This window comes from Lampropedia puyangensis (assembly GCF_004833285.1).
In the GTDB taxonomy this organism is placed as follows: Bacteria; Pseudomonadota; Gammaproteobacteria; order Burkholderiales; family Burkholderiaceae_C; genus Lampropedia; species Lampropedia puyangensis.
In genome coordinates, this window is the sequence record NZ_STFG01000026.1 from 1 (window position 1) to 44,232 (window position 44,232).

The 44,232-nt window shown below is 48.9% G+C and carries 29 protein-coding genes; 18 read left to right on the forward strand and 11 right to left on the reverse strand.

The window, feature by feature from the left end; translation table 11 throughout:
• From E9531_RS15480 to E9531_RS15505, 6 genes are all read right to left on the reverse strand, one after another.
• Window positions 1-1,879: peptidase associated/transthyretin-like domain-containing protein (locus E9531_RS15480; protein WP_136574677.1), on the reverse strand; the 1,879-nt coding region annotated here is incomplete at its 3' end.
• Between the two features lie 70 nt (window positions 1,880-1,949).
• A complete protein-coding gene (locus E9531_RS15485) occupies window positions 1,950-2,996 on the reverse strand; it encodes a rhodanese-like domain-containing protein (RefSeq protein ID WP_136574678.1) in 1,047 nt (348 codons plus the stop codon).
• A 12-nt stretch (window positions 2,997-3,008) separates the two neighbouring features.
• A complete protein-coding gene (locus E9531_RS15490; protein ID WP_136574679.1) occupies window positions 3,009-8,513 on the reverse strand; it encodes a choice-of-anchor U domain-containing protein in 5,505 nt (1,834 codons plus the stop codon).
• A gap of 395 nt (window positions 8,514-8,908) precedes the next feature.
• Window positions 8,909-10,786, reverse strand: coding sequence for a UvrD-helicase domain-containing protein (locus E9531_RS15495; RefSeq protein ID WP_158291816.1), 1,878 nt, complete (start codon window positions 10,784-10,786; stop codon window positions 8,909-8,911).
• A 90-nt stretch (window positions 10,787-10,876) separates the two neighbouring features.
• Window positions 10,877-11,689 carry a hypothetical protein gene (locus tag E9531_RS15500; RefSeq protein WP_136574681.1) on the reverse strand — a complete coding sequence of 271 codons (813 nt, stop codon included), beginning with the start codon at window positions 11,687-11,689 and terminating at the stop codon, window positions 10,877-10,879.
• A gap of 177 nt (window positions 11,690-11,866) precedes the next feature.
• A complete protein-coding gene (locus E9531_RS15505; protein ID WP_136574682.1) occupies window positions 11,867-12,325 on the reverse strand; it encodes a helix-turn-helix transcriptional regulator in 459 nt (152 codons plus the stop codon).
• Window positions 12,326-12,454: 129 nt separating this feature from the next.
• Here E9531_RS15505 and E9531_RS15510 point away from each other — a divergent pair, with 129 nt between their 5' ends.
• From E9531_RS15510 to E9531_RS15570, 13 genes are all read left to right on the forward strand, one after another.
• On the forward strand, window positions 12,455-13,651 hold the full coding sequence (locus tag E9531_RS15510; RefSeq protein WP_136574683.1) for a tyrosine-type recombinase/integrase: 1,197 nt from the start codon (window positions 12,455-12,457) through the stop codon (window positions 13,649-13,651).
• A 42-nt stretch (window positions 13,652-13,693) separates the two neighbouring features.
• Window positions 13,694-14,980, forward strand: a complete 1,287-nt coding sequence (locus E9531_RS15515) for a hypothetical protein (RefSeq protein ID WP_136574684.1) — start codon at window positions 13,694-13,696, stop codon at window positions 14,978-14,980.
• A 338-nt stretch (window positions 14,981-15,318) separates the two neighbouring features.
• On the forward strand, window positions 15,319-15,558 hold the full coding sequence (locus tag E9531_RS15520; protein ID WP_136574685.1) for a helix-turn-helix transcriptional regulator: 240 nt from the start codon (window positions 15,319-15,321) through the stop codon (window positions 15,556-15,558).
• Window positions 15,559-15,735: 177 nt separating this feature from the next.
• Window positions 15,736-16,755, forward strand: coding sequence for a YagK/YfjJ domain-containing protein (locus tag E9531_RS15525; protein ID WP_158291817.1), 1,020 nt, complete (start codon window positions 15,736-15,738; stop codon window positions 16,753-16,755).
• Entirely contained in the window at window positions 16,695-17,795 is a 1,101-nt protein-coding gene (locus tag E9531_RS15530; protein ID WP_136574687.1) for a hypothetical protein, read from the forward strand. The genes E9531_RS15525 and E9531_RS15530 overlap by 61 nt, the downstream gene beginning before the upstream one ends.
• Before the next feature lie 112 nt (window positions 17,796-17,907).
• Complete coding sequence (locus tag E9531_RS15535; RefSeq protein WP_136574688.1) at window positions 17,908-18,861, forward strand: hypothetical protein; 954 nt, start codon at window positions 17,908-17,910, stop codon at window positions 18,859-18,861.
• 140 nt (window positions 18,862-19,001) lie between these two features.
• Window positions 19,002-19,613, forward strand: coding sequence for a hypothetical protein (locus E9531_RS15540; RefSeq protein ID WP_136574689.1), 612 nt, complete (start codon window positions 19,002-19,004; stop codon window positions 19,611-19,613).
• A gap of 85 nt (window positions 19,614-19,698) precedes the next feature.
• Window positions 19,699-22,659 (forward strand): SNF2-related protein, encoded by a 2,961-nt coding sequence (locus E9531_RS15545; protein ID WP_136574690.1) that lies wholly within the window; start codon window positions 19,699-19,701, stop codon window positions 22,657-22,659.
• Between the two features lie 51 nt (window positions 22,660-22,710).
• Window positions 22,711-24,507, forward strand: a complete 1,797-nt coding sequence (locus E9531_RS15550) for an AIPR family protein (protein ID WP_136574691.1) — start codon at window positions 22,711-22,713, stop codon at window positions 24,505-24,507.
• Between the two features lie 8 nt (window positions 24,508-24,515).
• Window positions 24,516-26,204, forward strand: a complete 1,689-nt coding sequence (locus E9531_RS15555) for a site-specific DNA-methyltransferase (RefSeq protein ID WP_136574692.1) — start codon at window positions 24,516-24,518, stop codon at window positions 26,202-26,204.
• Window positions 26,204-28,957 (forward strand): DEAD/DEAH box helicase, encoded by a 2,754-nt coding sequence (locus E9531_RS15560; protein WP_136574693.1) that lies wholly within the window; start codon window positions 26,204-26,206, stop codon window positions 28,955-28,957. The genes E9531_RS15555 and E9531_RS15560 overlap by 1 nt, the downstream gene beginning before the upstream one ends.
• Window positions 28,958-29,044: 87 nt before the next feature.
• Window positions 29,045-29,677 carry a hypothetical protein gene (locus tag E9531_RS15565; protein WP_136574694.1) on the forward strand — a complete coding sequence of 211 codons (633 nt, stop codon included), beginning with the start codon at window positions 29,045-29,047 and terminating at the stop codon, window positions 29,675-29,677.
• A 20-nt stretch (window positions 29,678-29,697) separates the two neighbouring features.
• The gene (locus E9531_RS15570; RefSeq protein ID WP_136574695.1) at window positions 29,698-30,216 is read left to right on the forward strand and encodes a DUF6933 domain-containing protein; all 519 of its coding nucleotides are present in this window, start codon (window positions 29,698-29,700) and stop codon (window positions 30,214-30,216) included.
• A gap of 3 nt (window positions 30,217-30,219) precedes the next feature.
• Here the strand turns inward: E9531_RS15570 and E9531_RS17860 are convergent, their stop codons facing one another.
• The 3 genes from E9531_RS17860 to E9531_RS15585 form a co-directional block, all read right to left on the reverse strand.
• The gene (locus E9531_RS17860) at window positions 30,220-30,624 is read right to left on the reverse strand and encodes a hypothetical protein (RefSeq protein ID WP_244610146.1); all 405 of its coding nucleotides are present in this window, start codon (window positions 30,622-30,624) and stop codon (window positions 30,220-30,222) included.
• 479 nt (window positions 30,625-31,103) lie between these two features.
• Complete coding sequence (locus E9531_RS15580; protein WP_136574696.1) at window positions 31,104-31,574, reverse strand: hypothetical protein; 471 nt, start codon at window positions 31,572-31,574, stop codon at window positions 31,104-31,106.
• 216 nt (window positions 31,575-31,790) lie between these two features.
• Window positions 31,791-32,378, reverse strand: a complete 588-nt coding sequence (locus E9531_RS15585) for a YqiA/YcfP family alpha/beta fold hydrolase (protein ID WP_136574697.1) — start codon at window positions 32,376-32,378, stop codon at window positions 31,791-31,793.
• Window positions 32,379-32,901: 523 nt separating this feature from the next.
• Between E9531_RS15585 and E9531_RS15590 the strand changes: the two genes are divergently transcribed.
• From E9531_RS15590 to E9531_RS15600, 3 genes are all read left to right on the forward strand, one after another.
• Complete coding sequence (locus E9531_RS15590; protein WP_158291818.1) at window positions 32,902-33,843, forward strand: hypothetical protein; 942 nt, start codon at window positions 32,902-32,904, stop codon at window positions 33,841-33,843.
• Between the two features lie 107 nt (window positions 33,844-33,950).
• Window positions 33,951-35,858, forward strand: a complete 1,908-nt coding sequence (locus tag E9531_RS15595) for a phospholipase D-like domain-containing protein (protein WP_158291819.1) — start codon at window positions 33,951-33,953, stop codon at window positions 35,856-35,858.
• Window positions 35,855-38,482 (forward strand): helicase-related protein, encoded by a 2,628-nt coding sequence (locus E9531_RS15600; RefSeq protein WP_136574700.1) that lies wholly within the window; start codon window positions 35,855-35,857, stop codon window positions 38,480-38,482. The genes E9531_RS15595 and E9531_RS15600 overlap by 4 nt, the downstream gene beginning before the upstream one ends.
• Before the next feature lie 109 nt (window positions 38,483-38,591).
• Here E9531_RS15600 and E9531_RS15605 read toward each other — a convergent pair whose 3' ends face one another.
• Window positions 38,592-39,668 carry an SIR2 family NAD-dependent protein deacylase gene (locus E9531_RS15605; RefSeq protein WP_136574701.1) on the reverse strand — a complete coding sequence of 359 codons (1,077 nt, stop codon included), beginning with the start codon at window positions 39,666-39,668 and terminating at the stop codon, window positions 38,592-38,594.
• Between the two features lie 246 nt (window positions 39,669-39,914).
• The gene (locus tag E9531_RS15610) at window positions 39,915-40,763 is read right to left on the reverse strand and encodes an SIR2 family NAD-dependent protein deacylase (protein ID WP_136574702.1); all 849 of its coding nucleotides are present in this window, start codon (window positions 40,761-40,763) and stop codon (window positions 39,915-39,917) included.
• Window positions 40,764-40,912: 149 nt separating this feature from the next.
• On the opposite strand from E9531_RS15610, the gene E9531_RS15615 reads away from it, so the two are divergent.
• Window positions 40,913-41,884: a helix-turn-helix transcriptional regulator gene (locus E9531_RS15615; RefSeq protein ID WP_136574703.1), complete on the forward strand. Its 972-nt coding sequence runs from the start codon at window positions 40,913-40,915 to the stop codon at window positions 41,882-41,884.
• Between the two features lie 213 nt (window positions 41,885-42,097).
• Window positions 42,098-44,056: an AAA family ATPase gene (locus tag E9531_RS15620; protein ID WP_158291820.1), complete on the forward strand. Its 1,959-nt coding sequence runs from the start codon at window positions 42,098-42,100 to the stop codon at window positions 44,054-44,056.
• Window positions 44,057-44,232: the final 176 nt, after the last annotated feature.

The window sequence follows — 44,232 nt, forward strand, 5'->3', positions numbered from 1 at the left end:
GACCACTATTAGCGTACGTGCTCAGCTTCAGGGCTCCCTGCTCCTGAACATTCACAGTTACCGACTTTTCAAGTAAACCAGGAGCGCTCAAAGTAATCGAAGCCTGCCCCGCAGAGATGCCTTTGATAGTAATTGGTGTGGTAGCGTAGATTTGTCCATCCAATACGGTCAATTCAGAAGGAGTTACAGAGGCGATTTCAGGGTCGCTACTACTGACGGCGATCGTGACGCCACCTTGTGGCGCTGCTTTGGAAAGCAATACCCGCAAGCTGCGGCTGAGCTCCACATTTGTGGTGAGGTTGCCGTTGGGTTCGGTTTGAATCGCGATCGCATCGACCAATACGGAAGCACTGGCCGACTGGTAGCCGCTGGCACTGGCTGCCAGGCTCGTGGTTCCCAATGCATGGCCTTGTACGTTCAACACCGTTTTGCTTTGCCCTGCAGGAATCGTCACGGAAGCAGGCACAGTGGCGGTACTGGTTTGCTGGGTTGACAATACAACGGTAAGACCTCCTGCGGGGGCAGGTTCCGTCACTTCCAGCGCAACCTGGGTAGACCCACCAGGAGCCACGACAACGCTGGTGGGCAAAACCAAGGCTTTGCCACGCACAGTGACGGTAGCCAATGCATCGGCATAGCCTTCAGCGCGTGCAGACAATCGCGTTTGGCCATCCACCAAGCCGGTGACTTCAAAGCTGACACTTTGCTGGCCAGCAGCAACCAAAACGCTGCTGGGAGCGCTTGCAATAGTGGAATCGGTGTTGACCAATTGCACCGTCAATCCGCCATCCGGTGCTGGGTTTGGCAGTGAGAGCATCAATGGTGTGGGGCGATTCACGCCGATGGTGGGTTTACCGGGCACCAAACTCATTGCGGGCAGTTGAAGCACTTCTACAATGGTTTCTGCCGTGCCCAACTGTGCATGGCTAACCGTGATTTTGGTTTGACCCAAAGCGTTGGCTTGTACTTCAATATCCGCACTGCGCTGGTCTTGTGCAATGGTGACGCGGCTGGCCGTAGAGGCTACAGAAGGCACACTACTAGAGACATCCAAAACGATGCCGCCTGCGCCTGCTGGCTGGGCCAAGCCCGCTTGCAACAGCGCGACCACACCGGGACTCATGCGCAAACGACTGGGCTCCAGTGCCAAAGGCGCTTGGCCCACCTGCACGATGCCTTGCTGCACGAGGTAGGGAATGCCTACCAGCCCCCAGATCACCTGCGAGCGGATGGTGCCCGCTGGCACGGCAATGGCGTTGACGGCATTGTCATGGGCACTATTGCCTGCACCAATGGGCGACGAGGCCAGATCAATGCTGATGGCCGCTGAGCTGTGGAAGCGAAACTCTGAATTGCGAATCACCGGTGAGGCGTTGTCAATCGCAACCCCTGCGCCGTATTCCATCACCACATGTTCCAGCAAGGTGCGGGCGTTGTCTGTGCCAGAGGTGAAGCGCCATTGCCCCCAGTCGCCAGGGGCGGGATTGGCATTGGCTGATGTAATGGTGATCGGTGCTTGTGCGTTGCCTTGTGCTTGCAAGGCTCCACGCTTGAGGGTAAAGCTGGCATTGGCAGCCATGCGCACGGTCACGCCGGGTTGCACCGTCAGCAGTGCGCCGTTATCGAGCACCACGTCCCCTTGCAAATCGTAAGGTGAGTTTTGTGTCGTCCAAGTGGTATTGCCGGTGATCGTGCCAGTGACAGGGGTCGTCGCCAAAGCGTTACCTGTGCCTGCCATCAAAGTAACGGCTAGCAGCATGAACATGCCTATCCATATCTGACGCAAAAGCAACGGCAACAGGCTGCCTTGTGACTGAGTCGATGCAAGAGGCTGGGCTGCACATGCGGCCCTCGATGCGGTGGATAGGGATTCCCTCATGAACTTGCTCTCTTTATTCAATGGTCTTATGGCGGTCAGGCCTTGTTATTTCTGCAGCGGGGCCATCGCTTTACAAAGCACCACAAGCGCGCTGTAAGGATTGCGCCGCAGTGACCTGTATTTCATGGTTTTGTTGAACAAAGGCCTCGTAAGCGGGCCAACCACCTTCCAGTACGTAGATAGGTGTCGAATGCGTAGCCTGAATGCCAGAGATAGATGCTTTAGATCCAGCTTTTACTGCTGCTGACTGCAACTGTTGCTCCAACGCTTGGGAGGTCAGCCCATCAGCTAACACAATCAATGGCGACGACAATGCAGTGGTAGTGTTTGCAGAAGTCAACTTGGCCTGTTGTTGCCTCAAAACAGTGGCTAAGCTGCCGAGACTTTGGCTTTGTTTTGCACTCCACTGCAGCGCAGCTGGCATTGGTAGCTCATTGGCGTGTTCTTTTGCTTGTGTCGCACTGATGGCCAGGTGCCATTGCTGGCCTTGCATCAAACTCTGTACCCATTGCGCAGGGGTGATTGAGCGCACATAAGCGGTAGAAACCAACCCAGCTGCTTCTAAAAAAGCAGGCGCACCGCCTCGCACCGATTGCACTTGACTAAAGCCTTGACGCTGCAAGTCTTCGCAAACGGCCAGTAGTGTTGGATCATCCAGCCCAGTGCCTAGCAAAACAACATTTTGTCCCTTTAAAAAAGAGCGCTGCGGGAGGTCTCGCAGCGAAACCTCTAAAGCATGAGGAACGTAGTCACGCTTGGCTGCAAAAGGGCGAACATCCACCAGTGTCATATTGCCACTGGACTGCTCCAGCGCTTGTTTGATGTCCATCGCCTCAACAGAGCAACCGGCAATACGATTCGGTTGAACGGGTTGTGCTGGTTGGGCTTTAGGCCACACCATCGCTTTGGTGTCTTGTGGAAGATAGTCACTGGCCTGGCACGAGGCGCTTAACGCTTCCAAGGCGCCCGCAGTGACAGACTCTGAAACAACCACTCCCGATGTTGATGAAGCAACGGCAGCGTTTGGCGGGTTCTGCGCTTGTGCCGCTGCCATTCCCACCGCACTCAAACACACCGATACGACGAGCCAACGTGCATTCCATGTACATGCTTGCATCATGGCCACCTTTTATCGCTGCGCAGCGCGCCAGAATCCAGCACGCTGTACACGTTTTGCGCCAAAGAGCATCGCCAGAGCCAACAACAGTAAACCCAACTTGGTGTTCACAGGGACTTGCACTGGGGTTTCAGGCGCAGGCAATGGGCCAGTTTGAATCACCGGACCGCCTGGATCACGGATGATCCCGTTGGCCGTGAGATCGTCATCTCCCCAGCCCCCATCCGTGATGGTGAAGCTGATCGCCCTGCCAACGATTTTGAGGTTTTGCGGTGGATACCAGATGCTGCGACCTCGCGAAGTTGGCGTTGGACCATACTTGAGATAACCCGTGATATTGAGCAGGTTTGGCCATTCAGTGGTCACGGTGACGGTGCTGCCCGGGTCACAGCCGATCAACTCAAAATCAAACACACCATGCGGGAACAGCAGCATCTGCAGGATAGGCACAACGCCTTCTGGACGTTTAATGGCTGTGTTTTCAGGATTAAAACGACATTGCGCACCGCCACCCACAATGCTGGATTTCACAATGCCTGTCCCCGTTGGAGTTGCGCCTGTGAAGAGACGGTTATCAGCACTTGGAATTGCGGAGTTGGTCAATCCAAACTGCACCGTTTGCTGAGCGCCTGCTGTGCTTGCAGTGGCTGTCCATGAGCCAGCCACTGGATTGGCTACCATCAGAGGCGATGAAGCAAGGCCTTGTGTATTGGTTTGCACTGTCACGGTAGTCAGGTTCCCTGCGAACAAGGCACTGGCCCCACTTACAGGCAAGCTAAACACCACCGCCCGATCAGCCAATGCTTGGCCGTTGGCATCGGTAACCAGCACTTGCAAGGCTTGTGCAAACCCCGTATTAACCGTGGCCGTTTGACCGTCACCCGCTTGACTTTGCAGCACAATCACAGGCACAGAGACTGGGACGTTACTCAGTGTGAATGTTGCTGCTTGCACGCCATTGGCCACGCGAGCAAACACGACATACTGACCAGCCGTGGCATTGGCTATTGGTACGGCACTGGTTGCCTCGCCTTGGGCGTTCGTTGTGACCTCTTGCTCATAATGATTTGAACCAAACAGTGCCGAAGCTCCACTGGTAGGTGCTTCAAAGTGAACGTGAACACCCTCGACTGGCAAACCGGCCGCATCGGTTACACGCACCCGTAAACCTTGTGCAAAGGCACTTTCAATGGTTGCCGTTTGCTCAAAGCCGCTGACCATTTGCACATTCAATCGAGGTGTGGCAACGGCTGTGTTTTCTAGGCTAAATTGAACCGGAGCCTGTGCATTAACGGTAGAAGCATTCACCACGAAGTTACCAACGCTGGCATTGGCTTGCATTTGCGGCGCTTGGGCATAACCTTGTGCGTCTGTGCTCACTTGCGCGGTTGTTTGGCTTCCCCCAAATACGACACTCGCACCACTATCAGGAGCGGCGAAACTCACCAATTGGCCGGACACCGGCAATCCCTGTGCATCGACCACACGAACGCGCAGAGCTTCGGCATAAGCCGTATTAACAGGCGTACTTTGCCCATGACCTGTAATGACTTGCAAAGTCCAGACAGGGGTGGCAACGGGAACATTGGTAAACCCAAACTCCACTGCTTGCTGAGCGCCTGCTGTGCTTGCAGTGGCTGTCCATGAACCAGCCGTTGCGTTTGCCACCATCAGAGGTGATGTTGCAAGGCCTTGTGTATTGGTTTGCACTGTCACAGTAGCAAGATCGCCTGCGAACAAGGCGCTGGCCCCACTTGCAGGCAAGCTAAAGACCACGGCCCGATCAGCCAAGGCTTGGCCGTTTGCATCTGTAACTAGCACTTGCAAGGCTTGTGCAAACTTGGTATTGACCGTGGTCGTTTGGCCGTCTCCGACTTGTGGCTGCAACAAAATATATGGCGCAGATATAGCCAAGTTGGTCAACGCGAACTCTACTGGCGCCACAGCCTGGTCGGTCAATGCTTGTGCTGTAAAACTGCCGACCTGCGCATTGGCAGTGAGCACTGGAGAGCTGGCAATACCTTGCGCATCGGTGTGCGCCGTCGCTTGCAGGGCACCACCAGCAAACGTTGCGGAAGGCCCCGCTGCAGGCAATACAAAATTGACCAGTACACCAGCTACCGGCAGACCCTCTTCATCGCTGACCTTGGCCATGAGCACCTGGCCGAATTCAGAACTCACATGTGTGCTTTGTCCCGATCCCGCAAAGACGGCAATAGACAACTCGGACGCACCTGGACCCTGCCCATCACTCCAGTGAACAGCTGCCAAGCCCAGCCACCGGCTAATCGCCTGTTGCAATACGGCTTGTTGGCTTACCCCTTGCAAGTTCTGGCTTAAGGTGAACGCATCCAGCAGCGCATCCAGCGCAGCATCATGATCTTGGCTATTGAGGGCCTGTTGCGCCTGCGCAAGCAAATCGGCGATCGCATCCAAAGCTGCTTGTTGCGAGCTCGGCGCATTGGTTATTCCGGCAATGATGCTCAAGGCATGACTCTGAGCTTCAGCCTGGTCAATGACACGTACAGGGAACTGCCAGCTTTGAACTGCGGTTTGTGTACCGCTATTGACCAGAGCGGATTGCACCACAATGGCCTGCGTTTGCTCTGGCAATTGCAATTCGGCGATGACGTTTTTGGGCGCGCTTTGGGCTGCCAAGCTTTGACGCCACAGAGCTTTATCGTTGTCGCTTGTCGTGGCTGCAGGTTGGGCTTGTAAAAGCTTGAGGCTATTACCAAGCTGCGTGGTTAAGTCTAAAACCACATCATCGGCTGAGAGGTTGGTTACTTCTGAGACCAAGCTTACGCGTGAGCCTGCCAACATAGGATCAACGATCTTGGGTGCAATCGCTTCTGTGATCTGTTCTTGCAAGAACGCTTTTAGCAAAGCTTGCGAAAGGTTACTGCCAAGCACATCAAAGCCCGCGATCCACACTTGACCTTGCCCCAAAGCGGTTTGCGCCACGGCCACATTGTCATCAGCAAATAGCAAATGCGTTTGCGTGTCATTACTGACCTGGACTGGGCGAGAAGCCCCTACGATGGCAATGGCTTGCCCATCAATACGCACATTGGAGGTATCGCCTGCATACACCGCGCCTAGACCTGGCGCCCAGAGGCCTGCAGAAGCGATGGACTCATCATTGGCAGAGCCATCCAGCATCACGCTGACACCCCGCACGGCAGCGGCTTGTATCTCTGTGAGCATGTCGGCGCTTAAACCTTGGACACTGCCATGTAGCCAGATCACGCTGTGCGCTCCACTGCGCAAGGCCACACGCAAAGCCTGCTCGGTCGTGACAGTGGTAATGGACTCAGCCACATCACTCAGCGCTTCTTGCGCAGAACTGATTTGCAACTGTGGGCAATCCACTGCATTGCTTGTGCAACCCACATAGAGCAGTACACGTGTGCCTTGCCACAAATGTTGTGCCGCCTTGACCGCATCGCCTTGCTCAACGGCGATGCTGATGGTGCGGCTGTTATTGGTGGTAATCGGATCGCGGGTAGAAGAGCCGATGCTTGCGGTCATGGTTGCGTTTTGAGGATCCTTCGCAGTGACTTCCAACTCCAGCGTCAGCTGCGCTTGGCTATCTGCGGCAAAGCTGCCGATCGACCAACTGCTGCCTGAGAAGCTGCCAATACTTGCTTGCGATCCTGTGACCTTCAGATTAACTGGTAATCCAACACTCACAGCCGTGGCCTGCGCATTGGCGGGGCCTTGGTTGCTTGCGGCGATGGTCAATGTGACGGTATCACCGACCTTGGCATTGTCTAGAGAGACACTCAGCGCTATTGCCAAGTCCGCAGCATCAGTCCCGTTTGAACCCACAGTGGTTTTAGCAAATTGGTAATTTGTCGCACTCATGCCAGCTGTGAGCGCGATACCGGAAATCACCCCAGGCATTGCTTGCCCACCGGCGCTGCCAGCCAAGGCAACCCCATCAATAAAGCCCGCCTGTACATCGGCAGCCAAGTGATAGGTTCCAGGCTTTAGGTTGACGAACTGGAAACTGCCATCGGCCTCTGTATGTGCAGTGGTTTGTACGTTTTGACCTGTGGTCGTTTCTACACCGGTCAGAACGACGGGAGCACCCCCCATCGCAGGCTCACCCTCATCACGCACACCATTGCCGTTGACATCACGGTAAACACTACCCGTGATTTGCGCAAACTCCGATTGCGCAAAACCTAACTGGTACTGGCCTGTCGTGTTGGCATCAAAAATATTGATGTAGTAATGCCACTGAAGGTTGTCATCCCTCTCCTTGGAGAGCCAGGCGTTTTCTGGAGGCAAGATATAGCCATCAGAACGCCGTACAGCGCCTATGGCTTGACTGCCCCTTGAAGGGTCTGGCACACGGGCATAAGCAAAGCCATTTGCAACAGGCGGGAAGCTCAGCGCACTGGTAGCCCCTTGGCTGCTGAGACTGGCACGATCACTTTGATCAAGGACCTCTGTATCGTTGCCGTCGGATTCATACACACGTAGCACGCTGCCATCACGCGCCAAAAAATCGCGTATTTGATCGCGGCCAGCCAAATCGACCAATACATCACTGACAAGCGTGTGAGTACGCACGGCACTGAGCAAAGAAGTGACGGCCCCACCCAAACTGTCAGCATGGGTAAAGCTGGCATCGAACTCCACAAACTTACCAGAAAGAGTGGTCACCATATTCCAGCGACCTGTGGCGGCAGTGCCGCCATCGACGTCACCAAAGTTCAATAGCAGGCTTTTGCCCGCCGGTTGGTCGCCAACAAACCCACCCAAAATCTCAAAGCCAACCAGCAACCCTTGGTCGTTTTCTACAATTTTTGGCTGGGCTGATTCAATATGCGTTTTATAAGAAACGCCTGCACCGACGTTTTTAACTCGAACACCTAAGGTAAATGGCTCCGGGGGCTCAACAGGTGCAGTGAATGGGTCATCGCCATGCACATCGCGCGGCAAGAAATAATCGAGCTCTAATAATGGCTGGGGACGCACTACGATGAATTCTGGCGTCACCTCGACGGTTTCTGTTTTGCCTTCAATCGTATAAGTGAGCTTGGCGCCGATGTAGTACACCTTGCCCTGCGACTGATCACCGCCCGTACCAGCCGATGGAATGATGAGCCAGTTAATATCAGCAACCGCTTTTTCGTTGATCGTGCCTGCTGTTAAAGAGTTGACACCCTCTACTCTGTCGGTGCGAAAAAAAAATGGCGAACCAACCGCATTAGGATCGGTAGTGGCGTTGATTGGGGTATTGTTTTCATCAAAAAACAATAATTCAATGCTGACGTTTTCGAGTTTCTGATCGGTCAGGCCATTGGTGATTATCATTCGAGCATCAAATGCTTGACGCTCCAGAGAGAGTTTTTGCTCAATGACGATTTTGACTTCAGCGCACACCGCATCAGCAGCTTGTGCCAATGCCACACCACATAATTGCCAAAATGCAAAAAACACAAACAGCATCCACGCAAAGCGTTGCCACATCCTGTGCTTTAAAAACACTCCCTCATCTCTCATACTCGAACCTTGTTGGTTACTTTTATTCCAACAATGTGCCAAATTGTTTGAAGTTGATCCAGGCACTCAGACGATTGTTTGCATTCTCATCCATTGAAAATATTGAACCTTCATAGGAAAAGTCGTTCATCTAAATTTTTAGATTCATCAAATTTGTGGCGTCTTTCCAAATTGATGCGTCTTCGTAATGTGATCCAGCGAACAAGATGCGGTATGAATTCGGCGATGCTTATGACAAACATTCGTTTATGCATGAGTTGCACTATCGATAATCGCTGTTATCGGTAGTTGAGGGGGGGATTGGAGGTGCACCGTACAAGGCGCATTCAAGCGTGAGGCGGAGAAAGTGGCAGCCAAAAGAAAAGTAATTTCCCCACCCCACTGCACCTTCTGTGTCAGCGTAAAAAGCGACTGATCTGGTTGAGCTCAACGCTTTGCTTTGCAAAACGCCCAACATGGGTCATGGGGCACCATAGTATTGTCAAGTTGACGCGAGCTCGTGTAACTGCGACATACATCACATTGCGCTCCTCTTTCAGGCGCTTCTGATCAATTGCATATTGGATTGGCATTAATCCATCCACAGCGCCAATCACCATCACATGATCCCATTCCTTGCCTTTTGCTGCATGTACCGTCATCACACTCACACCACCGTCAAAGCTTTTGAAATGACACCAAGCTTGCAACGGTGTCTCAAATGCGTTCAGCAGTGGTTCGACAAGCTCTAAGTCTTTCAAAATCGTTTTTTCCGCGTCATTCATTGCACACTGTGTCCGCCAATACAGCTGTCGAAGAATACGAAATCGACTCATCATGCAGTGTGCTTTGGCGGCATTTCGTAGTTGTTTCTTCTGATGATCGTTTGCTAATGTGCCTAACCAGTTTGGCATCCATGAATTGGTACTGGTTGGCCTAGAGATCATTTCACAGGCATGCAGCACTTTTTTCAGCGCAACAAGTGTCTTTAGATCAAAACCAAGCAGTCCCTTCTTAAGCAGCGCTCGCCGCAACATTTTCAGCGAAGCATGTGTGCGACCAATCACTGCAACCTGGTTCTTCGGCACTTCCTGGTTAAGCAGCCTTTCAGCCCAGCTGGCTGCAAAATTGGCTTGTGATTGTTCACTGGGAAAACGGAGAGTTTTGGGTTTTGAACCTCCGCGAAGGGCTTGAATTGAGGCATCAGATTTACGCACTGCATTGGCAAGATCAGCCATTGGCTTAGTCAGTCGGAATGACACACTTAGTGGGTAGTTGACTGAGCCCTTCAGCAGGTTCTTCAGCGGTTTGTATCCCCCACCTGAAAAACCAAAAATGGCTTGATCAGGGTCACCCACTGCCATCACTGAACAACCAGCAAATAAGCCAAGGTTGCGAATGACGTTACGTTGCGCCGAGTCACAATCTTGATATTCATCAACCAATACATGCGTTACGTCGTGTGCTGTCCTGTGTTTTTTAAGATACTCACTTGCACCAATCAGCAACTCGTCATAGGTGAATTTTCCATCAGTGGTGCATAGGGTATTGAAAGCTTCAACGACCTTTGCAACGATACGCTCCCCATGGTCAACACCAGGCAACCACAGCTGTGCCAACTCCGTCGCATCCATTTCATAAATGGCCTCCGTTTTATTTGCTCCTAACTTTCCCAATTCGGTCAGATGATTGCGAACTGTTTGACGAAGACTTGCGCCCATTCTTGGCCACACCGTTTTGCTCTCTAACCTTCGTAACACAGAATCAACAGCGTGCTTAAACAACGGGTGCCGCTCTGCATGTGTCGCAATTCCTTTACAGCCTTGTGGGCGCAGCAAATTGAGAGCAAAACCATGCACAGTTTTGGCCTGAACACGTATCAAACCCTTGCGTATTTGTGCATTCAAGCTCAGCCCGTTTCTTTCCAATGCACGCTGTGTGTGTTCCGCCAAAGGTGCATCACACCATTCGCGGATACGATCGTTGAGGTTATCTACCGATGCGTTTGTGAACCCAAGCAATAGGATCTTTTCTGGATCAACTTTATTGACTATGAGATAAAGGATGCGCATCATCAATGTGTGTGTTTTCCCGCTTCCTGCAACTGCCATGACCTCTACATGTTTGTGGGGGCTGCAAACAATCGCATCTACTTCTTTTTCTGTGCAATCCATAGCGAAGCGTTTGTCATGAAAAGATTCTGCGTGCCGATTGACGCGCTTGCGCATAGCGCGGTTACGTTTTAGGGCATGTGAATGCCGCGCTGAAGTGCTTGTGGTTGACTCAATAGCCATGTTTCTCCCCTTTAGGGCCTCATTCATTGATTTAGTGATCACAGGTGGTTGGTAAAAAGTGGTGCCTATATCAGTACCAAAACTGAAGTCCTAGGCCTGAATCAACTCTTGCAGCCACTCTCCAAATGGTTGCTGTGACAATAGTTGTCGCTTCAACTTTGGTTGCTTCACTAGGGCGTTATGCATCACAAACTGCTCCATATCTCCATACGGCAGGGTGAATGACTGTCGCCACTCACGTGCAAGCTTGCGTAGGGCAGGGTCGCTAATTTTTACTTGTGTATGTGATTGGCGATTGCGATGAAGCAGCTGCCCAAACTGGGTTTGTGCGAGTGACTTTGTGACGCATATTTTTGCGTTCCAGAAAGCTTCATGATCAAAAGCAATCAAATCGCTGAGCGTTGTAGCTCCTACTGCTTGAAGTGCTTCACCATGCAGTCTCCACTCCATGTGAAAACAGTCCCCGTTGCTCCGGGCAGGTTTACTAGGGCGGTCGCAGTAAATAACAAAAATCTTGTCAGAAGAGTCCCTTTGACCTGAATACCATGTCGTCTCGTCTTTCAGCGTGAGTGATGTTTGAACCGCCTTTAAATAACAATTCTTTAAGAACTTTGACGCTAAGGGAATTGCTGCTTCAACCTCATGTTCGCTGGGGACGATGTCAAGTGCGAATTCCACTTTTGATATCTGATGGTTAATAAGAGTGCCTAAGCTTTTTTTTAGAAATTTTAGGCATTCACTTGAAGGTTGATGTAATTCCAGTTTTGTTTTCCATTTTGGATTCAGTGTCTGAAGTTTTTTTGTCGCAGTGTACTGACTGCATTCATCTACCCATTCACCTTGCTCTAGGGTAGAGGAGTCCAGCCATAGAGTGACTAAGTCGTAAAAATGTAAGTGTTTCATTGCCTTGAATTTTTTTCGTGACTTTGGTTGGGCTTTGTTGCATAAATCCGTAAGTCATTGATTTTGTTGGGTTGATTTTATTTTGCATTGTGAAAAATTTATTGATATCAATAAGTTAAGATTTATTTGTGCAACAAAGCCCTTTGGTTGAGGACTTTACAGCCCTCTTGCATGGTGTCAATTGAGAAGAGACTCTATTAATGAAAGCTTCCAAACATTTTTATTTCCTGATTTTTTTGGAGCTGGAAATTTCTCATCTTTTATCTGACGATAGATAGTGGAGGATGATCGATTTGTATAGATCGAGACAAAATTCATGCACACAATTGGATCTGCTCCTCCACTTTTTTCTACTGCGATACGTTTCCATTCTTGCTCGTACCATGTATTTTTACTGCAGATTTTTTTGTCCTCTGATTGACTAGAAATTATCTCGTTTGGTTTGATTTTTTGCCCAATTTTGACGATCTTGCCTTCAATCCAAATACGTTGATTGTCTGAGTCCTTAACGATCCAGCCCTGTGTTTTCCCCTGTCCTGAATAGAAAATTTTGGCTGTTCCAGGCTCATCATCATCCAGCGGGTCACAGATTGGGATCAGACGAAGTCCGCCAAATGCAAGATCAGAGAAGTTCAAATAAAAACAATAACATGTTGTTTTAAAAGGAACTAATGTACACTAATCGTTCAGTATCGTTCAACGAAAACCGACTCACTCCAATGTTTTATGTGGGCAAGATGTGGGACAGAAAGATTATTGTATTTGATGCCTAAGAAAGCCAAAGAACTCTCTATTCGAGCCGTCCAACAACTCAAAGAGGATGGACGTTATGCAGTCGGTGGAGCTGACGGACTACACCTTCGCATCAGCAATGGCAGTAAAGCTTGGGTCTTGCGTATGCTGGTTGGAGAAAAGCGCCGCGATCTCGGCTTAGGCTCCTTTCCTCAAATTGGTCTTGCAGAGGCAAGGGATCTGGCTCGTGAAATGCGTAAAAGCGTCCAAGCAGGACAAATTCCCATCACGCCAAGAAAGCTAGCTAAAGAGCAACTACTTGCTCAACAAAGCACCTCTAAAACCTTTAAAGAGTGCGCGCTAGCACTGATTGCTTCTAAAAGCAGCGAGTGGAAGAACGCGAAGCACCAGCAGCAGTGGGCTAATACACTGACCACCTACGCCTATCCAACGATAGGAGCATTGGCAGTCGATCAAATTGAACTCCCCCACATTCTTGCCTGTCTTGAGCCTATCTGGCTGAGCAAAACAGAAACTGCCAGTCGCCTTCGGGGGCGCATTGAATCCGTGCTCGACTACGCCACAGTGCGCAAATACCGCAGCGGGGAAAACCCCGCGCGCTGGAAAGGCCACCTCGACAGCATCCTGCCTAAACCCAGCAAAGTACAAAAGGTAGAACACCATCCTGCCATGCCCATCGATGAAGTACCCGCCTTCATCCAAAGTGTCGTACACAAAAGAGGCCTCGCGGCTCAGGCCATGATCTTTCTGATCCTCACAGCGACCCGTTCTGGTGAAACGCGTGGTGCACGCTGGGATGAACTTGATCTAGAGAATAAAGTATGGGTCATACCGGCTGATCGCACCAAAACCTCTACCGAACACAGAGTGCCACTCTCGACTCAAGCACTAACTCTGCTTTCAGCACTGCCTAGAATTAATCAATCTCCCTTTGTCTTTGCCTCCCCAGGAGGCCATCAACTATCAGACATGGCCTTGAACCAAATGATGCGCCGAATGGAACTCAAATACGTTCCACATGGATTTCGCTCTTCATTTCGCGATTGGGCGGCAGAGCGGACCAATCATCCAAGAGAACTGGCTGAGCAAGCCCTTGCCCACACCCTCATCAATAAAGTCGAAGCAGCCTATCGGAGGGGGGATGCACTTGAGAAGCGCCGCATCATGATGCAACAATGGGCTGATCATTGCATTCAATCACAGAAGTGATTTAAATCAATTTCTTAAAAATAAACGATCAATCAATTCAAAATGCCTAAACAAAGCAAAATTTCAAAAATCAACCTATCCATTCAAAAAGATACATATCCAGATAGATTTCCAATTGGAGCCAGTGACGAATTCGTATTTCATGACATCAAAATCCCGAAAGGCATGCAGGGAACAACGGCGCACGAACAGCTTAGAGAATTAGAAAGAAGTAGAGAGCTGCTATGGGCATCATTGGGATACCATGCCATTCGGTCGTACCAACTTGTAGAACCAAGTCTTTCCTATCAATGTAAAAAAACCAATAGGGGCTTCATATTTTTTAATGAAAGCAAATTAGTTCAGGATTATGCAGCACTACTCACAGTGCTGCATGACGCCAGAGGAATAAGTGCAATATTACATTCAAAGTCAAATTATTCTATTGACAAACCATTCAATGAATTCACAAAGAATGAGCTGCAATCATATCTAACCAATTTGAGATCAATGTACAAAAGCTCAAACATTGGTCATTACTTAGCATCCACGGAAATAAATTCAACCACAAAAAAAGCCTTAAGCGATTTCTCTCTGAATGATTCAAAAGACTATAAGAACTCCCCTACAAGAACCATCAATATCACCACTACCGCAAAAAAAACATCATTCCCAAAAAATCAATCGGAAGAATCTTATATTAGAAAATCCAATCAAAACAAGAAAAATATAATTGAAGCATTCTCACCAGTTGGCAAACTAAATAAGAATTTGCTAATTTTAAGCGTCATATCTAGCAGCTCACAAGATCATGATCATTGGCTTTCGATGAAATGGGCATTTACACTGTCTAAACTTTTCAAAGAAAAGTACTCCTCGGAGTACATTGGCATCATTGCATCCAAGTCTAGCTATGGAGAAATTGTTCGATCTGGAGATCAGTTCGAAATTCCGAAAAATCTTGATTTCTCATTCACAAATGCAATTTATGTATTTAAACACTCATCAAAATTAGAAGATGAATTTTCAAAAAAGGATTTAACAAAAGAAACATTGACAAATGATGTCTCATCATATATCAAAGAGTTATCTAAAAAAAGCAAGCCGATAAGAAAAACGCTGGCATTATTTGAAAAATCTCAAGCACAACTATCATTCAGACCAATGGGGTTTTCTGCAAAATCACACATATGCAAGATCAATCTGCACTCAAAGTCTGACCAGGAATTCATTAGAGATCTTGCAACTTATCTCACCATCGAGCGCCGCCTAATCAGGCCCAAATCAGAGGCCAAAGCAGATGAGAGAAGATCATCTCGTTGGTCGTTCAGAATTGATTTGCCTTCTTAATTTTTATATACATAAAACTTCTTTAAGATGTTTTTTAAAAATTCTTTAAGAAATTTTTAAAGCACCGTACTAAGCTTCACTTCTATAGCGAGTGAGTGACTTTTTTGTATCGCGTATGAAGCTAAAAAAATCATCGTATAACGCACGTCATCTAGCCTGATCGAGTCGTCTGTGTGGTGATGCATGAGACTCGCATCGACAAGCCTTCCGCCTCCTTCTAGGGCGCCTATTCATGCTGCGGATTTTTTAAATTTCAATTTTTCATTTCCTCTCGTGATGGTTTGAAGAAAACGCACCACATGCGTCGATTCTTCTAAATCAACACGAATGGAGAAAGAATGAACAATTCACCAAAGCAATCTGATTCGATCAATCTGATCGTCTTAAGCCAAGTGTGTCAAAAAACTCAACTTGGCAAAACATCAATTTATTCAAAAATAAATCCTAACTCCAAGTACCACGATCCATCCTTTCCAAGAAGCATTCGAATCAGTGATGCTCGGATCGCATGGATCGAATCAGAACTTAACGAATGGATTGCATCAAAAATTGAAGCAAGCCGCTCTTCAGCGAAATAATTAAACAAAACAAAATCAACGTAAAATCAACATTAGCAAATTCAATCTCATGCAATTTTCAATTGGAACTCTCAATGACAAATTGGGAGTTTATTTCTTTATATATATCAATCAATTAACTTACATAAAACAAATTAATACATTCAATCAACTCATTAGACATAAATGGAGTTAACAATGAATCAATCAATCAATCACAAACAAGACAATGTAATTAAATTGCATTTAAAGAAAATCATCACATGCAGAGATTGCATGGAAAGCATGCATGACAAGTATCGATCATCAATAGCATCAGGACTATTCGATAACTGGGTTTGTGACATCATGTTTGCATACTCACTTGGTCTAGATGTACCCATCAATTGGTGGGTGCAGAAGATGGATGATTCAGATCCATTCTTGATGGCCTATGCAAATTGGTTCAATCAACTAACGAAAATGATGAAAATCCAAGAAAGGGATTTCTCAATCAATTGGGATGATGAATTCACTCGACTAGCCTTCAATGCTCTAATAGAAATTTTTGATTCATCAAATTTTTTGATGAAGCTTGATAGCTCTCAAAGATTGCAGGAGCACAATACAACCAGCATGGTTAGACGTGTTTGCGGATTCAAAGCACGGCATTCCAAGCTAATGATTGTTCGTTTGGATGTTGGCTTTAGCCTCAATCCTCCTGAGTTGGAGATTGGAAGCAAGAGTGGACATAAGGTATTGACAGACAATCTTGATCTACTGGTCAAGTCAATTCGTGCCGACTATTCCTATTCATACATCCATCACGAGGCGAAGCTTGAATACTCGCAAGAGCGCGGACTTCATGCGCACCTTTTGTTTTTGTTCAATGGATCGGTAGTTCGGGAGGATGAAACGATTGGGTTTCTGATTGCACAGCGTTGGCGGGCTCAGTTTCATGCTGATGTTGGTTGGGCTTATAACGACAACAACCCTATCCGAAAAGCCCAATTAAAGCCCTATGGGCTGGCTCTTGGTGTATTCAATGAGGATTCGCCTCAGTTCGTTGCTAACGTATGCAATGCCGTACGTTACATGGCGAAGCCGGATCACCTGTTGCGTTTGGCCTTTCCTGGAATCAGACGTGCGATGCGATCAGCACACATAGATCAAACCAAGTGGGAGAGAAAAATGAAGGCAACGGTGGTGCGCCAGCGGATGCGCAAAATGGGGCTTTAAGCTTTGCCTGTGGCAGGATAGAGCGCATGATTTATCCTGTCCATCACCGTCTCGGCAAACACGATCGTGAGTTGGCGCGGTGGCGCCTCTCTCTACGGGGCGAGCCACATGCTTTTTCTTCTTCAGTATGGAACTTGGCGGTGGCACATCATGCGATGCATGAGTACTTGTGTGAGTACGCAGCGGGTCGCGATGCTGAACTCGACTTGCTCATGCCGCTGATTAAGAGAAAGGCAGCGCAAGCCTCGCTGTTGGCCGACAAACTCCTACTCTGTGCCCAACTGTTTCCGGTACATCAGTTTGAGTTGCCAATGGATCAAAGCTTCCGGTTCTCAGGTAGCTTGTCGCTGTTTCAACGTTTGCTGTTACTCCGATGGCGCGTACAGGCCGTGGCACCGCACGACAAAACCCTGCATACGCAACTTGTGGCTGCGTTTAAGCAAAAGCTGGAAGACGCCTCGTTGCTTGATGAACTGCGTCGACAAGATAAGTTGTTCTACGACAAACATCACGAGGTCGATACCAGACTGCAGAAATACTTGGCTCATTTTGAGCGACACGAGCATCCACTCCAACTAATGCGCTTTCATTTGTTGGGTGGTATGCAGTGGAATGAGAATTTCCACAACATTCTTAAGCACTCCGATCGCTTCGATGCTTTCTATAAGCTCTTTAAATTCTCGTTAGGACCAACTCTTTTGGGGCACTTTGCCGTGATCGGCGTGTCTCGTGATATGCACTTGTTCTGGGATGTTTGTTTCATCGTCGATGCACGCAACAAACTAAGCATTGGAGAGGTCAAATTGCTGGCGGAGAAGGCTTGGAGTCAGGTCGCTGCTACAGAGTACAAAGATTACCTACATGGCTCTATACGATTGCATGATGCGGGGTTGCGTGATCACCTGCGAAACGACGATACGTGGGATAAGTTCTGGCGGGGTTTTAGGTGTCAGTGCATCGCGCCTATGCGATTCATGCGCCTGAAGGTTCCCAAAGACTTCAGAGTGATAAAGCGAGGACGGGTACGAGTTAAAAATTAAAAATTTATTCAGCTCTTTGATGGTGTGTGTAATAAGTCCACTCAACCGATGGCCTGCAACGCACAGCAGATCTCCTGCCTAGGAGATTCACTCAACACAACCATTGAAGATCATGAATTTTTCTACTCACACTCATACCCACTCTCATGAAGCCTTGTGCACAGCGCTGGCTTGGCTTGAACAGTGCCGCGAAGTCGTCAAAACGGTTTATCGCAAACGCTATGCGTTGACGCAAGGTCAGACGCCATTCGTAGAGCGTCAGCAAGATATGGCCGCACTGTTGGAGCTATTAAGGGGTAAGCCGTCTTTAGGTACGGTCAATATTCAGCATGTTTGGCAGTTAGATGCGTACTGTCGTGCTTTTGCACACTGGCTATCAAACGAAAGGGATTTTTTGTCTAGTGCGCATTCAGCGATGCCTGATGAAGCTCTGACGGACATGATGTTGACGCAGTTGCTGCTGGCCTTTGAGATGCCCGATGTAGTGGCATTGCGCCAGTCAATTCGTAAACGACATGCGCATGCCATCACGGCGATGTTTGGGCGTTTGCAGCAATGCAAGATGCGAGCGCCTGAATTGATGTTGCTGCGTATAGATCTTGGCCGTGCGAATGATTTTGGGCATGAAGGCATTGGATTGTCCCAAGGTCATCTACCGTTTGTAAACCAGTGCACTGAATTACTGGCTTGGATGCGTCAGGAGTTTGCTCATGCATATGTGCACGATGAGATGAAATTGGTGTACTCGGCTGCCAAAGGGTTGCGCGCACGCGTGTTGATCGCAATGGATTGTGAGCAGGTTTATTCGGATCAAGCAGTGGGTGATGCTGTCTGTAAAGCTTGGACGAATCGTTTTGGTCCAACGGGCGCAACTGCATATAACTGCAATAACCCTTGGTACAAATCACAGCAAAGCCCTTGTTCAATTGGCTTTTTCCCGCTGGAGCAAGGTAGCTTTATGGAACGGGTCAATCCCATGGTGGTGAGTTTGACTCAAGCCGAGCCCTTGCTTCATGTAGCGTTTCCCGATTTAAATCGACTGCGGTATGCGAATTTCCATCGCTAACTCGTCACCATGCGGTATGTAATAGACCAGCTGACCACATCAATTCGCTTCTGGTATCACGTTGATTGCTAAAAGCTCCCCGGTCATTGAATCAAACGTACAATTGGTTGCAATAGACTGTTCACATTTAGGAGAAGTGCATGCTACCTACAGAAAAAGCGCAAAGAAAACAGGAATTACTAGAAAAAATGCGCAATGGCTCGGTTGATGATGACACCCTTCAAGAATACAAAGAAATTAACGAGGCTGAAAAGCAATGGGAGTCTGAGCGTATTACTGAGCTGGCCAACATTGCAAGCGGCATTCTGAAATACCGTGTAAGCATTTCAGAGTTACTTAAGTATCAGCATGAAGGCCGTTCACTGTTCGATCAGCAAGAGCTTGCCTCTGAGCTTAAATTGTTTACTGCCGAAAAAGGTGCAGCCGCCCCTTCGAATAAATCGCAAACAAGTGCTAGGAAAAAGAACAGTACAACTGATGATGAATTGCTTTTGTTTGTTGTGAAAGGTGCTGCGGGCGCTCCCATGCGCATCCGCCAAGGCGACACGTTGCCAGTTAAGTTTCCTGCCAGCTTTAAAAGAGCATTTGATGGGCAAGACAAAGAAGAGATTAGGAAATCTTTGCTTACAAACTGTCTCTCTCAAGGTATTTCTAGCTCAACCCAAGAGTATCTGCAGTCTGAGCAAGGAAACAAACAAGTTGCTGAATTGGTGGAGTACATCTATCGGGAGTTAGCACAAAGCGGAAATTAACCTTCTGTAGCAAGTTCATCGATACAAACCACTTAATTGGCAAAACCGCTAACCATTTTGAAATTCAATTTTTCTAAGAGTTCCAATGAGTTCCAATGATTGCTCGGCAACTGATTCAATCCCGTTAGATAACCCAAAAGCCTTACTTTTGACTCCTTATCAAAGCCAGTACTACGCATGGCTTCTCGCCCGTCAAACCGCTGGTGATTCTGTTGACTCTTTGGCAACCACACTGGTCGACTCACAGGTGGACCTGAACCCTCACCAAGTAGATGCGGCACTATTTGCGTGCCATAACCCGTTATCACATGGTGTGATTCTCGCCGATGAGGTGGGGTTGGGGAAAACGATTGAAGCAGGCCTTGTCATTTTGCAAAAATGGGCTGAACGACGAAAGAAAATTCTCATCATTGTGCCTGCCAACCTACGCAAGCAGTGGCACCAAGAACTACAGGAGAAATTTGGACTTCAAGGCCTCATTCTTGAAACCAAAAACTACAACGCCCTTCGTAAGCAGGGCATGAAGAATCCCTTCGTCAGCGACAGTGGTCCCGTCATATGCTCGTATCAGTTTGCCAAAACGAAAGCCAAAGATGTCGGCTCTCTCGATTGGGATCTGGTGGTGTTTGATGAGGCCCACCGCCTTCGCAACGTGTACAAAAACAGCAACGTCATTGCAAAGACGTTAAGGGATGCTGTAGCTCATGTGAACTCCAAGGTGCTCCTCACAGCGACACCATTGCAAAACTCTTTGCTTGAGTTGTATGGACTGGTCAGCATTATTGATGATCGTGTCTTTGGTGATATTGATAGTTTCCGTTCGCAATTTGCAAGCCGTGGTCAGTCATTTTCCGGTCTTCGGGAACGACTTCACACAGTATGCAAACGCACATTACGCAAACAAGTTCAGCCATATGTGTCATACACCGCACGAAAAGCCATCGTCCAAGAGTTCACACCGTCGAGCGAAGAACGCGAGCTATCCTCCTTGGTTGGAGACTATTTACGCCGACCGAATCTGCAGGCTCTTCCACAGGGTCAGCGGCAGCTGATTTCCCTTGTTTTATGGAAACTGCTGGCTTCCAGTTCGCATGCCATTGCTGGTGCCTTAGAGACAATGATCAAACGTTTACAGGGGCAAGCAAATACCACTGCCCCAAAGACTGAAAGATCAGAAGAAGACAGTGATACCTCATTGGTTGACACTCTCGCCGATTACGAAGCGATCGATGAAATTGCAGAAGAGTTTGATGAGTCCGATTCGCAGCCAGACAAGAATGAGCTGACTGAATCCGAAGCGCAAGCGCTAGCGGAAGAAATCAAGGAGCTGGACCATTTCAAGAACTTGGCCTCAGGAATCAAAGACAACGCCAAAGGCAAAGCACTTCTGACAGCCTTAGAAAACTCATTTGCAGAACTTGGGCGGCTAGGCGCAGCTAAAAAGGCCATCATCTTCACTGAGTCGCGACGCACCCAAGATTACCTTTTGAGTCTGCTGGCAGAAACGAACTACGGCCAGGGCATCGTCCTCTTCAACGGCACCAACAGCGATTCGCGTGCGCAAGCCATTTACAAAGCATGGCTCAAACGGCATGAAGGCACCGATAAGATCACAGGCTCCAAAACCGCAGACACACGTGCTGCGCTGGTTGAGTATTTCCGCGACAGCGGCTCAGTGATGATCGCCACCGAAGCGGGGGCCGAAGGCATCAACTTACAGTTCTGCTCACTCGTCATTAACTACGATTTACCGTGGAACCCGCAGCGAATTGAACAGCGCATTGGTCGTTGCCACCGATACGGGCAAAAACATGATGTCGTGGTGGTCAACTTTGTTGATCGTAGTAATGAGGCGGATGCTCGCGTGTATGAGTTGTTGGCAGAGAAATTCTCACTATTTGAAGGTGTCTTTGGTGCCAGTGACGAAGTACTGGGCGCAATTGGCTCTGGCGTTGATTTTGAGCGGCGTATTGCAGAAATCTACCGCACTTGCCGCAATCCAGATGAAATCAAAGCCAGCTTCGCGCAGCTACAGCAAGACCTCGCAGGCGAGATCAACGACGCCATGGTCAAAACGCGTGAACTCCTGCTGGAGAATTTTGACGAAGACGTGCAAGAAAAACTGCGGGTGCGCGCAGAAGACAGCCAAAGAACGCGCAACAAATTTGAAAAGATGCTGCTTGGCCTCACTGCCGCAGAGCTGGCTGCAAACACCCGCTTTGATGAGGCTGGCTTCGACCTACTACGTCTTCCTGATGCGTTAGCAGGCACCACGTCTGTTGAGATTGAACTTGGCAGGTATGAACTACCAAGGCGCATTGGCGAAGCTCACCTGTACAGAGTCAGCCACCCATTGGCGCAGTGGGTCATTCAACAAGCAAAAAACCGCCAACTAGGTACCTCTAAACTGGTATTTTATCTGGCCGATTACGGCATCAAGGTTAGTACGCTTGAACCCTATAGCGGTCAATCCGGCTGGCTCACACTTGAGCTGATTGAAGTTGATGCTTTGGGCAAGCAGGAACAGCATTTGGTGCTTTCGGCATGCGCCGATGATGGCACCGTTCTGCAAGAAGATGATCCAGAAAAATTGCTGCGCATTCCCGCCATTGAGCAAGCTGCAAGTGAGTCCATTGATGCCATTCCAAGCGCCCTGCAAGCAGACTTGGAAGCGCGCAAAACGCAAACGCTGAGGCAAATCAACCAGCGGAATATGGGTTACTTCGAACAAGAAGTGCAAAAGCTCGATGCATGGGCGGATGACCTGAAGTTAGGACTAGAACAAGAAATCAAAGACATTGATCGTGAAATCAAGGAAGTTCGCAGTACGGCATCTACAGCACCTACCCTCGAAGAAAAAATATCTTGGCAACGCAAGCAACGTGACTTGGAAGCCAAACGCACCAAATTGCGTCGTGACTTGTTTGCGAGGCAAGATGAAGTTGAAGCGCAGCGCAATGAGTTGATCGGGCAACTAGAAGATCAGCTGACCCAACAAGTGGAACACCGAACTCTGTTCACTATTCAGTGGGAATTAGTCAAATGAAACCGCTAACGGCTTTAGCTACTACCGATTGTCACGAGAGCAATCACTGAAATGGCTGAATTAGAAAAACAGCACATGGCAGTGCTTAAAAAACTGCTGGCAGAACGTTTTGTACCTGATCTGCCCCCCTTGATCGGTAATGGGCAAGCAGCTGAGCAAGAGGTAAAACAATTATCCCGTGCATTCAGTGCATTTGCATTGCATAAGCTGCTCGATATTTCTCCCAAAGAGGCAGCCGCTTCCGTTGTGGACGACGTGGATGACAGAGGCATCGACGCTATCTACTACTTCAAAGGAGATAAGACACTCTACCTTCTTCAAAGTAAATTGAAAGCACGTGATCAAGTCAATCAAGATGACATGCAATCATTTTGCACTGGCATTCGCTTGCTCTTGAATCAAGATTTCGACGGATTCAACGCCAATGTAACCAATCGATTAGAGGAAATTGAAAACGCGCTACACGACTGCGATAGCATCAGATTAGTGATTCCTTTCACGGGAGACGGAGTATCTGAATCTGCCAAAAAAGTGTTATCTCAGTTACTCAACGACGACGACCTTCAAGAAGAACGCCTTGAAAGAAACGTCGTCTACTACTCTGCTGCCGAAATTACGCGCGACATACTAAACGAGCAAGCCTTCAAGCCCGTCAACACCACAATCAGTTTTCAAAAATATGACAAGATCGGTGAGCCCCGCGTGACGTACTACGGTATGGTTTATCTCTCTGATTTAGTGGCCCTTCACGAATTGAATGACAAGGCACTTTACGAGAGAAACATTCGCTACTTTCTAGGCAGCAATCGATCCAGTGTGAATCAGGCTGTGCAAAAGACATTAAAGGAAGCACCTCAAGATTTCTTTTACTTGAACAATGGCGTTACCGCCGTCTGCGATGAGGTAAAGCAAAAAGGAAGAAATACAAAAAGCAAAGCAAGAAGGTTTGAGGTTCGCGGTTTTTCCATCATCAATGGTGCGCAAACCGTGGCATCAGCAGCAGAGTTTTCCAAGCAGAATCCAGATCAAAGCATCAAAGATGCAAAAGTGATGCTGACCTTGATCAAGGCACCTGCTGATGGTGCATTTGGCAAGCGCATTACCAAAGCTCGCAATCATCAGAATCCGGTTCAACTGAGCAACTTCGCTGCCTTGGATGAGAATCAAGAGCGGTTACGGCAAGAAGTAGCCCTTCTAGGGTTTAGCTATCATTACCGCCCAGAAGCTGCGACCTCAAGCATCAATGCATTCTCACTAGAAGATGCAATCCGTGCACTCTCTTCATGGCAAAGGGATGCTCGCTTCTATGCCTGGCTCAAGAGTGACATCAAGCGCCTAAGTAATGCTGATTCTGCAGAATACGCTGGTCTTTTCCCGTCCACGCTGAGTGGAATTAGATTGCTGAATGCAGTGCTTTGCTATCGAACCATTAGCACCTTAGTGACTGAGTACGAACAAAACGCACCAGCGCACAGCCAAGAAAAGTTGATTTATCGAAATGCGGTGCATGTCATCGCGGCTGTCATGCTGAAGCGCCTCGGCAAGCGCATTGCTGAGGCCGCAGTGATTGATACAGAAGCCTTAAAGGCAGTGCTCAGTCAACCACTTGATCAATTGAGACAGGAAGCGCTTGATCTGAGTCAGCGGCGATTGACGAATGTAGGGCCACTAGCGTATTTCCGCAACCAAGGCAACGTTGTTGAGTTCGCGTCAGAGTTGATGGAAACCCATTTTTCGCTTGGCGTTGATCCCGCTATTGCCACTCTAAAAAACGTACAGAATACGGAAAAACAATACCCTCGCCAGCGCCTGTTTGAATATCTATCAAACAAGGCTCCGCAACTTTGAGAATGGCTATGAACAAACAAAAACTAGAACTCACTTGGATCGGAAAGGAAAAGCGCCCCAAGTTGGAGCCGCGTATCTTGCTGGAAGATCCAAGCAAGTCTTACCACGCCAAGCAGCGTGTGACGGATAACGATATTTTTGATAACCGACTGATCTTTGGCGACAACTTGCTGGCGCTCAAAGCGTTGGAGCAGGAGTTTACGGGCAAGGTGAAATGCGTCTTCATTGATCCGCCGTACAACACAGGCAGCGCGTTTGCCCATTACGACGATGGCTTGGAGCATTCCATTTGGCTGGGGTTGATGCGTGATCGATTGGAAATCATCAAGCGTTTGCTTTCGGAGGATGGTTCGCTTTGGATCACGATTGATGATAACGAATCGCACTACCTTAAAGTTCTTTGTGATGAAATATTTGGGCGTTTAAATTTTGTGGCGAACATTGTCTGGCAATCTAAAGATACACCGGGGAATAATGCGTCAACCATTGCTCAAACACACAATATGGTTTTGGTATACAAAAAAGCAGTCGATTGGAAGCCAAACCTAGTTCCTCGAAGCGAGAAACAAATCTCTAACTATAAAAATCCAGATAACGATACTCGAGGCCCGTGGCTAGGTACCCCTCTGACTCGGGCTGAGTTTAGAGAGCGAGATTACTACCCCCTAATGAATGATGCAGGGCGCAATGTCCTTCCGCCGAAGGGAAGCTCATGGCGTCGTCCACCTGATGAAATAAAAAAACTACAAGGTGAAAAAAGAATTTATTGGGGAAAAAATGGGAATGCCGAGTTTCCTGTAGAGAAAAAATTTCTCTCAGAGGTTAAAGGCGGGGTAGTGCCGCAAACTTGGTGGCCGTATGAATTTGCGGGCAGCACCAGAAATGCAAGCGCGGAAATGAAAGGAATTTTCTATGGTGAAAAATCCTTTGATACACCCAAACCAGAAAAAATCATTCAACGTGTACTTGAGATCGCAACATTAGAAGGGGATTTAGTTGTTGACTCCTTCGCCGGCTCAGGCACAACCGGAGCAGTCGCCCACAAAATGGGCCGCCGCTGGATCATGGTCGAGCTGGGTGACCACATCCATTCGCACATCATCCCGCGCCTGCAAAAAGTGGTGGATGGCGAAGACAAGGGCGGCGTGACCGAAAGCACCGGCTGGCAAGGCGGTGGCGGTTTTCGTTACTACAAGCTTGCGCCCAGCTTGATCGTCAATGACCGGTGGGGCAACCCAGTCATCAATCCTGCATACAACGCGGACCAGTTGGCTGAAGCTTTGGCCAAGCTGGAGGGCTTCACCTATGCGCCTTCTGAAACGCGCTGGTGGCAGCACGGGCATTCCAGCGAACGCGACTTTATCTATGCGACTACGCAAAGCCTGTCGTTAGATCAATTGCAAGCCTTGTCCGACGAAGTGGGCGAAGAGCAAAGCCTGCTCATTTGCTGCGCTGCGTTTCGTGGCATTACGGCATCTGAAGCGGCCAAACGCTGGCCGAACTTGACACTCAAGAAAATACCGAAGATGGTGCTGGCCCGTTGTGAGTGGGGGCATGACGATTACAGCCTGAATGTCGCCAACCTGCCCATGGCCAAACCTGACCCGGTGCAGCCTGCAAGTAGCAGCAGCACCAAGCGAAACAAGAAGAACGGTATTCCGACCACGCAAGGTGGTTTGTTTGGGGAAGATGAATAATGACAACACGCATCAAAAACGCCGTGACTGGACGCCTTTCCCTGCGTGCGCCGCAAGCAGAGTCCTTAGCCAAACTGGTGCAAGCCATTGATGCCGCACCCAGTCTGCTTGAGCATGGAGACAGGGATATTGAAGCTATTCTGAATACGCTCAAAGCAGAATTCCCAACGCTGCAGGCGTTTGAGCGTGACTTCCCTTCGCTGTGCTTTGCATTGGCAACCGGCGTGGGCAAAACCCGCCTGATGGGGGCTTTTGTGGCCTATCTGCATCTACAACATGGCATCAACAACTTCTTTGTGCTGGCGCCCAACCTGACCATCTACAACAAGCTGATTGATGACTTTACGCCGAACACGCCGAAGTACGTGTTCAAAGGCATTGCCGAATTTGCTCAGCAAGCACCGCTGATCATCACAGGCGACAACTACGATCAAAGCGGTGCAGCGGTCAACGATCTGCAAGACGGCTTTGAGCAGGATGTGCGTATCAATATCTTCAATATTTCGAAGATCAATTCAGAAGTGCGCGGCGGCAAAGAACCGCGCATTAAGCGCATGCGCGAAGTGCTGGGCGACAGCTACTTCAACCATCTAGCCAACCTGCCCGATTTGGTGTTGCTGATGGATGAATCGCACCGCTACCGTGCCAGTGCAGGCATCCGCGCCATCAATGAGTTGCAGCCACTGTTTGGCTTAGAACTGACTGCGACACCCTTTACTGAATCGAATAAAGGGCCGGTGCCATTCCAAAACGTGGTGATGGATTACCCCTTGGCCCGTGCACTGGAAGATGGTTTTGTGAAAGACCCAGCCGTGGTCACACAGCGTAACTTCAAAGCGAGCGACCACACGCCTGAAGAGGTGGAAAAGATCAAGCTTGAAGATGGCATTCGTCTGCATGAGGAAACCAAGGTAGAGCTGATTACCTATGCACGCGACAACGGCGTTAAAACCGTCAAGCCCTTCATGCTGGTGATTGCGCGTGACACCACGCACGCATCGCAGTTGTTGGATCTGCTGCAATCGGAAAGCTTTTACGAAGGGCGCTACGCGGGCAAAGTGATTCAGGTGGATTCCAGTCAGACGGGCGAAAAAGAAGAAGAGATGATCCGCCGCTTGCTGGCAGTGGAAAGCGTGGATGAGCCCACCGAAATTGTGGTGCACGTCAACATGCTCAAAGAAGGCTGGGACGTGACCAACCTCTACACCATCGTGCCCCTGCGCGCCGCGAACGCACGCACCTTGATTGAGCAAAGCATTGGCCGTGGCTTGCGTTTACCGTATGGCAAACGCACAGGTGTTGAGCCAGTAGACCGCTTGAACATCGTGGCGCACGACCGCTTTCAGGAAGTAGTGGACGACGCCAACAAGGCCGATTCACCGATCAAGCTCAAGCAAGTCATCTTGGAGGCCCCAAGCCAAGAAGAAAAAAAGGTTAGTGTTACGGTTGAACCATCTATCAACGCGCAGTTGGGGTTGACACCATCTGCCGTTCATAAAACAGACGCAGATGGAAATATCAATGTCGCAGACGCTGCCAACGTTGTGAAAGCGCCCTCACCAGTGTTCACTAACGAGGCAGATAAAAAGATTGCGCAAGCCACGTTGGCGGTTATTCGCTCTTTAAGCACCAAGGCCACTGAGTTGCCTCAAAGTGCTTCGCTGCAAACACCTGAGGCGCAGCAAAAAATCGTTAGTCAAGTCAAGGAAAAGCTAAAAGAAATTTCTGGCGATTTACTAACGGGAGTGGATGAACAGGCAGCGGTGCCTGATGTGGCGGCTGTTGTGGCCAAAACCACTGAAATTGTGGTGCAAAAAACCATCGATATTCCGCGTATCACGGTGGTTCCAACAGGTGAAGTTAAAGCGGGCTTTCGTGCATTTGAGCTGAATACAAGTCAACTCAACCTCCAGCCGGGTTCACGGGAAATTGTGGGCCAGGTATTGCGCACCGGCGAACAATTCACCCTCGAATCTAAAGCAGGGTTGAAAGAAGCACGACCTGAGGACTACATCGTCCACAGGTTAGTGGACTTCGATGATGTGGACTACTTCACCCAGGCGGACTTGCTTTATGAATTGGCGGGGCAGATGGTGACCCACTTACGCTCCTACCTTCCAGAGGAAGACGTGGAAAACGTGCTGAACGGGCAACGTGCCACCATCGCCAAAGAAATTCACTCACAAATGAAGTTGCACTTTTTCGAGGAATCTTCCGGTGAGTCTGAGGTGGTTGTTCATCAAGGGTTTACCCCACTCAAACCCTGTAACTACACAGCTGCAGCTGACAAGGCACCGCAGAACTATCGCCAAACTGTTCAAAACCTAAGCAAGATTAGAACCATGCTGTTTACTGGATTCAGTAAATGCCTCTATGAATTGCAGCGTTTTGACTCCGACACCGAGCGACGATTTGCTGTACTGCTTGAACGTGATGCATTGAAGTGGTTCAAACCCGCAAAAGGCCAGTTCCAGATCTATTACAAGCAGGGCAATGACCATGCCGAATACATCCCAGATTTTGTTGTGGAGCTTGACGATGCGATCTACATGGCTGAAACCAAAGCCAGCGGGGATGTGAACTTACCCGAAGTGCAGGCGAAAGCCACCGCTGCAAGCCTATGGTGCAAACACGCAAGCGACTACACCAAGACGGTAGGCGGCAAGCCTTGGCATTACTTGCTGATCCCCCACGATGATGTCGTTGAGTCGAATACCCTCAAATCGTTTTTGAAGTTTGAGAAACGGACTTAATCGAGGAAGTGAGAGGTCGTGCATAAACACCCTCTCTTCAGAGGACACGACTGAAAACTTAAGAAATCCAAGCAAGAGGAAATCAGCATGCCCACAGATCAGACCGCTCAAGAAGATCTTGTAGTGTGCCCAAACTGCAAGATTAAGATTTCGCCTAAAAGGCTACAGAAGCATATAAATAAAGTCCATTCGCCAGAAGCGATTGCAGCCCATGGAAAGCGCCTTCATGACGAAAAATTAAAACAAATCGCTGATAAAAATCTTGCGAAAAAACGCACCATCCTTAAAAACAATATCAACGCGCTTGAGCAAGCTAAACGCAAATATCTGGAAGTAAAAGTGCAATGCAGTTATTGTGAAAAAATGATGCCTTTGCACAGTCTGAAAAGCCACTTCATGGATGTCCATCGCATCGAAATGACTAAGGACATGCAAGTTTTGTATGCACTATCAGGCGGTGAGTACATGTTTCAGACACCTGCTATTAGAGAAGCCTATGCACTACGCGCATCAGGAGTTATGCCTGATGCGGCTAATAAGCCCACCCCCAAGAAAACTGCAGTGACTCAAACCCAAAACAAGTTTTCCTCCGCAAGGCAGCGTGAAAACTTCTGGCGAGAGCAACAGGGAATCGAACGCTCAAGAAGCGAAGACTTATTTGATCGCACCAAAGTGCTATCTGGTGGTGCTTATGGCCTGGGAAAAAACAATAAGCACTAGCAGTTGGCTTTCCACAAACAATGCTCTATCTCAAATGCACCACCGACGTTCAGAAAGCACTTGGCCTGACCAAAGCGAATTTGTCTGAGCCTGAGCCATCGAAAGCGCCACTTGGGCATTGGTACGTCAATCGTTTTGACTTGGCCAGGCACAAGGCCTTGGTATTTATGAGTGAGCCCACGTTGCTTTCGTTCATTCTGTATGAAGGCAAGAAACCGTTGTCACCCACAACCTTGCCACAGATGTTTTTAGCAGGCCTATCCCAACTGCTGCTTTTGCGCGGTTTTTCGCAAAACGTGGTGGAGAAGGCAATCACTCCATATCACACAGGCTTGTTTGCCAAAACCGACAGCCGATCGGCGCTGGGCTCACTCAACGACATCGTTGCCCGATACCAATGGAGTGTGGAAGGCAGTGGTGGCTTGGACTCTTGCGACCTCACCGCAATCATCATGCAGGCCAACAAGGCACCGCAAAGGCGCCTTGGCTGGGACTCCGCGTGGAATGCCGTTGAGGCAAAGCTATCTAAATTGTCCTAGCATTTAAATTCCAAAAGAGCGTTTGCGCATTCTGGTCAGAAACTCTTTAGTCAATGGATATCCTGCAGCAGACCCAATCACCGCATCAATCCCACAGTAGGGGCACCAAGCGGTATAAAGCAGTTGTTGCTCGTTCTGCGATTCGGTGTCAGGTCCATCCTCAGACCACTGTTCAATTTTGCTTGGTTTGAAGCTACGCAAGCAGTAATAGCAACCGCATCGCTGGCTATGCAATATTTCGCGCATGTTACGGATGCTGTGGCGTGCAGCATTGCGCAAAATGTCCCGCGTTTGCGCAGGTTTCAGCTCGTATGGCAAAGCAAGCTGCTCTTGAACCAAAGCATGCATTCTGCTCGCATGGGCTTGTATGCGGTCTAGGTATGCACGGTGGCGTCCCTGCAGATCCATGGTGTAGGCGCGCTCTGGGCCAAACCAATAGTCGTGCAGTTTCTGTAGTTCGATCTGTGATGTTTCTCGATCATCTGAAACATTCAGAACCGTATCAAACCCGCATGAGGGGCAAAGCGGCATATCACCACTTTTGGTACGTTTTTTTGGGGATCTTGAGGTGTATATGTTGGGTGTTTTTCCAGCCCCCTCAATCCACTGCTTAATCGCTTGAGACTTGAATTGATGCAAGCATTGAAAGCAACCGCAAGACTGTCCGTAGCGGTAGCTTTCTCTATCAACACTACCGAGAGAAACTGCGTTATGCATGTCGCAATCAAATTCTGTCGATGCTTCGTTGTTATCGAGTAGGCGAGGATCCATAGAGTTGTTGATGTGAAGTTGAAAGACTGCGCCTTGTAAAGGCTCGTTTAATACGGCCTATCGGCCTAGTACAAAAATTTCTTCGTCCTGTAGGCGCCAAAATATGCAGCAAAAAATTAACTCGCTAGGCGCTTGATATGCTTTCCTAGCTCGCCTGAATCCCACAAGAGGATTGTTTCATCTAGGCCGCCCTTCTTCAATGGGGTTTCCAAATGCAAGAGTCCTAGTTGCTCTGAATCGATGCTCAGCGAGACGCCCAGCAGGTAATCCAGATCGTAAAAGTCATCGTACTCATCGACTTTGACCGCCGCTAAGGAAGGAACCGGTCCTGTTGCGCGCGTTTGGTTTTCGCCTACCGATGTCACCCCGTCGTCATGGGTAAAGCTACCACCCACCCATATCGTCACTTCTCGCAATGCTGCAGGGGTGTTGTTGACCAAGAAGAGTCCGTGCCCATCGCGCGCCAACCACAGCAATGGTGTGCGCAGCTCTGGTGTGCGTGGCGGCATGGTTCCACCAAAACGTCCCACTCTATCTTGCGGTGCTACCCATACAAAATAGCCAGGCTCGCGTGTTTCTGGTTTCATGTTTCAAATCCTCTCAATCATTTATGTGACTGAAATGCAGAGCCACCTGCACATGCGTGGCCTTTTCACTCACCCATTTTGAAATGAAGTTTGGTATGCACAGTGAACGTGTCGGTGAGAACGACAGCGATATGCCTGTAAGCGATTAGACGAACCCATGTTCAGCGCAACGGCTATTCAGTCTCTGCTTGATGTGGTTAGCTCACTATTTCCCACTCACTCCCCACATGGCTCGCCAAACATAAAGCTCATATTGATGCCGCGCTCAATATGCTGATTCAGCAAATCAAAAGCCTCAAACGAATGACTTCCGCCCTCTAAAGTGATCAAAGCGGATTGCTCAAAAAAGTGCAATTGAGAAGGTTGATCAACCACCTCATCCCCCAGCTCAATCAGCGCTGTTTCAGGACCATCGCGCGAGCCAATACGCTGACCCACTTCTTGTTCCAATTGTTCATACTGCGCTTGGAATGCGGCAGGCATACTGCGCTCGCCACCATTGAACAATGTCAGCGATGGCTTGAATGATGGATTTAGCAAGATGGAAGAAAACCCTCGCAAACGCAATTGCGCCAAGCGAGTAAAAAAGCACCCCAAGCTGTGCGCCACCACTACCGACTCCAATTGATCTAACTGGCGCACACGTTCGACCAATCGGTTCAGCACCAAGTAAGGCGGTTCAGCTCGGTAGTCGACCTCAAAAATGTTTACGGTATAGCGATCAGTCAAGGTCTGCAAATGCAACCACTTGCTCGACTGCACGCCGGACATGAATCCGTGGACAAAAAGAATTTCAGGCTTCATGCGCACTCCTTTTTGAGTCTGATCATAGAACAAGCTTATGACAGCTTGTGTCGTATAAAAAGCTCGTACAACTATTCTTTTCAGGTGCGCATCAAAACGGCAACGACTCGTGCATTTACGCTATTTCGCAGACAAAATTGACTTTAATACCCATTAAGATTCCATCACAAGTAGCTACATAAGGAAACGATTTATGCGTAATGAGCGATGGGGGTTGCTAGGTCCTGAATCATTGGAGAGTGAACGACGCACTCGGACACTACAGCTCTCTGCTGCTACGCGTTACTTCAACGATCGCGCAGTCCCCGGCTTAGGGGGTGTTTGGTTTGGTAGGCAGCTGTTATTGGCGACCCTTGGTGTCGTTGTCGCTGAGAGGGCGGCAGAAAAAGGCAAGAAGTACAGCAATATTAAAGTGGCCAATGCAATAGAAGCTTTGGCGTGTACGCTGGCTTATAAAAACAACCAATGGAAATCAGATAGCCGACTCGCAGGGCGCAGAAAGCTGCAAAATAAATCGGAAGACTTGGCATTTGAAAAAGTATCCGAAGACAGTCACTACGTCACTCAGCCCATGCGCATGGCTACCGTGCAGGCACTGCCAGCCCTGGGTTTTGTTTCTCCACAGGGCCAACGTTTCAATGATTTTGAGCCTACTGATGAGGCATGTGAATTCATTTCTGCTTCCTGCTCGGCTCTTAGGCCAAAGAATAAAGAAGTTACTCTTCACTTGGCTGAGTGGGTATGCGGGGGCGTAGATATTAGCGAGAACACATTGCGGAATGCGATCTCACCCTGCTTGCCATTGCCTGAAAAGGCACGAAGAAACTTGCGCAATCACTTAGCAGGCCCTAACGGCACACAAGAAGACGTCAAACGCCGACAAAATCTACTGGCGTGGATGGACGCACTCAGAGCCAATCCTTCAGCGGCCAAGCTAAAGCCTGCCGTTCTTGATGAGACGCATTGGCACGACATTCAAGCCGGATCGCTATTTTTCAAAGCCCAAACGCTTGCCCTTGAAGCGTTGGATGCCGTAGAGCTCGGTATGGGGCCGAAATGCTCATACGTTGATGCAACGCAAAAAGCACAAAAGCAACTACAAAAACTGCAACAAGCTGCACAAGCATTTCTTGCGTCTGGTAATCAGCATTCAGATGCAAAAAGATTCTGTGAAGAATGCACAAATCCAAACCCTACAGCAGTATTGAAAGCTTTGGTTCAACGCGATGGCACCGGTTTGCGCGAACGAGAAGACGACATTATTCGAGGTCCGGCATTCAGCGGAAAACTTCCTCCCCCACCCACTGATGAGGATGCGCCTCCATCAGAGAGCAATGCCACGGACATTCCAATCCCAGAAGGGGTTTCGTTCAGGTTGCGGAATTTTTATCTTTTGAACCTCGACTTGCATGGTGAGTTGGATGCATGGTTACAGCGTCATAAAGAATTGGAAAATGCAGCATGAGTAATAAAAAAACGTACTTTCTATCGTTGCTGGATTACTTTGATGCCCCCGATGGATTCAAAGGCCAATTTGGCTGGGTCGTGGGTTTCTCTGCTGACCGTTTTTTCATGAACGAGGCAGCAGAACGCTTTACTGGAAACACCAAGCCAGAACGCGCTTACAGCGGTGAGATGGCTATCGGTTTATTTTTGGATCCTAGTAACCCGACATTGAACTTAGAGGAAGTGCCCGGTGTCGCGCACCTGCCCATTAAAGGAAAAGCAGGGTTGGAGAGCAAACGTTGCCGACTCATTCACGCCAAAGTGGCGTTGCTGGGCTTTCGCGATGAAAAGCAGCCAAACGTTTGGTGCCTGCGGCTGGTGGTGGCAACTGGTAACTGGACTCGGCAAACGTTGGAGGAAAGCCTCGATCTTGCTTGGAGCATTGACGTTACCAGCGGCGATTTGACCAATGCAGAAGAGAAAACCAAACAGGCCTGCGCAGATCTGTTCGCAGCAGCGCAGCTTTTTGAATGGTTGCGTAGTGGTGCAGACGGCTTGTTCAATACCGATCTGTTGCATCACTCAGCCGAAAAACAAAAAGCTGTGGATAGTTGGCTTAGCCTCTGCCAAAAAGCGGCAAGAGGATACAAGCCTCGCTTCTTAGACAACCGAAGCCAATCACTTCTCTCCCAATTGCCCAAACACGTCGCTCGATTGAGTGATGTCACAAGAAACTATCTCGCAATGGGCTCAGGCTTTTTTGAGGGGGGAACACACTGCTCAGTACCTCAAGAGATTCTGACGGCTTTGCGAAATAAAAATCTTCTGACCCAATCTGCAGAAGTTGATATCTTCGTCAATGCGTCAGGGTGCCAATCCATCGCTGGATCCAAAGAATTACTAAAGGATGCGAATGTCAAAATTCGTCCACCAAAAACATCTCAAGCTGTATTTGGCAAGAAAAAAGAAAAACAAAATGACCGAGGTTTGCATGCCAAGTTCCTTTTTAGCGCCAATTATCAAAAGAACTCAAACGCTTGCAACAAGGGATGGGTGTATTTAGGCTCGGGCAACTTAACACGCCATGGGTTTACGCAACAGATGGATGCCCACCGTGGCAACCTTGAGGCTGGGGTCATCTTTGAACTGCATGATGCATATTGGTATAAGGAACCCAGCATCAACGCTCAGCAAGTCATCACAAACCTGCTGCCGATTCAATGGGATGAGGAATGCAAACCTGAAGAATTGGCAGCTGGTGACGCTTGGGAGCCAACTGACCCTCAGCACTTTGCCCCCCCTGTGCCTTGGCTGGTTTGGTACCAGACAGATGAGCGGGTTGAATTGCGTTTGCCAGATTCCGTCAATGATGTCGCAAACTTTACGATTCTGGATGATGCTGGTGCACATATGCCAATGATGAACAATGCATTCCATTGGCGAGGGGAGTGGCGTCAACAAGTCCTCTGTGAATGGACAGATTCAGGAATTGTCCATACCGCTTACATTCCGATTTTAGATACGGATGGCCGCTTAGCGGCCACACCCTACTCAGTCATTCATGACCTCAATGACCTGCTTCGAGAGTTAAGCGCATTCCCTAACCCTCCAGATATTGAAGATGAAGATGAAGACGAGGAAACAGTCCCACCAGAGAAAAAACCCCCAAGGGATGCGAAAGGCAGCGGTTTGACTGGTGTAGGCACATCCAACCGTTATGCAGTACGCCAAATGATGGAGCTCCTCGAACGCATCGCCTCTCAACAGACCCAAGTGGCCGAACACGATTGGCGCACCTGGTGCACTCGGCTAGAGCAGACGCTGGTGCGTGCAAACAAAGTCGATGCAGTGATCTATTTTGTCGAGCATCTCAAATTAAACCCTCTTGCCCCCTTGCGCGATCCAGCTTTCAGACCAGATTTTGCCGTTCAAGTGGATTCAGATGCTTATAGGCAATATAAGGATGCTTTAGACAAAATCGAACAACAATGGGTTGGGGGCGCAGACTTGAAGCCACTGGGAGGTGAGCAATGAACAAAAAATTCAAAGGCTGGGATGCGGTTGCATCTCAACTTCACTCTATTGCCAATGGGGAAACCATCGAACTCAACGCTGGCCAACGTGCAAGCCTGAAGGCTCTTGCAGAGAGGCTGCCGCAGAACGGCGTCATCATTGCGGATGAGGTTGGCATGGGTAAAACCCGTATCGCCACAGCACTGACGAACGCGGTGATTCATTGCGAAGGGCGTGTGGCAATCCTGACCCCTCCTGGGCTGGGCTTTCAATGGCGCGACGAATTACGCAAAGCCCATGTGCCTGAGAAAACACAGCTTCTGCGCAGTTTGTGGCAATTCTTAAAAAAATGGGAAAACGACATTCGGCCAGAAGGCCACGCCACTTGGCTTGAGGATGATGTTGTACTAATTTCACACGCCTTCTGTAATTGGCGCCTAGGGGAAAATAGCGCTTACTGGCGGTGGGCGTTACTGCCTACGCTGTATGCACATTGGAGAAAACAGCATAGTGGTCGCTATCCGAGAAATTTTTATGAAAAGAAGGAGCTACGTAACAAATGGGAGGAGAATGCTGCAAAATTGGCGATGAATGCTGCAGAAAACATAGTTCAAATAATCAACAACACCCCAACTAAACACCCTTTGCGTATGCGAATGGAGGAGCTGCAAGACATAACGCCTTGGCCTGCAGCGCTGGAGGGGAGTGAGTATGCGAAAAATAGCAACCTGCGTCACGCTCTGGAGCAAGCGGTAGGGCTTGGTCTCGGAGCATTTGATCTGGTCATTGTGGATGAGGCACACAAAAGCCGCGGTGAAGACAGCGGCCTCAACAGGTTACTCAATACCATCATCTTGCCTTCAGCCCATGCACGTCGCTTGCTCATGACAGCCACGCCGGTTGAGCTGCATGCAGGGCAATGGAAGCAATCACTGGCTCGTGCTGGCATCACCGATGACAATGCCACGACAGCGATCGAACGCTACAGCGAAGCGGTGACACGCATTCAAAAAATGCCCAGTGATGCGTCTGCGCTGACCGCCTTCCGTCATGCAGCAGCGGAGTATCAAACAGCGCTATCCACCTATGTGTTGCGCAGAGATAAACGCGAAGTGGAAGCAGTCAAGCAGTACATGCAACACAGCAACAATGGCAAGGATGATTACCGTAAGGTTGAGCAGCTAGGCATATCGGCATCTCATTGCTCACCTGAATGGCGACAGGCCATCTGTGCGGCTGAAGCACTCTCTTTTGTTGCTAGAGGTTCGCAAGATCAAAGCGCCAAACGCTTGCGATTGACCATCGGCAATGGCCATGGCATTTCAGCCATCTTGGATGAACATTTAAAAGGAGAGGGAGATCAGTTATTAAACAAGCCGCAAGAAGAGGAGAACTCCGCAAAGTCGAGCACCATAGAATCGTTTGACATCAAAAAGCAACAACGCATTGATTTCTGGAAGCGCACGCTCACACTCCCTTTTCAATCCACCGATAGTGTGCATGGCGATGAAAATCGTTTATTTGCACATCCAGCCATTCAAAAGGCCGTAGAAAAAATTGAAGCGGTTTGCGATAGTGGCGAAAAAGTGCTGGTTTTTGGTCGCTTCACGCGCCCTATGCAAGCATTGGTACGCTTACTCAATGCAAGACAAATGCTTCGTAGTCTTAGAGAAGGGAGTCTGTGGCCACAGGCCTCCGTACATCAGGCAGAAGTAGCTGCTGTGCAGTTTGCCTTACACGAGCAGGAGTCGACTGACACGATTGAAGACATCAATCTGAAATTAGAAAAACAGTACCGCACACTAGAAAAAAGGCGTGAAGAGTTCCGCAATCATTTTCTTGAGGTGATTGAAAACAATTGGGGAGCTGCACACTATAAGAACGATTCTTCTACAGGGGCATTGTTTCAGGCACTCAAGTCTGCTCCATCAGCAGATATTGCCATGGTGGCACGCGCCATTCAAGAATACTTGCCAACACCCGACTGGAAAGTTGCCGAAAAAATCACCCATGCATTTGGTGTACTGCTCAGTGCACTTGCAGATACGGAGTGGGAAGAAGCTGATGATGACGAAGGTGATGGTGAGTTAGATTCCGTTCGTGTTCAAGAGAAGCTCGCATTACGAATCGAGCGCTTGCGTGACGAATACAGCCGCACTGAAAGCAGTTTTGCACGATTGATGAACGGCAATACACAACCGTCAACACGCAGATTGCTTCAACAAGCATTCAACCGTCCGCATAGCAACCTAAAGGTGCTAGTCGCCCAATCAGTAGTCGGGCGTGAAGGCTTGAATTTACATGAAGCCTGCCGCACGGTGGTGCTGCTCCATGCGGAGTGGAATCCCGGGGTGGTAGAGCAACAAATTGGCCGTGTCGATCGCATTAACAGCCTCTGGGAAAAACGGCTTAACAGTGCTCTTGCAGACAAAAAGTCAGGAATGGACTTACCGAAAATAGAAGTCTACCCCATTGTTTTTGAAGGTACCTACGATGAGGCGAACTGGGAGGTTTTGATGCAACGCTGGGACGATCTACGAGCACAGTTGCATGGCGTTGTCATTACCCCCACTATCGCGGAAAAAACCGATGATGAAACAGTCCGCCTCATCAATGAGACTGCACCTCGGTTCTCACTCCATTGATAGAAATCAAGTTTCTGATTCGTTAAGCCTTGGTCCTAGGAAAAATCGTACCCTAGGACCCCGCGACTCACTGATGCTGGCAAAGAGCGATTAGAAGACTTCAAGCAAGTCAAACCTCGCGATTCATAGCAGAGCGCAAGGACGCTAAAGCCTGATCAAATGGCACCATCACACTAGTCCCATCGAATTGATTTTCTTCCTCGCTATCCATATACATGTGAATGCATTGCCTGCCTCTGGTTCTCGCTACAAATTGATGCAGTCGTGTTTCATGTGCTTGAACCCCTAACAAAATAAAGAGCGGCGAACGTGAGCGAGCTAACCAGTCCTCTAGAAGGTTACGCTGCCTGTTGCGTCTAGAGGTATTCCAATACTGATCATGCGGTAGCAAACAATTAGGGCGAAGAGAGGCATTACAGTATGGGCACTGGGGTGGCTCTGGAAGGCATGCCCCCAATGCCGCAATGGCATGACTGCGAACACTAAATGAAGGCCAGATCACTTCTCGGCTGTCACTACAGTTAGCTGCACATTGAAGTCTGTGGATGGTGCCGTTTCGTTCGTACACACGTGCCAAAGGGAAACCGGCTTTTTGGAAGCGCCCATCCACCAATGAGGTGTAAATAAAAGCTCCTTGTGGGCGACTATCGCACCATTGCTTGATAACGGCGACGTCCGCATTGAGCTTGGTTGCACGGCTGTGCGCTAAGTAGGAGCGATAGGCAGCAAAAGCCCAATGTGGCCTGCTATGAAATGCATCAGCGGTAAACGCCGGATCATTCCAAGCCGAACTATGCTTGGCTAACGAAGCGGAGGTTGAATGTACGGTAAGTTCAGGCTCACCCCCTTGTTCATCTAAGTGAGCGATCATCCCCTGACCGGCAACAATGACTAAGCATTGTGCTTCCTGCATCCACGCTTGTGCGATAGATAACCGCTGTGCAAGCGGTCTAGCATCCCTTTGAGGTAACCTAAGTTCTGCTTTAACCAGCGCATCTCCTGTTGAGATATTGAAATCCAAAATATCTCCTAGCATGGCACCAAATAAGGTCGTTGCTTGTACACGATCAATACCAAGCTGATGTTCGATACATGCGATGTTTGGTTGCGGATGCTGTAAAACAACTTTTTTTGCCTCGGTGTACAAACTGCTTTTTCGCAACAAATCCTGAGTAGCCAAAGACATCGCGTATCCAATCTATTGCAAGGGTATAAATAAAAAAATTGTGCCAAACAGCGAACTGCTCAGCACTTTTCTGTGCGGTAACATACTTGCCCACTTTTGAGTGACAACGCCTCTGGAGATACTCATCCATCAACTCAAACTATCAATGAGCATTGCGTACTTGCCAACGTTCGACCCGCGCAGTCAATGCATTAAATGACCTAAGGTGAAAGCATCAACCGTTATCACCTTTCAATACTCAAGCTATTAGCTTCCGCGCAGCATCACAGCATCTATTGCCTCCAACGCTCGGCGCGCAGGCCATACGATCTCAATGCTGTCACCACTCTCCATATTAGGCTCATTGAGGTTAATACGAATCAGCTGGCTGCCAGCCTCCACCATGCGTTTACTAAACGAGCGAACAGCTGGGACAGCCGTTCCTGCACCCACTTCAATCACCAATGGCGCTTGGACTTTCACTATCCAATCCAGTAAGTTCTTGCGTTGCGCACGGCTGTGACTGCCGTTCCAGCTCCAGTCGTTGAACATCAAAATATTCGGGCGTGCGATACCGCCACAATTCGGGCATTGCGGCAGGCCATTGAGTAGAAGGCATTGCTGCATGTCTACTTCTGGTTTGAGATCTTCGGCCGACCACAGCTCATCCTTACAAGGCCGCTGGCACTGTAGCCGGTGAATGGAGCCATGGCATTCAAAAACTTGGCTTTCAGAAAAGCCTGCTTTCTGAAAATGCCCATCGACATTGCTGGTGTGCACAAAGCCACCATGGGTTGCCGCATCACACCACTTTTTCAGAATGTCAAAGCCAGTATGCGGCTGCAATTTGCGATACATATTCAGCCGGTGCCCGTAGAACCCCCAAGCCAGCGCAGGCTTGGCATCAAAATTTTGTGGTGCGGCTATATCCTGAAACGACATCCGTCCTTGCGCTAAAGCGGGATAGGTTTTCCAAAAGCCATTCTCACTGCGAAAGTCTGGCATGCCTGAATCCACACCAATGCCAGCGCCTGCGGCAATCACAATTGCATCGGCTTGCGAAACTAAAGCGGCTGCTTGTTGTATGCGAGTTTTAATCAGTGCATCTTTGTCCATTCGGTTTCCTTAGTAATGAGAGTCACTATGCACCTCAACTGGCATGCATGTACGCATTGTTACAGGACAATACGACATAATACGTCGCACTGATTTCTCATTTTCGTGAATAACGGACTTCTGCCTTTCTTACGCCCATCATTTCAGCCATGAAATCCAAACAACGTACAGACAGCTTCGAAACCGCATTGATGATTCTGGCGCTACTTGAGCGCATTCCTGCCAGCCCCAAAAAAATCACTTCTAAAAAACTGCAAGAAAAATTGCAGGCAGCCGGTTTTGATCGTGATCTTCGAAGTGTGCAACGGTTGTTAGATTCTTTGTCTCAACACTTTGATATTGAGCGCGATGACAGAAGCAAACCGTATGGCTACAGCTGGAACAAAGATGCCAAAGGATTCAGTTGGCCAGGCTTGAATGAGCAAGAGTCCCTGCTATTGCGCCTTGCGGAGCAACATTTGCGCAACTTGTTGCCGACACGCCTGATGAAGTCGATGGATGGTTTTTTTAAACAAGCGCAAGAGAGGCTTGCGCCGCATGGCGATGCGCAGCTGGCTCGGCAATGGTTGGGAAAAGTGCACGTCATCAGTGCAAGGCAACCATTATTGCCACCAGAAATTCGTGCAGGCATTCTGGATGCCGTCAGCAATGCGCTCTATGAGAACAAATGGCTAGAAGTGGATTACGAGAACCAGCGCAGCGTGCGATCCAAAGTGCGCGTGATGCCGCTGGGGTTGGTGCAGCAAGAACAATGCTTGTATTTGGTCTGCCGCTACGATGGCTATGACAACGAAAGGCATTTGGCCTTGCATCGTATGCACAAAGCGACTGTTGAGCCATGGCCTTTTGAACGCCCGCGCTTTGACCTTAAAAAATATGGCGCGGATGGCCATTTCGGTTTTGGCGAAGGCAAGCTAGTGCGCCTGCATTTTCGTATTGCCAAAGATGCCGGATTCCACTTACTTGAAAGCAAACTCAGCAAAGACCAACAAGTTCAAGAGGAAGATGATTGCTACGCCATTACCGCCACGCTGGTGGATAGTGCCATGTTGCAATGGTGGCTCAACGGTTTTGGGGAGGCGGTTTGGGACGTCAGAAGAACACCGGTCAAGACAACATAAAACAATAAGCTGTACGACACAAATAGTCGCACGAGGAATTAACAATACGTCCATTCCCAATCAATTCTAAGAGGTTGTTTGATGAGACGGTTTCCTGTGAGCAAAGTGTCGTGTGAGTTGTCAAAACCAGTTCTTCTGTGGATTCTTCGTGCCCTTGTGCACCTAGGGGCTCACAAAGAAATCTGCACAAAGCACGGTATTAGTCATGATGAGATGGCCATAGCCATCGGTCTGGAAAAATGGGTCGACCGAGATGACGACTACAGTCAAGCAGCCGCCATTGCGGATCTCAAAAAACTCTTAAAGCAAACCAGCAATAGCGCTATAAATGAAACGGACTTCCCAGCCATATTGAATGCCAACGTTCAAAAACTGGCCAGTATTACTGGCTTGGGTAATGTGGATTGTCTTGTCTTGAAGTTTGTCATTTGGTCCAAGAGCGAGCCATTGCTCGAGTCTGCGCTCGATTGGCTTGGCGACATCACATCCTTGCGACTTATCCATGCGTTATCCATTGTTTTAGATATTTCTATTGAAGAGCTACGCTCCACCATCCAACCGGATGCTGCTTTGATTCGATCGGGTCTGATTCGAATCGACAGACATGGCATTGATAACTTCAGTAGAAAACTACGCTTAATTTCAGACCGGTTTGCAGATGCGATGCTGTCATTTGACAGCGACCCGATAGACCTGCTCAAAGATTGCGTAGAGAGAAGTGCTCCTCCCACCCTCAGCATCAACCACTACACACACATTGAAAAACATACTCAGCTTCTACTGCCTTACCTCAAGCACAGTGTGCAGCACGCCCGAAAGGGGGTGAACATTCTGATTCATGGCAAGCCTGGTACGGGAAAAACAGAGCTCACCAGAGTGTTGGGGCAAACGTTGAACTGCCATGTGTTTGACGTCAGCAGTCAGCGTGCAAATGACGCAGACGTGGTGCCTATTGATGCCAATGAACGCCTTGCGGCTTTGCGTATGGCGCAGTCTTTAGCTGCTCACCAACGGGCATTGATTGTTTTTGACGAGGTGGAGGATGTATTTAACGATGGCGGCATGCTTTTCGGAACGAAAAGTACCGCACAAACGCACAAGGGATGGATTAACCGCGCCCTTGAAGAAAACCCCATCCCTACCTTATGGTTGTCCAACGCGATAGAGGGAATGGATCCTGCCTTCATACGTCGCTTCGATATGGTGATCGAAGTCCCCATGCTCAATCTCGTCCAACGTACTGATCTCTTAAATGAGAAGTGCGGTGACTTGCTGAATCCAGCGCAACTGAAGACTTTGGCCAAAGTGGATTACCTTGCTCCGGCCATCGTTGCCAAAACAGCTTCTGTCATTCGCTGCATACAAGAAGAAAATCAAGAGACGAATCCCCCGTCAGCGAATACCTTCAACTTTCTGGTTAACAACACTCTGCGTGCCCAGGGTCATCGCCCAATTCATGCCAACACCACACTGCCAGAGGTGTATGCGACCGAGTCTGTCAATGCCAATCATGACCTGGAAAAACTTGCCTCAGGCCTTGCGAATCAACCTTCTGCTCGGATTTGTCTCTACGGACCTCCCGGAACTGGAAAAACCGCTTATGGGCATTGGTTGGCACAGCAACTGGGAATGCCGCTACACCTCAAAAAAGCCTCTGATTTAATGTCCATGTGGGTAGGGGGAAATGAAAAAAACATAGCCCAAGCCTTTCAGGCAGCAGAAGCAGAAGGTGCATTGCTCTTAATTGATGAAGTCGATAGTTTTCTGCGCGAGCGAGAAAACGGCACCCGCAGTTGGGAGCAAACCATGGTCAATGAAATGCTGGTGCAAATGGAAAATTTTCAAGGCCTGTTTATGGCTTCAACCAATTTAATGCATGGCTTAGATTCGGCTTCCTTGCGACGCTTTGATCTCAAAATTCAGTTCAATTACCTCAAGCCACAACAAGCCATTGCACTGCTTGAGAAATACTGCCTGCAATTGCACTTAGGCGTATGCCATACATCGCAATCAAAACGCTTGGAAAAACTCACCTCTTTAACCCCTGGTGACTTTGCACTGATCGCGCGTCAACATCGATTCCACCCCTTGTTATCTGCAGAGGACTTTGTGATTGCCTTGAAAGCTGAGTCTGCCCTAAAAAAGCAGCCAAACTCCATTGGTTTTGTCTGAAGAAATGAACGGCAAGAACTACCCCAACGCTCAAACTTCCATTAATAATCCACAGCCAACTGTGGTGGCTGACATTAGCGCTACCCGCATTTCTTCGCGCTTAACCAATTGACGTCATCCTGGTGATTCCTAATAACTTGGATTAGCGTCTGACCAGAGGTTCTTCTTGGGATGCA

Coding starts and splice junctions, on each gene's coding strand:
- E9531_RS15485 (WP_136574678.1), bottom strand. CDS start 2,996: ATGCAAGCATGTACATGGAATGCACGTTGGCTCGTCGTATCGGTGTGT.
- E9531_RS15565 (WP_136574694.1), top strand. CDS start 29,045: ATGCCCACAGATCAGACCGCTCAAGAAGATCTTGTAGTGTGCCCAAAC.
- E9531_RS15555 (WP_136574692.1), top strand. CDS start 24,516: ATGAACAAACAAAAACTAGAACTCACTTGGATCGGAAAGGAAAAGCGC.
- E9531_RS15585 (WP_136574697.1), bottom strand. CDS start 32,378: ATGAAGCCTGAAATTCTTTTTGTCCACGGATTCATGTCCGGCGTGCAG.
- E9531_RS15620 (WP_158291820.1), top strand. CDS start 42,098: ATGGCCATAGCCATCGGTCTGGAAAAATGGGTCGACCGAGATGACGAC.
- E9531_RS15495 (WP_158291816.1), bottom strand. CDS start 10,786: ATGGCTATTGAGTCAACCACAAGCACTTCAGCGCGGCATTCACATGCC.
- E9531_RS15500 (WP_136574681.1), bottom strand. CDS start 11,689: ATGAAACACTTACATTTTTACGACTTAGTCACTCTATGGCTGGACTCC.
- E9531_RS15615 (WP_136574703.1), top strand. CDS start 40,913: ATGAAATCCAAACAACGTACAGACAGCTTCGAAACCGCATTGATGATT.
- E9531_RS15570 (WP_136574695.1), top strand. CDS start 29,698: ATGCTCTATCTCAAATGCACCACCGACGTTCAGAAAGCACTTGGCCTG.
- E9531_RS15535 (WP_136574688.1), top strand. CDS start 17,908: ATGAATTTTTCTACTCACACTCATACCCACTCTCATGAAGCCTTGTGC.
- E9531_RS15605 (WP_136574701.1), bottom strand. CDS start 39,668: ATGTCTTTGGCTACTCAGGATTTGTTGCGAAAAAGCAGTTTGTACACC.
- E9531_RS15540 (WP_136574689.1), top strand. CDS start 19,002: ATGCTACCTACAGAAAAAGCGCAAAGAAAACAGGAATTACTAGAAAAA.
- E9531_RS15520 (WP_136574685.1), top strand. CDS start 15,319: ATGAACAATTCACCAAAGCAATCTGATTCGATCAATCTGATCGTCTTA.
- E9531_RS15550 (WP_136574691.1), top strand. CDS start 22,711: ATGGCTGAATTAGAAAAACAGCACATGGCAGTGCTTAAAAAACTGCTG.
- E9531_RS15545 (WP_136574690.1), top strand. CDS start 19,699: ATGAGTTCCAATGATTGCTCGGCAACTGATTCAATCCCGTTAGATAAC.
- E9531_RS15525 (WP_158291817.1), top strand. CDS start 15,736: ATGAATCAATCAATCAATCACAAACAAGACAATGTAATTAAATTGCAT.
- E9531_RS15595 (WP_158291819.1), top strand. CDS start 33,951: ATGAACGAGGCAGCAGAACGCTTTACTGGAAACACCAAGCCAGAACGC.
- E9531_RS15580 (WP_136574696.1), bottom strand. CDS start 31,574: ATGAAACCAGAAACACGCGAGCCTGGCTATTTTGTATGGGTAGCACCG.
- E9531_RS15600 (WP_136574700.1), top strand. CDS start 35,855: ATGAACAAAAAATTCAAAGGCTGGGATGCGGTTGCATCTCAACTTCAC.
- E9531_RS15510 (WP_136574683.1), top strand. CDS start 12,455: ATGCCTAAGAAAGCCAAAGAACTCTCTATTCGAGCCGTCCAACAACTC.
- E9531_RS15515 (WP_136574684.1), top strand. CDS start 13,694: ATGCCTAAACAAAGCAAAATTTCAAAAATCAACCTATCCATTCAAAAA.
- E9531_RS15560 (WP_136574693.1), top strand. CDS start 26,204: ATGACAACACGCATCAAAAACGCCGTGACTGGACGCCTTTCCCTGCGT.
- E9531_RS17860 (WP_244610146.1), bottom strand. CDS start 30,624: ATGGATCTGCAGGGACGCCACCGTGCATACCTAGACCGCATACAAGCC.
- E9531_RS15490 (WP_136574679.1), bottom strand. CDS start 8,513: ATGAGAGATGAGGGAGTGTTTTTAAAGCACAGGATGTGGCAACGCTTT.
- E9531_RS15610 (WP_136574702.1), bottom strand. CDS start 40,763: ATGGACAAAGATGCACTGATTAAAACTCGCATACAACAAGCAGCCGCT.